General features: G+C 71.3%; 56 protein-coding genes (1 of these 56 running past the window's edge). 29 read left to right on the top strand and 27 right to left on the bottom strand.

The genetic code is table 11. The annotated features are described in order from the left end of the window. Positions 1-99 precede the first annotated feature (99 nt). A complete protein-coding gene (locus ACIBTX_RS16395; RefSeq protein WP_357127769.1) occupies positions 100-888 on the top strand; it encodes a D-Ala-D-Ala carboxypeptidase family metallohydrolase in 789 nt (262 codons plus the stop codon). 102 nt (positions 889-990) lie between these two features. On the opposite strand, the gene ACIBTX_RS16390 is transcribed toward ACIBTX_RS16395, so the two are convergent. The 4 genes from ACIBTX_RS16390 to ACIBTX_RS16375 form a co-directional block, all read right to left on the bottom strand. Further along, the gene (locus tag ACIBTX_RS16390) at positions 991-1,482 is read right to left on the bottom strand and encodes a hypothetical protein (RefSeq protein WP_357127772.1); all 492 of its coding nucleotides are present in this window, start codon (positions 1,480-1,482) and stop codon (positions 991-993) included. An 88-nt stretch (positions 1,483-1,570) separates the two neighbouring features. After that, positions 1,571-2,995, bottom strand: a complete 1,425-nt coding sequence (locus ACIBTX_RS16385; protein WP_396832673.1) for an ATP-binding protein — start codon at positions 2,993-2,995, stop codon at positions 1,571-1,573. 80 nt (positions 2,996-3,075) lie between these two features. Then, positions 3,076-3,843, bottom strand: a complete 768-nt coding sequence (locus ACIBTX_RS16380) for a response regulator (protein WP_396832713.1) — start codon at positions 3,841-3,843, stop codon at positions 3,076-3,078. Beyond that, on the bottom strand, positions 3,822-5,075 hold the full coding sequence (locus tag ACIBTX_RS16375) for a sensor histidine kinase (protein ID WP_396832672.1): 1,254 nt from the start codon (positions 5,073-5,075) through the stop codon (positions 3,822-3,824). The genes ACIBTX_RS16380 and ACIBTX_RS16375 overlap by 22 nt, the downstream gene beginning before the upstream one ends. A 132-nt stretch (positions 5,076-5,207) precedes the next feature. Between ACIBTX_RS16375 and ACIBTX_RS16370 the strand changes: the two genes are divergently transcribed. From ACIBTX_RS16370 to ACIBTX_RS16355, 4 genes are read left to right on the top strand one after another with little or no spacing between them, the layout of a single operon-like run. After that, on the top strand, positions 5,208-6,104 hold the full coding sequence (locus ACIBTX_RS16370; RefSeq protein WP_357127781.1) for an ATP-binding cassette domain-containing protein: 897 nt from the start codon (positions 5,208-5,210) through the stop codon (positions 6,102-6,104). Next, positions 6,101-6,901 (top strand): ABC transporter permease, encoded by an 801-nt coding sequence (locus tag ACIBTX_RS16365; protein WP_396832671.1) that lies wholly within the window; start codon positions 6,101-6,103, stop codon positions 6,899-6,901. The genes ACIBTX_RS16370 and ACIBTX_RS16365 overlap by 4 nt, the downstream gene beginning before the upstream one ends. 2 nt (positions 6,902-6,903) lie before the next feature. Continuing rightward, complete coding sequence (locus ACIBTX_RS16360; protein ID WP_396832670.1) at positions 6,904-7,641, top strand: hypothetical protein; 738 nt, start codon at positions 6,904-6,906, stop codon at positions 7,639-7,641. Positions 7,642-7,672: 31 nt separating this feature from the next. Next, positions 7,673-8,236, top strand: a complete 564-nt coding sequence (locus ACIBTX_RS16355; protein WP_357127790.1) for a heme-binding protein — start codon at positions 7,673-7,675, stop codon at positions 8,234-8,236. Between the two features lie 68 nt (positions 8,237-8,304). On the opposite strand, the gene ACIBTX_RS16350 is transcribed toward ACIBTX_RS16355, so the two are convergent. After that, positions 8,305-9,591 (bottom strand): hypothetical protein, encoded by a 1,287-nt coding sequence (locus tag ACIBTX_RS16350; protein ID WP_363661180.1) that lies wholly within the window; start codon positions 9,589-9,591, stop codon positions 8,305-8,307. 146 nt (positions 9,592-9,737) lie between these two features. Here ACIBTX_RS16350 and ACIBTX_RS16345 point away from each other — a divergent pair, with 146 nt between their 5' ends. Then, the gene (locus ACIBTX_RS16345) at positions 9,738-10,277 is read left to right on the top strand and encodes a DUF1697 domain-containing protein (protein ID WP_363661179.1); all 540 of its coding nucleotides are present in this window, start codon (positions 9,738-9,740) and stop codon (positions 10,275-10,277) included. A 33-nt stretch (positions 10,278-10,310) separates the two neighbouring features. Here ACIBTX_RS16345 and ACIBTX_RS16340 read toward each other — a convergent pair whose 3' ends face one another. Both ACIBTX_RS16340 and ACIBTX_RS16335 read right to left on the bottom strand, forming a co-directional pair. After that, entirely contained in the window at positions 10,311-11,285 is a 975-nt protein-coding gene (locus tag ACIBTX_RS16340; protein WP_363661178.1) for an MBL fold metallo-hydrolase, read from the bottom strand. A gap of 152 nt (positions 11,286-11,437) precedes the next feature. Beyond that, the gene (locus tag ACIBTX_RS16335) at positions 11,438-12,322 is read right to left on the bottom strand and encodes a serine hydrolase (protein ID WP_357127802.1); all 885 of its coding nucleotides are present in this window, start codon (positions 12,320-12,322) and stop codon (positions 11,438-11,440) included. A 48-nt stretch (positions 12,323-12,370) separates the two neighbouring features. Here ACIBTX_RS16335 and ACIBTX_RS16330 point away from each other — a divergent pair, with 48 nt between their 5' ends. Further along, complete coding sequence (locus ACIBTX_RS16330; RefSeq protein ID WP_357127805.1) at positions 12,371-13,330, top strand: LysR family transcriptional regulator; 960 nt, start codon at positions 12,371-12,373, stop codon at positions 13,328-13,330. A 95-nt stretch (positions 13,331-13,425) separates the two neighbouring features. Then, positions 13,426-14,277 (top strand): aldo/keto reductase, encoded by an 852-nt coding sequence (locus tag ACIBTX_RS16325; RefSeq protein ID WP_396832669.1) that lies wholly within the window; start codon positions 13,426-13,428, stop codon positions 14,275-14,277. A gap of 57 nt (positions 14,278-14,334) precedes the next feature. On the opposite strand, the gene ACIBTX_RS16320 is transcribed toward ACIBTX_RS16325, so the two are convergent. Further along, positions 14,335-15,177, bottom strand: a complete 843-nt coding sequence (locus ACIBTX_RS16320) for a helix-turn-helix transcriptional regulator (RefSeq protein WP_357127811.1) — start codon at positions 15,175-15,177, stop codon at positions 14,335-14,337. A gap of 102 nt (positions 15,178-15,279) precedes the next feature. Between ACIBTX_RS16320 and ACIBTX_RS16315 the strand changes: the two genes are divergently transcribed. Both ACIBTX_RS16315 and ACIBTX_RS16310 read left to right on the top strand, forming a co-directional pair. Next, a complete protein-coding gene (locus tag ACIBTX_RS16315; protein WP_357127814.1) occupies positions 15,280-16,032 on the top strand; it encodes an SDR family oxidoreductase in 753 nt (250 codons plus the stop codon). An 83-nt stretch (positions 16,033-16,115) separates the two neighbouring features. Further along, complete coding sequence (locus ACIBTX_RS16310) at positions 16,116-17,102, top strand: aldo/keto reductase (RefSeq protein ID WP_396832668.1); 987 nt, start codon at positions 16,116-16,118, stop codon at positions 17,100-17,102. 23 nt (positions 17,103-17,125) lie between these two features. Here ACIBTX_RS16310 and ACIBTX_RS16305 read toward each other — a convergent pair whose 3' ends face one another. Beyond that, the gene (locus ACIBTX_RS16305) at positions 17,126-17,641 is read right to left on the bottom strand and encodes a GNAT family N-acetyltransferase (RefSeq protein ID WP_396832667.1); all 516 of its coding nucleotides are present in this window, start codon (positions 17,639-17,641) and stop codon (positions 17,126-17,128) included. Positions 17,642-17,816: 175 nt separating this feature from the next. Here ACIBTX_RS16305 and ACIBTX_RS16300 point away from each other — a divergent pair, with 175 nt between their 5' ends. Further along, entirely contained in the window at positions 17,817-18,830 is a 1,014-nt protein-coding gene (locus ACIBTX_RS16300) for an ATP-binding cassette domain-containing protein (RefSeq protein WP_357127823.1), read from the top strand. Continuing rightward, positions 18,827-19,690: an ABC transporter permease gene (locus tag ACIBTX_RS16295; protein WP_357172951.1), complete on the top strand. Its 864-nt coding sequence runs from the start codon at positions 18,827-18,829 to the stop codon at positions 19,688-19,690. Before ACIBTX_RS16300 ends, ACIBTX_RS16295 begins: the two co-directional genes overlap by 4 nt. Positions 19,691-20,147: 457 nt before the next feature. On the opposite strand, the gene ACIBTX_RS16290 is transcribed toward ACIBTX_RS16295, so the two are convergent. Beyond that, entirely contained in the window at positions 20,148-23,579 is a 3,432-nt protein-coding gene (locus ACIBTX_RS16290; RefSeq protein ID WP_396832666.1) for an ATP-binding protein, read from the bottom strand. A gap of 104 nt (positions 23,580-23,683) precedes the next feature. On the opposite strand from ACIBTX_RS16290, the gene ACIBTX_RS16285 reads away from it, so the two are divergent. From ACIBTX_RS16285 to ACIBTX_RS16265, 5 genes are all read left to right on the top strand, one after another. Then, entirely contained in the window at positions 23,684-24,223 is a 540-nt protein-coding gene (locus ACIBTX_RS16285; RefSeq protein WP_396832665.1) for a PadR family transcriptional regulator, read from the top strand. Continuing rightward, positions 24,220-24,933, top strand: coding sequence for an ABC transporter ATP-binding protein (locus tag ACIBTX_RS16280; RefSeq protein ID WP_357127835.1), 714 nt, complete (start codon positions 24,220-24,222; stop codon positions 24,931-24,933). The genes ACIBTX_RS16285 and ACIBTX_RS16280 overlap by 4 nt, the downstream gene beginning before the upstream one ends. Before the next feature lies 1 nt (position 24,934). After that, entirely contained in the window at positions 24,935-26,716 is a 1,782-nt protein-coding gene (locus ACIBTX_RS16275; protein WP_396832664.1) for an FtsX-like permease family protein, read from the top strand. A 108-nt stretch (positions 26,717-26,824) separates the two neighbouring features. Next, the gene (locus tag ACIBTX_RS16270) at positions 26,825-27,274 is read left to right on the top strand and encodes a helix-turn-helix domain-containing protein (protein ID WP_357127841.1); all 450 of its coding nucleotides are present in this window, start codon (positions 26,825-26,827) and stop codon (positions 27,272-27,274) included. After that, a complete protein-coding gene (locus ACIBTX_RS16265; protein ID WP_357127844.1) occupies positions 27,267-27,635 on the top strand; it encodes a DUF4180 domain-containing protein in 369 nt (122 codons plus the stop codon). The genes ACIBTX_RS16270 and ACIBTX_RS16265 overlap by 8 nt, the downstream gene beginning before the upstream one ends. A gap of 5 nt (positions 27,636-27,640) precedes the next feature. On the opposite strand, the gene ACIBTX_RS16260 is transcribed toward ACIBTX_RS16265, so the two are convergent. The 3 genes from ACIBTX_RS16260 to ACIBTX_RS16250 form a co-directional block, all read right to left on the bottom strand. After that, a complete protein-coding gene (locus tag ACIBTX_RS16260) occupies positions 27,641-28,252 on the bottom strand; it encodes a hypothetical protein (protein ID WP_396832663.1) in 612 nt (203 codons plus the stop codon). A 149-nt stretch (positions 28,253-28,401) separates the two neighbouring features. Further along, a complete protein-coding gene (locus ACIBTX_RS16255) occupies positions 28,402-29,307 on the bottom strand; it encodes a hypothetical protein (RefSeq protein ID WP_396832662.1) in 906 nt (301 codons plus the stop codon). 215 nt (positions 29,308-29,522) lie between these two features. Next, a complete protein-coding gene (locus ACIBTX_RS16250) occupies positions 29,523-29,870 on the bottom strand; it encodes a beta/gamma crystallin domain-containing protein (RefSeq protein WP_357127850.1) in 348 nt (115 codons plus the stop codon). Positions 29,871-30,000: 130 nt separating this feature from the next. Here ACIBTX_RS16250 and ACIBTX_RS16245 point away from each other — a divergent pair, with 130 nt between their 5' ends. Then, positions 30,001-30,879: a cellulose binding domain-containing protein gene (locus ACIBTX_RS16245; protein WP_396832661.1), complete on the top strand. Its 879-nt coding sequence runs from the start codon at positions 30,001-30,003 to the stop codon at positions 30,877-30,879. A gap of 88 nt (positions 30,880-30,967) precedes the next feature. Here ACIBTX_RS16245 and ACIBTX_RS16240 read toward each other — a convergent pair whose 3' ends face one another. Next, entirely contained in the window at positions 30,968-32,098 is a 1,131-nt protein-coding gene (locus ACIBTX_RS16240) for an FAD-binding oxidoreductase (RefSeq protein WP_396832660.1), read from the bottom strand. Positions 32,099-32,313: 215 nt separating this feature from the next. Between ACIBTX_RS16240 and ACIBTX_RS16235 the strand changes: the two genes are divergently transcribed. From ACIBTX_RS16235 to ACIBTX_RS16210, 6 genes are all read left to right on the top strand, one after another. Then, a complete protein-coding gene (locus tag ACIBTX_RS16235) occupies positions 32,314-32,832 on the top strand; it encodes a flavoprotein (protein WP_357127859.1) in 519 nt (172 codons plus the stop codon). A 113-nt stretch (positions 32,833-32,945) separates the two neighbouring features. Next, positions 32,946-34,463, top strand: a complete 1,518-nt coding sequence (locus tag ACIBTX_RS16230) for a hypothetical protein (RefSeq protein ID WP_357127862.1) — start codon at positions 32,946-32,948, stop codon at positions 34,461-34,463. Then, entirely contained in the window at positions 34,460-35,002 is a 543-nt protein-coding gene (locus tag ACIBTX_RS16225; RefSeq protein ID WP_357127865.1) for a GNAT family N-acetyltransferase, read from the top strand. Before ACIBTX_RS16230 ends, ACIBTX_RS16225 begins: the two co-directional genes overlap by 4 nt. Before the next feature lie 17 nt (positions 35,003-35,019). Beyond that, entirely contained in the window at positions 35,020-35,709 is a 690-nt protein-coding gene (locus ACIBTX_RS16220) for a DUF4433 domain-containing protein (RefSeq protein ID WP_357127868.1), read from the top strand. Beyond that, a complete protein-coding gene (locus tag ACIBTX_RS16215; protein WP_357127871.1) occupies positions 35,706-36,785 on the top strand; it encodes a macro domain-containing protein in 1,080 nt (359 codons plus the stop codon). Before ACIBTX_RS16220 ends, ACIBTX_RS16215 begins: the two co-directional genes overlap by 4 nt. A 106-nt stretch (positions 36,786-36,891) precedes the next feature. Beyond that, positions 36,892-39,975, top strand: a complete 3,084-nt coding sequence (locus tag ACIBTX_RS16210; protein ID WP_357127874.1) for a DUF3427 domain-containing protein — start codon at positions 36,892-36,894, stop codon at positions 39,973-39,975. Positions 39,976-39,992: 17 nt separating this feature from the next. On the opposite strand, the gene ACIBTX_RS16205 is transcribed toward ACIBTX_RS16210, so the two are convergent. After that, positions 39,993-40,292, bottom strand: coding sequence for a helix-turn-helix transcriptional regulator (locus tag ACIBTX_RS16205; protein WP_357127877.1), 300 nt, complete (start codon positions 40,290-40,292; stop codon positions 39,993-39,995). Beyond that, positions 40,289-40,684 carry a type II toxin-antitoxin system RelE/ParE family toxin gene (locus ACIBTX_RS16200; protein ID WP_357127880.1) on the bottom strand — a complete coding sequence of 132 codons (396 nt, stop codon included), beginning with the start codon at positions 40,682-40,684 and terminating at the stop codon, positions 40,289-40,291. Before ACIBTX_RS16200 ends, ACIBTX_RS16205 begins: the two co-directional genes overlap by 4 nt. A gap of 108 nt (positions 40,685-40,792) precedes the next feature. On the opposite strand from ACIBTX_RS16200, the gene ACIBTX_RS16195 reads away from it, so the two are divergent. Then, positions 40,793-41,230 carry a VOC family protein gene (locus ACIBTX_RS16195; RefSeq protein WP_396832659.1) on the top strand — a complete coding sequence of 146 codons (438 nt, stop codon included), beginning with the start codon at positions 40,793-40,795 and terminating at the stop codon, positions 41,228-41,230. A gap of 30 nt (positions 41,231-41,260) precedes the next feature. On the opposite strand, the gene ACIBTX_RS16190 is transcribed toward ACIBTX_RS16195, so the two are convergent. From ACIBTX_RS16190 to ACIBTX_RS16165, 6 genes are all read right to left on the bottom strand, one after another. Beyond that, a complete protein-coding gene (locus ACIBTX_RS16190) occupies positions 41,261-42,466 on the bottom strand; it encodes a hypothetical protein (RefSeq protein WP_396832658.1) in 1,206 nt (401 codons plus the stop codon). A 167-nt stretch (positions 42,467-42,633) separates the two neighbouring features. After that, complete coding sequence (locus ACIBTX_RS16185) at positions 42,634-43,764, bottom strand: epoxide hydrolase family protein (protein ID WP_396832657.1); 1,131 nt, start codon at positions 43,762-43,764, stop codon at positions 42,634-42,636. 129 nt (positions 43,765-43,893) lie between these two features. Further along, positions 43,894-44,292, bottom strand: a complete 399-nt coding sequence (locus tag ACIBTX_RS16180) for a VOC family protein (protein ID WP_396832656.1) — start codon at positions 44,290-44,292, stop codon at positions 43,894-43,896. Then, positions 44,289-45,038, bottom strand: coding sequence for a MarR family transcriptional regulator (locus ACIBTX_RS16175; RefSeq protein ID WP_396832655.1), 750 nt, complete (start codon positions 45,036-45,038; stop codon positions 44,289-44,291). The genes ACIBTX_RS16180 and ACIBTX_RS16175 overlap by 4 nt, the downstream gene beginning before the upstream one ends. A gap of 39 nt (positions 45,039-45,077) precedes the next feature. Next, complete coding sequence (locus ACIBTX_RS16170) at positions 45,078-45,623, bottom strand: hypothetical protein (RefSeq protein ID WP_357127897.1); 546 nt, start codon at positions 45,621-45,623, stop codon at positions 45,078-45,080. A gap of 45 nt (positions 45,624-45,668) precedes the next feature. Further along, the gene (locus tag ACIBTX_RS16165) at positions 45,669-46,817 is read right to left on the bottom strand and encodes a hypothetical protein (protein WP_357396010.1); all 1,149 of its coding nucleotides are present in this window, start codon (positions 46,815-46,817) and stop codon (positions 45,669-45,671) included. Between the two features lie 138 nt (positions 46,818-46,955). Between ACIBTX_RS16165 and ACIBTX_RS16160 the strand changes: the two genes are divergently transcribed. Both ACIBTX_RS16160 and ACIBTX_RS16155 read left to right on the top strand, forming a co-directional pair. Then, entirely contained in the window at positions 46,956-48,506 is a 1,551-nt protein-coding gene (locus ACIBTX_RS16160) for a gluconokinase (protein ID WP_357172884.1), read from the top strand. Between the two features lie 350 nt (positions 48,507-48,856). Beyond that, positions 48,857-50,272: a serine hydrolase gene (locus ACIBTX_RS16155; RefSeq protein WP_396832654.1), complete on the top strand. Its 1,416-nt coding sequence runs from the start codon at positions 48,857-48,859 to the stop codon at positions 50,270-50,272. A 7-nt stretch (positions 50,273-50,279) separates the two neighbouring features. Here the strand turns inward: ACIBTX_RS16155 and ACIBTX_RS16150 are convergent, their stop codons facing one another. The 3 genes from ACIBTX_RS16150 to ACIBTX_RS16140 all read right to left on the bottom strand — a co-directional run bounded on the left by ACIBTX_RS16150 (position 50,280) and on the right by ACIBTX_RS16140 (position 53,927). Beyond that, positions 50,280-51,038: a MerR family transcriptional regulator gene (locus ACIBTX_RS16150; RefSeq protein ID WP_396832653.1), complete on the bottom strand. Its 759-nt coding sequence runs from the start codon at positions 51,036-51,038 to the stop codon at positions 50,280-50,282. 50 nt (positions 51,039-51,088) lie between these two features. After that, positions 51,089-53,344: an EAL domain-containing protein gene (locus ACIBTX_RS16145; protein WP_357127912.1), complete on the bottom strand. Its 2,256-nt coding sequence runs from the start codon at positions 53,342-53,344 to the stop codon at positions 51,089-51,091. Between the two features lie 349 nt (positions 53,345-53,693). Continuing rightward, complete coding sequence (locus tag ACIBTX_RS16140; protein WP_357127915.1) at positions 53,694-53,927, bottom strand: zinc-ribbon domain-containing protein; 234 nt, start codon at positions 53,925-53,927, stop codon at positions 53,694-53,696. Between the two features lie 98 nt (positions 53,928-54,025). On the opposite strand from ACIBTX_RS16140, the gene ACIBTX_RS16135 reads away from it, so the two are divergent. Then, positions 54,026-54,283 (top strand): type II toxin-antitoxin system RelE/ParE family toxin, encoded by a 258-nt coding sequence (locus tag ACIBTX_RS16135; RefSeq protein ID WP_396832652.1) that lies wholly within the window; start codon positions 54,026-54,028, stop codon positions 54,281-54,283. After that, the gene (locus ACIBTX_RS16130) at positions 54,280-54,597 is read left to right on the top strand and encodes a helix-turn-helix transcriptional regulator (RefSeq protein ID WP_357172870.1); all 318 of its coding nucleotides are present in this window, start codon (positions 54,280-54,282) and stop codon (positions 54,595-54,597) included. The genes ACIBTX_RS16135 and ACIBTX_RS16130 overlap by 4 nt, the downstream gene beginning before the upstream one ends. Before the next feature lie 117 nt (positions 54,598-54,714). Here ACIBTX_RS16130 and ACIBTX_RS16125 read toward each other — a convergent pair whose 3' ends face one another. After that, complete coding sequence (locus tag ACIBTX_RS16125) at positions 54,715-55,584, bottom strand: SRPBCC domain-containing protein (RefSeq protein WP_357127918.1); 870 nt, start codon at positions 55,582-55,584, stop codon at positions 54,715-54,717. Further along, positions 55,577-55,653 carry the 3' end of a helix-turn-helix domain-containing protein gene (locus ACIBTX_RS16120; RefSeq protein ID WP_355051970.1) on the bottom strand. It continues 481 nt past the right edge of the window, so only the last 77 of its 558 coding nucleotides appear in the window; its start codon lies off the right edge, out of view; it ends in the stop codon at positions 55,577-55,579. Before ACIBTX_RS16120 ends, ACIBTX_RS16125 begins: the two co-directional genes overlap by 8 nt.

The following is a 55,653-nucleotide window of genomic DNA, read 5'->3' as shown; positions in this document are numbered from 1 at the left end:
GCCGCCAACCGCACTGATCAGTGCGAAGGTGGAAATCGCGGGACGTCCCGGTCGATGTCCCAGAGCCACCCCATTCGCTCTCCTAACGGGAGGACTTCTGTGCGCGTAAACACCTTGAAGCGAGTTGCTGTCGCTTTCGCCCTGGCGTTGCCCGGGGCAGCGATCGCCTCGGTGGTCGCCGCGCCGGCAGCGTACGCGGACGGCTGTTACACCTGGAACCGCAACCTCTACCAGGGGCGCTCGGGCGACGACGTCCGTCAGCTGCAGATCCGGGTCGCTGGCTGGGCCGGCAACCGGGACATCGTCGAGAACGACGGCCGCTACGGACCGAAGACCGCCGCCGCGGTGAAGCGGTTCCAGCAGGCGTACGGGTTGCGCGCCGACGGCATCGCCGGCCCGCAGACGTACGCCAAGCTGTACCAGCTCCAGGACAACGACTGCACGCCCGCGCACTTCAGCTACAACGAGTTGGACAACGGGTGCGGCGGCAGCGGATGGAGCGGCGGTCCGCTGTCGGCGGCCCAGACCAAGCAGAACGCGCTGCGCACCATGTGGAAGTTGGAGGCGTTGCGCAAGAGCCTCGGCGACAAGCCGCTGAACGTGACGAGCGGTTTCCGCAGCCGTGCCTGCAACAACCAGGTCGGCGGCGCGTCGGACAGCCAGCACCTGTACGGCCACGCGGCCGACGTCACCTCACGGACGTCGTCCCTGTGCACGGTCGCGCGGGACGCCCGTAACCACGGCTTCAGCGGGATCTACGGGCCCGGCTACCCCGACCACGACGACCACGTGCATGTCGACTCGCGGCGCGAGAACAACAGCGACGGCAGTTCGAACACGACGAACTGGTCCGCGCCGGACTGCGGGATCGGCGCTGGCAACGACTGAACCAGCCGGTCGGCGTGACGTCGGCCCGGCGCGGAGGGGAAACCTCCGCGCCGGGCCGACGCCCTGTCGCCCCGGGCAGAGCGGGCCGTGGGGTGACGCCGCTCAGCTCGCCCGGGGCCAGCGCGGCGCGGTGACACCGGGACTCACCGGGCGGCTGGCAGGCGCGGGTCGTACCCCCGTGGGGGTGGCCCGCGCGGCCTGGTGTCGCGCGGGCAGTCCGGCCCGGCCCGGGGCCGGCGCCGGATAGCCGGGGGGCGTGGCCGGCCGGACGCCGGCGGGGCGCGCGGACGACGGCCCGGTCGCCGTGAACGGGAACGGCACGTGCACGAACGGGTTGCCGTGCCGGATCAACGCCTCGATCTGCCGCTCGTTGAGCCCGTGCGCCTCCAGGACCCGACGCCCCCAGCGGTGCAGGCGGCACGGGTAGGACGCGCCGTCGTTGCGGCACAGCGGTCCGGTCGGCCACTCCTCGGCGGTGTGCACGACCACCGCCCGGACCGCGAGCCGGACATCCTCGGGGGTCAGTGGCGCCGGCATCGGCACCTCACCCAGCACCTGGTCGATGGGATCCGTCGACTGCTCACCAACACGCACGGCAGGCCTCCCGCAGCTCGGCAGCGGTACGGCGGACTGACCGCACCGACATCCTCGGGCAGTGGTACGGCCGGCATCGGACGAAGGTTCAATTCCGGTACGCGGTAAGCAGATCCTCCGGCGATAGCACACGGAGCCCATCGACGGCGGTGCCGCTACGCGACACGGCAACGGTCGGTACCGATTCGTCCGCTCCGGGTAGCCGGGACCGGTGAAGAAGTAGTCGGCCCAGGTCATGGGCGTCGAAGGGCCGGTTCTCCTGCCACTTCACCGAGCCGACGAAGCAGATGCGCTCAGCGACCGGCCCCCGATCGGCACCGACGATGTCGATCTCCGGGTCGTTCGTACGCGTCCAATAGCCGCCGATCGCCGACGCTTCGGCCGGCAGCGTGTCTCCGGGCAGCCGGCGCATCGTCTCGCGGACGACAGGCTCGATCGCCCGACCCCGCCAGGACGTCCACGATCGCAGGATCCGCTGCAGGGTCAGGTCACCTCGCCCACGCTCGATCTCGGCCAGGTGGGGCCCCAGGAACGACAGCCAGAAACGCAAGTACGGGTCAGCCACCGCATACCTCGTTTCCCGTGACGGCTTGGTCGACAGCGGGACGGTGACCTCCGCGGCCCGCTTCTGGGTCAGCAGACCCAGGGCACGGTTCAGGGACGCCTGCGGTAGGTCCCCCGCCGCACGGGAGATCAGCGTAAAGGTCCGTTCACCGGAGCCGATGGCCCGCAGCACCAGACCTGCCTGGGACTGGGGTGGAAACTCCGCCGCGAGCGCGCGTTCGCCGCTGACCAGCAGGGCCGAGGTCGGATCGCGTACCGCGTCGGCCAGATAGTCGTGCACCGACGCACCGGTCGGCCACTCGTCGAGGATCAGCGGCAGACCCCCGGACACCAGGTAGGCGTCGAACGCGTCGGCGGCGGAGAGGTCGAGCATGTCGCGGACATCGGCCGGGCTCAGCGGAGGGACGACCATCTCGGTGGCCCGCTGGTGGAACGGCCGACCATAGTCGTTCAAGGCCTCCATCATGGCCAGGTCCGAGCCGACGCAGATCAGCAGGACCGGCCGCCGGGACAGCTCGCGGTCGAAGACCTTCTGCAGCGTGCCCTCGAAACCCGGATCGCTCGCGATGAGGTACGGCATCTCGTCCAGGACGACGACGCTCGGCCGATCGGTCGGCAGGGCGGCGACGAGCAGGGTGAGCGCGGCGTCCCAGGTCCGTGGCTGCTGCTCGCTCAGCAGTTGCGCTTCGGGCAACGTGGAGGCGGCCGCCGCTTCCACGAAGAGGGCGAGGTCGGCGGCGGCAGAGGGCTGCGCGGAGGCGGTGAAGAAGAGGTGGGGGACCTCAGCCCGCTCGACGAACTCCTCCACGAGCCGGGACTTGCCGACCCGGCGGCGGCCGCGCATGAGCAGCGCGCGCCCCGGCCGACCAGCCCGGCCACCGCGAGCTACCCGGGCGAGCATTCCGTCGAGCAAGGCCAGCTCTCGCTCTCGTCCCACGAAACCGTCCATGAACCACCCTTGATGCTGTCATTTTTGGAACACTCAAAAATGAGTGTATCAACGACAGTGGCGCGAGCCAGCTCGCAAGCTCAGACGAGGTCGGCGTCGTGCACGAGCAGGGCCACCTGGACCCGGTTGTTGAGGTCGAGTCGGGTCAGCAGCCGGGAGACGTACGCCTTCACCGTCGCCACGCTCATGAACAACTCCCCCGCGATCTCGGCGTTGGTGTAGCCCCTGCCCAGGGCGATGGCGACCTGCCGTTCCCGCTCGCTGAGCGCGGCGAGCAGGCGCAGCGCCCGTTCGCGTCGCGGATCGGGGCCGGGCGGGCCCGGGTTGGCGGCGGTCACGTGGTTGATCAGCGTGCGCGTCACCGACGGGGAGAGCATCGCCTCGCCCCCGGCGACCCGGCGTATCGCGTGCACGATGTCCACCGGCGGGGTGTCCTTGAGCAGGAAACCGGCCGCTCCGGCGCGCAATGCCCGGAGCACCTGCTCGTCGGCGTCGAAGGTGGTCAGCACCAGCACCTCGGGCGGGTTCGGTTGCCCGCGCAGCGCCTCGGTGGCGGCCAGCCCGTCCACCCGGGGCATCCGGATGTCCATCAGCACCACGTCCGGGGCGTACGCGGCGACCGCGGCGGGAACCTCGCCGCCGTCGGCCGCCTCGCCCACCACCCGCAGGTCCGGCAGGCCGCCGAGGATCATCGAGAGCCCCGCCCGGACCAACGCGTCGTCGTCCACGATCAGCACCCGCACCGGCTCCGGCCCCGCCCCGCCGGTCGGACCAGCGTCGTGGGCGCTGGGCACGTCAGGAGAGCCGGGACCGCTGGGCTGTGCGGTCACGCCGGCCACGGCAGCCAGGCCGCCAGTCGGAAGTCGCCGGTGTCGTCCCGCCCGTAGGCGAGCCGGCCGCCGGCCAGGGCGACCCGTTCGCTGATGCCGACCAGGCCGGTGCCCGCGCCCGGGAGCGTGCCGCCGACCGGAGTGCCCACCGGCCATCGATTGGCGATCGCCACGGTCAGCCCGCTGCCCGGACCACCGGTCACGTCCACGGTGACGACCGCGCCGGCCGCGTGCTTACGGGCGTTGGTCAGACCCTCCTGCACGATCCGGTAGGCGGCCCGGCCCAGCGCCGCCGGCACCTCCGCCGGCCGCGCCACACCGTCGCTGACGTTGACCCGCACGCCGGCCGTCCGCGACTCGTCGATCAGGGCCGGAAGGTCGGCGAGGGTGGGCTGGGGCGGCTCGGGCGCGTCGCCGTCGCCGTCGCCCTCGGCCCGGAGCACCCCGATGACCTCCCGCAGGTCCTGCAGGGCCGCGTGGGCGCTGCCCCGGATCACCCCGGCGGCTCGGGCCACCTCGTCGGCGGGCGCGTCGGGGCGGAACTCCAGCGCTCCCGCGTGCAGGCTGAGCAGGGAGATCCGGTGGGCCAGCACGTCGTGCATCTCCCGGGCGATGCGGGTGCGCTCGAGGTGGCGGGCCTGGGCGACCCGCAACTGCTGCTCGGCCTCGGCCCGCTCGGCGCGTTCGCGTAGCGAGACGATCAACTGCCGCCGGGCCCGCACGAACATCCCCCAGGCCAGCACGGCCAGGGTGATCACCGCACCCCAGGACACGGTGAGCCAGTACGGCATGGCCGGATCGGGACGCGCCCAGCTGAAGACCAGGTTGGTGAGCAGGCCGACACCGGTGACCGCCACCGCGACGGCCGTCCGGCGGTGCACCACCACGGTGAAGTACACGATCACCAGCGGGATCGCGGCGGCCATCGAGAACATGCTCAGCGGCAGGGTGGCCAGCGCCAACCCCAGCGGCCACCGGCGACGCACCCAGAGCAGACCGCAGCAGACCAGCCCGATCAGCGCGTCCACGCCGACCATCCAGTCGTGCGGAAGCGGGACGGCCGCCTCAGGGGTGGGCGAGAGGCTGTCGACGGTGGCGAACAGCACCCAGAGCAGGCTGATCAGGAAGGCCAGGCTGTCCACCACCCAGTCCCGGGTGGTGCGACGCGGACGGGCACGCTCGGGCTCCGCCGGCACCACCAGCTCCCCGGGCAACAGCCAGGGGTGCTCGGGGACGGCGATGCTGGTCACGCGCCCATGCTAGGCAGCTACCGGCCCGGACAACCAGCTACCAAAGTCTCGACCCGGGCGTCGACCAAGGTAGCTGCGGCACCGACCAGCGGCCGCAGCGGATGGCCGGCCGGCGGCGGCAGGCTCGACCGCATGATCACCGTGGAGAACCTGACCAAGCGGTACGGGCCGCACCCGGCGGTGGACGACGTGTCGTTCCAGTGCGAGCCCGGCACCGTCACCGGCTTCCTCGGTCCCAACGGGGCCGGCAAGTCGACCACCATGCGCATGATCTGCGGGCTCACCACACCGACCGCGGGTCGCGCCACCGTCGCCGGGCACCCCTACCGGGAGCTGCCCAACCCGGGACGGGAGGTCGGTGTCCTGCTGGACGCCTCCGCCCAGCATGCGGGCCGCACGGGCCGCGAGGCGTTGACGCTGTCCGCGTACACCCTGGGTTTGAGCAGGCGCGAGGTCGCCGCGAAGCTCGACCTGGTCGGGTTGAACGCGGTGGCGGCGAAGCGTCGGGTACGGGCGTACTCGCTGGGCATGCGTCAGCGGCTCGGCCTGGCGCAGGCGCTGCTCGGCGACCCCCGGGTGTTGATCCTCGACGAGCCGGCGAACGGCCTGGACCCGGAGGGGATCTTCTGGATGCGGGGTCTGCTGCGCGACTTCGCCGACCGGGGCGGCACGGTGCTGCTCTCCTCCCACCTGCTGCGCGAGGTGGAGGCGGTCGCGGACCGGCTGGTGGTGATCGGGGGTGGCCGGATCGTGGCCCAGGGCCGCAAGGACGAGCTGCTGGCCGGCGGCGGCACGGTGGTGCGGGCGCGCGACGACGGGGCATTGCGTCGGGCGCTGGAGGCGGCCGACCTGACCCCCACCGACAGCCCCGACGGCCTGCTCGTGCCGGCGGACGCCGAGACGGTCGGCCAGGCCGCGGCCGACGCCGGCGTCGCGCTGGCCGAGCTGCGCCCGGCCGGCAGCGGCGGCCTCGAACAGCTCTTCCTCACCCTGACCGCCGGCGAATCCACCCGAGAGGCCGTCCGATGACCACCACCACCGCCGCACCCACCGCCGGGGCCGTCGCGCCCCGGCACCATTCCCCGGTACGCCGACCGTCACTGCTCCGGCTCACCGCCGTCGAACTGCGCAAGCTCGTCGACACCCGGGCCGGCCGCTGGCTGCTGATCACCATCGGCCTCGTCGTCGTCGCGGTCGTCACCCTCCTGCTGATCTACGCGGAGGACGCCGAACAGACCTTCGGCACCTTCTTCGTGACCTCGCTGCTGCCCGCCAACGTGCTCCTGCCGGTGCTGGGCATCCTGTCGATCACCAGCGAGTGGTCCCAGCGCACCGCCCTCACCACGTACGCGCTGGTCCCCCGGCGGGAACGGGTGGTGACCGCGAAGCTGATCGCGGTGGTGCTGGCCGCGATCGCCTCCGTGCTGGTCGCCCTCGCCGTCGCCAGCATCGGGACGCTCGTGGCGTCGGCCACGGGCGGTGCGGGCACCTGGCAGGTCGGCGCGACGCTGATCGTCAACGGGGTGATCGTCCAGGTGGCCGTGGTGCTGATGGGTGCCGCCTTCGGTCTGCTGCTGCTCAACCCGCCGTTGGCGATCGTCGGCTACCTGCTGCTGCCGACCCTCTGGTCGGTGCTCGGCGAGATGGTCCGGCCCCTGTGCGGTCCGGCCGGGTGGCTGGACACCAGCCGGACCATGGACCCGTTGTTCAGCAGCGATGCGCTCACCGGCGAACAGTGGGGGCGGCTGGCGGTGTCCCTGCTCGTCTGGATGGTCCTTCCGTTGGCCGCCGGCCTGGTCCGGACGCTGCGCCGCGAGGTGTCCTGACCATGGACGCGGCCGACTACCGCACCCGCACAGTGGTCACCGGTGGTCCGCTGGAACTGGTCGTCCTGTGGGGTGGCTTTCCGCTGCTCGGCGCGGGCGCCGGTTGGCTCCTCGCCGCGTCGACGGGATGGCTGGCCCGGCTGTCGTGGGTGCCGTTCGGCGACCTCATCAGGTGGTTGGACCGGCTGCCCGAACCGCCGGCGACCCTCGGCGCGATGGCCGTCGGCGTCCTGGGCGGCCTGGTCGTCGCCGGGGTCGGCACCGCCGAACGGCTGATCGTCACCGTGGACTCCACGCAGGTCCGGCTGCGCCGCGCCGACCAGGTACGCACCGTCGCACGGGCCGACACCCGGGCCGCCTTCCTGGCCGACAAGCACCTGGTGCTGCTCGACGGCGACGGCGCGGAACTCGTCCGGGAGTCGACGGACCTCCCGGCGGCCCACCTGGCGGCGGCGTTCCGCGCGCACGGCTGGGCCTGGACGGACGACGATCCGCACCGCTCGGCGTACCGGCTGTGGGTGCCCGACCTGCCGGGGCTGCCGGTCGGCGCGGACGCTCTACTGCGCGCCCGGGAGCGGGCCCTCGAACGGGACCGCCGCGACGACGTACGGGAGCTGCGCCGCGAACTCGGCCGGCTCGGAGTGGTGCTGCGCGACGAGGGCGGACGCCAGTACTGCCGGACCGTCGCCCGGCGGGCGGGACAGTCGACTTCGGCAGAGCGGGAGCCGGAGGGGCGGTAGCGTCTGTTCCAGCAGATCCTGGGAGCGCGCGATGACCGAGCAGCAGCCGTACCGGGTGGTGTCCCGACACCCCGGCTTCGAGCTGCGCCGCTATCCGGCTCACCTGGTGGCCGAGATGCGGATCCAGGCGTCGTTCACCCGGGCGCCGATCGAGGCGTTCCGGCCGCTGGCCGCGTACGTCGGGGGCGCCAACCGGGCCCGACAGCCGGTCGGGTCGGCGCTGCCGGCGACGTCCACGGCCGACGGCGCGACGAAGATCCCGATGACGCTGCCGGTCGTCCAGGTCGAGGGCGAGTGGCCGGGCGCGTACCTGATCCAGTTCGTTCTGCCGGCCACCGTCACCGCCGCGACGGTGCCCGAGCCGGTGGACGCCCGGGTACGGATCCACGAGGTCCCGGCCCAACTGGCGGCGGCGATGCGGTTCTCCGGCCGGTGGACGGAGCGGGCGTTCAGCCGACGGGCCACCATGCTGGGCCGGTCGGTGACGGCCGCCGGGCTGCAGCCCACCGGCGCCATCCGGTACGCGCGTTTCGACCCGCCGTGGAAGCCGTGGTTCCTGCGCCGCAACGAGGTCGTGCTGCCGGTCGTCGAGTGAGCTGAGTGGGCTGCCTACGGTCGTCGGCGCGGGAGCATCCGGTCCGGACGCTCCCGCGCTCACTAAGATCAGCTGACGTACACCGGCGCGCTGGTCGCCGACTGGAAGTCGGTCGATGTGCCGGGATAGACGACACGCCAGTAACCGGCCGTCTTCTTGTAGATCGACGTGGCGAAGTCGTAACTGCCGCCCGCATAGATGGTGGCCGGCGTAGCCCAGGTGCCGTCTTCGCCGGTGGCCGAGAACTGCACCTTCAGTGGCACCGTCCCGGGGGACAGCCCACCGGTGAACTCCATCTCACCGCTGAGGGTCACGGTCGTCGCGTTCTCCCGGACCGCCGAGAAGCTCCGGAAGGCGGCCGGCTGGAGCACGGAGATGTTCGTGCTGGCGATCGCGGGGCTGACGAACTCGTCGTTCATCGAGTAACCGACCTGGAGGCGGCCGGACTCGTACGGCGAGGTGGTCAGCGAGTAACGACCGTCCGCGGCCGTGGTGGCAGAGCCGAGGAACGTGCCGCAGTAGTCGGCGCTCATGCAGAGGGAAACCCCCGGCTGCGCACCAGGCACCGGCACCCAACCCTCCGGCGTCCGCCAGGTCAGCTGGCCGCTAACCGTGACGGTCTCATCCTTGAGGATCTTGGGTCGATCCGCCTCGATGGTGATCCGCATCGGCCGCTTGTTGATCGCGATGGTGGTCTCGCCCGACCGCGACGAGCCGTGGAAGAGATGGTCGTTGTCGTAGCTGTAGGCCGCGTACACCATCTCGTCCTTGCGACCGATCGTGACCGTGCCGGTGAAGGAACCATCGGCCCTGGTGGTGACCGCTTCCCAACTAGAGTCGGCGTTCACCGACATGGGGAACCTCCCCAGGGACCTGATCTCGCCGCTGCCCGGCCAGCGACCCTTGAGCCATCCCCGCACTGTCACGTTGCGGTTCTCGTAGGTCACCGTGGTGCGGTTCAGCGTGACGTTCTCGAAGAACGTGACCACCGAGTAGTTCAGGTCGCCGGCATCGGTCTGAGTGACGTGGTGACCGGCCTCGTCGGTGACCTCCACGTCGACCCGGTAGTAACCGAGCTTGTCGAGGATGATCGGGTTGGATCGCCACACCCCGTCACGCTCGGTGCCGGACTGTAGGTAGAAGTCCTCCTGAACGGCGACCTCTGACCCGGTGTTGTACTCCCGGATGTGCGCACGGACGTCGGTGACGTCGCTCGGTGACGTAATGGACACCAGCAACGTCCCCAGATCGAGGTCGTAGTCGCTGTGCGCGGACGTGACGATCGGAATCTCGTCGGCGTGTGCGGTCGCGGGAAGCCCCACGATCGCGGTCGCTGCGGCGACGGCGACCGCCACAGCAAAACGGGAACGGATCAAAGCTGACCTCCAGGAAGGACCGGCGATTCGCTTCGTGGCGGCCGGCAGTGGGAGCCTACCGATCGGGTCCGACAGCTACGTCCACCCCGCTAGGCTGACGTCGTACCCATGTGGACGGAGGAGCCATGACCCGGTACGTCGCCCTGCTGCGCGGGGTCAACGTCGGCAGCGCCCGCCTCGCGATGGCCGACCTGCGCCGGATCGTCACCGACCTCGGCCACGACGACGTCACGACGTACCTGCAGAGCGGCAACGTGGTCTTCGGCAGCACGGTGCGCGACGCGGAGAAGCTCGCCGCCGGCATCGAGCGGGCGCTCACCGACGAGCTGGGGCTCACCGTGCCGGTGCTGGTGCGCAGCGGCCGGGAGTTGGCGGCGGTGGCCGGCGGCAACCCGTACGCCGAGCTCGACGACGACCCGAAGCGGCTGCTGGTGGCCTTCCTCGCGACCGCTCCGAAGAAGTCGCTTGTCGACGCGCTCACCGTGCCCGGTGGCGAGAACGTGGCGTTCACGGTGACCGGCCGCGAGGTCTTCCTGCACTTCCCCGACGGCGGTTACGGGCGGACGAAGTTCACCAACGCGTACCTGGAGAAGCAGCTCGGCGTGGTGGGCACCACCCGCAACTGGAAGTCGGTGCGCACCCTGGCGGAGCTGGCGGCCGGCTGACCGGGCGGGCGTGCGACGCCCGCCCGGGACCGGTCAGAAGTGGTACGCGGTCTCGTACTCGGGCACCAGTACCCGGCTGCGCGGCGAGATCCGACGCACCGCCGCGACCATCTCGTCGAGGCGGGCGCGGTCCGCCGGCGCGACGACCGGCGGGTTCCGCAACGGCGTCTCGAAGTTGTCCCAGTGCACCGGCACCACGACCTTCGGATAGTCCAGACCGGCCAGCAGCCGGGGCAGGTAGTCGGCGGTGGTGGTGGCGCTCTGCATGGCCACCATCGCCACGTCCGGCGCCAGGCCGGTGAGGTTGCGCTCGGCGACGTCGCTGGCCCCGGTGAGGTAGACCGACGGGCCGCCCGCGACCCGCAGCAGGTAGCCCAACGTGTCGCCCTCCGGCAGGTCCGCGATGGTCGCCGGCCGCGCCGGCTGACTCACCCGCACCCCGGGAAAGGCCACCGAGTACGACGCGTTGCGGCTGTGCAGCGAGCCGACCACCTCGACGGTGTGGTCGCCGAAGTCGAGCACCTCCCCGCCCTTCACGGCGCTGAGCTGCGCCGACGGCACCCCGTACGCCAGTCCCAGGTGGTACGCGGTGAGGGTGCCGAACACCCGCGCGCCGGTCCGCCCGGCGATGTACGGCACGTCCATGAAGTGGTCCCAGTGCGTGTGCGTGACCAGCACGGTCGTGGCCTTCTCGACGCGCTGGTCGATCACGTCGGTGCGCACGGTCAACGGGGTGTCCGTCTTGAACGCGCCGGCGAACAGGCCGGTGTCGATCCGGCTGAGGAAGGGGTCGACCAGGATGGTCCGGTCGGCGATGTCGATGCGCCAGCCGGCCGTACCCCACCAGCGGAAGCTGACCGCGCCCTTTGCGCGGGTGGTCGGCGTGGGCGCGGCGGCCGGGGGCGCGGCCTGGGCCGGGGTGGTCGAGGCGGCGAGTCCGCCGGCCGAGACCAGGGCGGTGGTGGCTGCGGCGTCGCGGAGGAAGCGACGGCGGTCGAGGTGGGACATACGGATCTGCTCCCCGTGTCGGTTGATCGGTCGACCCGAGCCAACCAGCGCCCTCGGGCCCAGGTCCAAGATCGAACGCTGTCGCCTCCGATACGCCAGCGCATATCAGGCCTGCTCGACGGTGCTGTCCCGTCGCTCGACACGGCGAAAAATCAGTCGCCGCGTAACGCCTCAACGGCCGTACGAGCGGCCCGCCCGATGGCCAGGTCCACGTCGATCCGGCGCGGGGCGAGATCCTCGGCGCGGGCGAAGACGGCGATCGCGTACCGGCCGCCGTCGGGGTATTCGGCGACTCCGGCCTCCAGGTGCAGTCCGGGCAGGGTGCCGGTCTTGCCGGACACCCGCACGGCGGGCGGGAAACCGGCCGCCAGGCGGGTCCAGAAGAGCTGCCGGGCCATCCAGGCGCGGACCATCGCGCACGCCGATGCCGGCCCGGCCTCGTCCCGCCAGATCAGGGTGAGCAACCGGGTGATGTCCCGCGCCGTACTGGAGGTGGTGCGTTGCGGGTCGAAGACCCGCATGGCCCGAACCTGGTCCGCCGGCAGGGTAGGGAAGATCCGCGCGAACTCCGCCTCGGTACGCGCCCCCACGTCGGCGAGCATCATCTCGACCAGCTCCCGTGGGCCGCCGAGAACGCGGGTTCGGCGAAGGCCCAGCTCGGCGGCGAGCATCGGCAGCAGGTCCGGACCGACCCGGCGCAGCAGCACGTCGGCGGCGGTGTTGTCGCTGACCGACATGGCGAAGTACGCGAGGTCCCGCAACGACACCTCGGCGTCGTCGGCGCAGCCGGCCAGTCCCCACCCGCCGAGCCGGTCGGCGGCGGTGACCAGGACACGTTCGGTCGGGTCGACCTGGCCCGCCTCGACCTGCCGGGCGAACTCCAGCACCAGCAGGATCTTGAAGATCGACGCGATCACCACCTGCTCGTCGGCCCGCAGCCCGACCTCCCGGTCCGCCGCGCCCAGGTCCACGACGTGCAGGCTGCCGGTCACCCCGGCGTCGGCGAAGATGGCCTCGATCCGCTCCCCCACGTCCACCCCGGCACGGTATCCAGTGACACTCCGTCGCTGCCGTAGGGTCCGGCCGTGGACCTGCTCCGACATCTGCGGCACTTCGTGGTGGTCGCCCACGAGCTGCACTACGGGCGGGCGGCCGAGCTGCTCGGAATGGCCCAGCCGCCGTTGAGCCAGTCGATCCAGCGGTTGGAGCGGGAGCTGGCCGTCGAGCTGTTCGACCGTTCCCGCCGCCAGGTGCGGCTCACCACCGCCGGCGGTCTGCTGCTCGCCGAGGCCGAGGAGCTGCTCGCCGGCGAGGGCCGGCTGCGCAACCTCATGGGCCAGGTCCGCGCGGGCGAGCTGGGCGTGTTGCGCGCCGGTGTGCCGCCGGAGACACCGGCGGTGACGCTGCGGGCTCTGCTGGACCAGCTCGCCACCCACGCGCCCGGCCTCGACGTGGAGCTGCACGAACTGACCACCGCCGAGCAGGTGCGGATGCTCAGCGAGCGGAGCCTTGACGTGGGGCTCGTGCACCATCCGGTCGAGGCGGACGGGCTGCGCTTCGGCGCCCCTGTCGACGTACCCCTGGGGGTGTTGCTGCCGCGGACCTCGCCGCTGGCACGCGGGCGGGAGGTGCCGCTCGCCGCGCTCGCCGGCCTGGACCTGGTGACCGCACCCCGGGCCACCGCGCCGGGCTGGCACGACCACCTGCTGGAAGTGTGCCGACAGCACGGGTGGCGGCCGGCGCGGGTGCGGCCGGCGCGCAACCCGGAGTTCCTGTTCGGGTTGGTGCTGGCCGGCGGCGGCGTCGCCGTGGAGCCGGCGACCCTGGCCCGCCGGGAACCACGGATCGCCTGGCGACCGCTCGCCGACGCGGCGCTGACCAAGCGCACGTCGGCGGCCTGGCCGAAGCGGTCGGCGCACCCGGCGGCGGCGATGGTCGGGCAGCTCGCCGCCGAGGTGCTGGCCGCCGCCGAGCCGACGCCACCCACGTCGCCCCCGGGTCCGGCGGCGCGGCCCTGGCCGGTGTTGTTCGACACGACCGGGTGAACCGGACCGCCGTTGCGTCCGTCACTCGTTCCAAGCGTGAATCGTCCATCCGCCCGGGTATGGATGACGGGTAACGAAGACGCGAAGGAGCCGCAGTGGCATTCACGATTCCTGACATCAGCCTGAACGACGGCACCACGATTCCGCAGCTCGGCTTCGGGGTGTTCCAGATCGAGCCGAAGGACACCGCCGCGGCGGTGACCACGGCGCTCGAGGTGGGCTACCGGCACATCGACACCGCCGAGATGTACGGCAACGAGGCCGAGGTGGGCGAGGCCATCCGCACGTCCGGCCTCGACCGCGGCTCGGTGTACGTGACCAGCAAGCTGAACAACGGCTTTCACCGGCCGGACGACGCCCGCAAGGCGTTCGACTCGACGCTGTCGGCGTTGAAGATGGACTACATTGACCTGTTCCTGATCCACTGGCCGTTGCCGACCCTGTACGACGGCGACTACGTCTCGACCTGGAAGGTGTTGGAGGAGTTCCAGCGCGACGGCCGCGCCCGCTCGATCGGCGTGTCGAACTTCCAGGTGGCGCACCTGCGGCGGCTGGCCGACGAGGCGAGCGTGGTGCCGGCGGTCAACCAGATCGAGGCGCACCCGTACTTCACCAACGACGAGGTCCGCGCGTACGGCCGCGAGCACAACATCCTCACCGAGGCGTGGTCGCCGATCGCGCAGGGCAAGGTGCTGGACGACCCGACGGTGGTCGACATCGCCGATCAGGTGGGTCGCACCCCGGCGCAGGTGGTGCTGCGGTGGCACGTGCAGCGCGGCGACATCATCTTCCCGAAGTCGACCACGCCGAAGCGGATCGAGGAGAACACCGGGATCTTCGACTTCGAGCTGGACGACACGGCGATGGAGCGGATCACCGGCCTGGACAAGGGCGAGGCCGGGCGGCAGGGTCCGAACCCGGACACCTTCGCCTACGTGCCCCGCTGACCTGCGCGCGCTGCCCCGGAGCGACGACTCCGGGGCAGCGTGCTGTTCGCGGCCGGGTCAGCCGTCGACGCGCTCGGCAAGCCGGCGGAACACCGCCTGGGTCGGTGTGTCGGGCGTGGCGACGTAGACGATCAGCCGCTGCTCGGTCTCCGGCACCAGCAGCACGCGGCACTCGAACTCCAGCGGCCCCAGCTCGGGATGGGCCACCCGTTTCACGACGGGACGGCGCTCCCCGACCTCGTGCTCGGCCCACAGCCGGGCGAAGTGCGGCGAGGTGCCGAGCAGCTCGGTGACCAGCTCGCGGATCGCCGGGTCGGCCGGGAAGCGGCCGTAGGCCGCCCGCAGGTCCGCCACCGTGGTGTGCACGAACCGTCGCGCGTCGGCATCGGACCAGTGCGCGTCGGTCATCGGCTGCCGGAAGGTCCAGCGGATCATGTTGCGCTCGGCGTGCGGCACGGCCGCGAGATCCCCCACGAAGTGCGTGGCCAGCCGGTTCCAGGCCAGCACGTGGTACGCGGCGTCGACGAGGTACGCCGGAGTCTCGGTCATGGCGTCGAGCAGGTGCCGCAGCCCAGGCGGCACCTCGCGGCTCGGGCCGACGGCCGACGGCGGGTTCTCCCCCGCGATCCGGAACAGGTACTCCCGCTCGTCGCGGTTCAGCAGCAGCGCCCGCGCCAGAGCGGCGAGCACCTGCCGGGACGGGTGCGGGCCCCGGCCCTGCTCCAACCGGATGTAGTAGTCGATCGACATGCCCGCGAGCTGGGCGACCTCCTGCCGACGCAGTCCGGGCGTACGCCGCCGTACCCCGTCGGGGAGGCCGACCTCGGCGGGCCGCAGGCGGGCGCGGCGGGCGCGCAGGAACGCCGCCAGTTCGTCACGTCGCAGGCCGCTGCTCGTCATGTCCCCAGGATGCCCCGGGAGGCATCGATCAGGGTGGTACCGCCGGTCCCAGCCTCGCGGCGTCTCTCCCCACCGGCCGTCGTCGGGCACAGGCTCGACGGCATGACGAACATGATCGCCCTGGTCACCGGGGCCAACAAGGGAATCGGCCTCGCCACCGCCCGTCAGCTCGGCGGCCTCGGGATGACCGTGCTGCTCGGCGCGCGGGACGCCGAGCGGGGCCGCGCCGCGGAGCGGGAGCTGCGCGACGGCGGCACGGACGCGGTGTTCGTGCCGCTGGACGTCACCGACGCGACGTCGGTGGCCGCCGCCGCGAAATTCGTCGAAGCCGAGTACGACCGGCTCGACGTGCTGGTCAACAACGCCGGCATCGTGCTCGCCGACGGTACGCGGGGGCTGCCCAGCGAGACGACCGTGGCGACGATGCGCCGGCTGTACGAGACGAACGTCTTCGGCCCGGTGGCGGTCACCAACGCGCTGCTCCCGCTGCTGCGCCGGGCACCGGCGGCGCGGATCGTCAACGTCTCCAGCGAGGTCGGCTCGATCGCGGTGATGACCGACCCGGACGGCGCGCTGTTCGAGTTGACCTCCGTGCCGTACCCGTCGTCGAAGGCGGCGCTGAACATGCTCACCGCCATGTACGCCAAGGAACTTCGGGATACCCCGATCAAGGTGAACGCGGCGAACCCCGGCTACTGCGCCACCGACCTGAACGGCAACAGCGGCTTCCGTACGCCCGAGCAGGGCGCCGAGGTGAGCGTGCACCTGGCGACCCTGCCGGCGGACGGGCCGAGCGGTCTGCTCTGGGGCTTCCAGATGGACGCCGGCGGTGGGTACGGCGTCCTCCCCTGGTGAGACGGACGCTTGACCTGGAGCGCACTCCAGGTAGCAGGGTGGTCTTCGGGCGCCCGCCGGCAGGACGCCCGGAAGGAGATCCCATGCGGTACCGCACGATCGGCACCGACCCGGCGACCCGACGCGAGGTCAGCGTGCTCAGCCTCGGGGCCATGCTGTTCGGCAGCACCACCGACGAGGCCACCTCGTACGCGATCCTCGACCGGTACGTCGAGGCGGGCGGCACCTTCATCGACACCTCGGACAACTACGCGTTCTGGGTCGACGGCTCACAGGGCGGCCAGAGTGAGGAGCTGCTCGGGCGGTGGCGGCGCAGCCGGGGCATCGGCGCCGAGATCGTCATCGCCACCAAGCTGGGCGCCCGTCCACTGGCCCCCGGCACCAGCTATCTGGACAACGCCGAGGGCCTGTCGGCGAAGGTGATCCGCGAGTCGGCGGAGCGCAGCCGTGACCGGCTCGGCGTGGAACGACTGGACCTGCTCTACGCACACATCGAGGACCGGACGGTGTCGCTCGCGGAGACCGTGGAGGGGTTCGCCGAGCTGGTCGCCGAGGGGACGGTGGGCCTGTTGGGCGCGAGCAACCACCGCGCCTGGCGGGTGGAACGGGCCCGCGCGCTCGCCGCAGCCGCCGGCCTCCCGGGGTACGAGGTGCTCCAGTACCGCCACAGCTACCTGCTGAACCGCACCGACCTGGTCAGCGAGCTGGACCCGGACGGCGATCCGGGCGGCGTCGGCCCGGACCTGCTCAGCTACCTGCGCGCCGAGCCGGAGCTGACCCTGGTGGCGTACTCGCCGCTGCTCAGGGGGGCGTACAGCCGGGCGGACACGCCGCTCAGCGCCGCGTACGACCTGCCGAGCGCGCCCCGGCAGCTGGCCGCCCTGCGGGAGGTCGCCGGGCAGACCGGCGCGACGGTGAACCAGGTGGTGCTCGCCTGGCTGCTGGGCGGCGATCGGCCGACGATCCCGCTGGTGGGGGCCTCCTCGGTGGCCCAACTCGAGGAGAGCCTGGCCGCCGTGGAGCTGGAGTTGACCGCCGAGCAGCGGCAGCGTCTCGACACCACCTGGTGACCTGCGACGGCCGTCCCGCCGACTCACCCGTCGGCCGGCGGGGCGGTCAGGTCGAACTGCCAGTCATTGGCCCGCATCAGGTGCCCGGGCGGATACTCGAAATTCGTCTCACCCAGCAGCGTGAAGCCCGCCTTGCGGCAGACCGCGTTCGAGGCGGGGTTGTCGACGGACGGGTAGGCGTGCGCGTGACGCCGGTCCCGTCGGGCGCGCGCCACGTCGAGAGCCGCGCGCACCGCCGCGGTGGCCAGCCCCTGCCCCCGGTACGCGGGCAGCACCGCCCAGCCCAACTCGTACACCGGTTCGTCGCGCCACTCGCGATGCCAGTAGCCGACGCTGCCGGCCCGCGTGCCGTCCGGCAGCACCACCGTGAACATGCACCCCTGCCCGCCCTCGGCGAAGTGCACGTACCGGTTGTGCCGGGCGAGCACCTGCTCGTCGGTCTCCGGGCCGCCGGTGTGTCGGCGCGTGTCCGGTGAGTTCAGCTGCCGCAGCAGCTCGAGACCATCCTCATGCCACGGCTCGATGCGTACCTGCGTCATCCCGTCCCCCTCGTCGACTCCAGTCAAGCCGGTCCCACCGACATTCCGACCCGGAACGGCACTCGCTAGTTCCGATCTAGCGGGCCGGCGGTCGCCACCTCGCGCCTGTAGGACGGCGGGGTCGTTGGTCACACCGACCACGACGTCGCCGGCCATCGGACGAGAGGTAGAAATGATGAACAGACGCGCCACCGGCCTGGCCATCGAGGCCGAAGGGCTCACCCGCACGTTCGGGGAGACCCGGGCGCTGGCCGGCATGGACCTGCGGGTGCCCGCCGGCACCGTCTACGGCCTGCTCGGCCCGAACGGGGCGGGTAAGACCACGGCGGTCCGGGTGCTGGCGACGCTACTGCGCCCGGACGGCGGCACGGCGCGGGTCTTCGGGCACGACGTGGTCGCCGAGGCCGACAAGGTTCGCAGCCGGGTCAGCCTCACCGGCCAGTACGCCTCGGTCGACGAGGACCTCACCGGCACCGAGAACCTGGTGCTGCTGGCCCGCCTGCTGGGCCTGCGCAAGCCGGAAGCCCGCGACCGCGCGGCGGCGCTGCTGGCCGCGTTCGGTCTGACCGAGGCGAGCGACCGCCAGGTCAAGAAGTACTCGGGCGGCATGCGACGGCGCATCGACATCGCCGCGAGCATCCTGAACACTCCCGACCTGCTCTTCCTCGACGAGCCGACGACGGGCCTCGACCCGCGCAGCCGCAACCAGGTGTGGGAGATCGTCCGGGCCGTGGTGTCGCACGGTACGACCGTGCTGCTGACCACGCAGTACCTCGACGAGGCCGACCAGCTCGCCGGGCGGATCGCGGTCGTCGACCACGGCCGGGTGATCGCGGAGGGCACGCCGGGCGAACTGAAGTCGTCGGTCGGCTCCGGCACCGTCCACCTGCGACTGCGCGACCCCGGCCAGCGGCCCCAGGCCGAGCAGGTGCTCCGGGAGGCGCTGAACGTGCCGGTGCAGCTCGCCGCCGATCCGGTGGCCCTGACCGCCCGCGTCGGCGAGGCCGGCACCGACCTGGACGCCAGCGCGCAGGCAGCGCGTGCGCTCGGTGACCTGGCCCGCGCCGGCATCGTCGTCGACGACTTCTCCCTCGGCCAGCCCAGCCTGGACGAGGTCTTCCTGGCCCTGACCGACCATCCGGCCGTGTCGGCCGACGAGCGCGACGACGAGCTGGAGGCAGCCCGATGAGTGACACGACCACGACCGCCGGCACGGCCGAGCGGGCGCCGTCGGTCTACGTACCGTCCGCCGAGGCGCTGGCGACCGTCCTCGCGCCGGGCGCCCGACCGGCCCGGCCGAGCGCGTTGGGCGCGTCGCTCACCTTCGGCTGGCGGGCCCTGCTGAAGATCAAGCACGTGCCGGAGCAGCTCTTCGACGTGACCGCGTTCCCGATCATCATGGTGCTGATGTTCACGTACCTGTTCGGTGGCGCTCTCGCCGACAGCCCGCGTGACTACCTGCAGTTCTTCCTGCCCGGCATCATGGTGACCAGCGTCGTGATGATCACCATGTACACCGGGGTCGGCCTCAACACCGACATCGAGAAGGGCATCTTCGACCGCTTCCGGACGCTGCCCGTCTGGCGGCCCGCCGCGCTGGTCGGCATGATCTTCGGCGATGTGCTGCGCTACATCCTCGCCGCCCTGGTCATCCTCGGTGTCGGGCTGGCGCTCGGCTTCCGGCCCGCCGGCGGCGTCGCCGGGGTGGCCGCCGGGATCGGGCTGCTGGTGGTCTTCTCGTTCGCGTTCTCCTGGGTGTGGACGTTCTTCGGGCTGATCCTGCGCAGCGAGAAATCGGTGATGGGGGTCAGCATGATGGTGCTGTTCCCGCTGACGTTCCTCAGCAACGTCTTCGTCGAGCCGAGCACCATGCCCGGCTGGCTCCAGGCGTTCGTGAAGGTCAACCCGGTGACGCAGCTGGTGGCCGCGGTACGCGCCGTCATGTCCGGCCACTCGGACGCCTCCGCCACCATGTGGCTCCTGGTGTGGAGCGCCGGCTTCGTCATCGTCTTCGGCACCCTGACCATGCACCGCTACAACCGCCGCTAACCCCCACCCCCCACCTACCACCCCCGCCCCACCCACCCCCGCGCCGCCGCTCCCCGCCCCTCCACCCCCACACCCGCGCCGCCGCTCCCCGCCCCCACACCCGCGCCGCCGCTCCCCCACCCCCACACCCGCGCCGCCGCCCCACACCCGCGCCGCCGCTCCCCGCCCCCACACCCGGGCCGCCGATCATGAAGTTGTGGTGGGTGACAAAGCGGCCTGTAAATGCTCAAACCAGGCACCACAACTCCATGATCGACAGGACCTGATGGCGACTTCCCCGCGATCTTGCATTTTCTGTGGCGACACAAAAGCCACGAGAGCACCCAGATCCACAACCGAAAGTGCAAGATCGCGGCGCGGGCAAGGCGTGGGCGGGGCGTGGGCGGCGCGGGCAAGATCGCGGGCGCGGGCGTGGGCGGGGCGCGGGCGGGGCGCGGGCGTGGGCGGGGGGCGGGGGTTAGAGGTGCCAGGGTGGGAGGGTTTGTGGGAGGTAGCGGCAGGTGGCGCCGGTGGAGACCGAATCGCGCAGATGAGTGGCGAGCGTGGGATGGCGTTCGTCGAGCTTGCGCAGGGTGTCGCGGATTCGCGCGGTGACAGTCTTGCGGGCGCGTTCGGCCTCGTCGCCCAGCCGTCTACTCCGGCCGGCCAATCCCGCCGCGGCGCGCAGCTCCTCGAGCAGCGCGCCGCGTTCGGCGTCCAGCGCGGACACCTTCGCCGTGTCGTCGCGGGCAACGGCCCGGTCGATCTCGTCGTCGAGGCGGGTCAGGTGCCGCCGGTAGCGGGCCTTCGCCTCGTCGTCGAGGACCGGGTCGCCGCCCATCCGACGGGCGGCCACCAGCACCGGCCCGGCGGCGGGGTCGAGCAGTTCCACCGCCGGGACGTCGCCGCCGGGGCGGCTCAACAGCAGGTGCAGGTCGTGTAGGCCCTTGGCGTCGGGCAGGTGCGCCACCACGCCCGCGTAGGCGAGCCGCCAGACCGGCCCGTCGCGTCGAAACGCGTACCCCTCGATCGTCGGGTCGGGCGGCGTCACCTGACGCCGGCCGACGGCCGGGCCGCCCCCGACGACCTGGTCGCCCTCGCCTGCGTGGCCTCTCCCGCCGGCCTGGCCGGCGAGCGCGACATCGCCCAGCACGCTGCCCTCGGCCCACCCAACGGCGGGCCCCGAAACGGCGTGGCCCGACACGGCGGGCCCCGACACGGCGTGGCCCGACACGGCGGGCCCCGACACGGCGTGAGCCAGCCCGCCTTGGTCCGGCTCGGCGTGGGTTGGGTCCGGGTCGGCGAGCCCGAGGAGCACCTGCCTCATGCCGAGGGCGGCGGCGTCCCGGACGGTGCTCGCGCGCAACTGGGCAACCGTGGCGGCGTCGCCCGGCTGGTCGCGGCCGGCGAGGGCGTTCACCAGCCCCGCGCGGGCGATGAGCGACCAGGGTCGGGAGCCCATCCGGTCGGCGGCGTCACGGGCCGCCGTGAATCCGGTGACCGCGTCGTCCCAACGCTCCTGCGCGGCGTCGACGACGGCGAGCCAGTGGTCGATGGGCCCGCTGATGTCGCAGCCGAACAGCCCCACCGCCCACTGTCCACGGTGCGGGACCAGCGCGGCCCGCGCGTCGTCGCAGCGCCGTGGATCGCGGGACGCGGCGGCGGCCTGGACGCGCAGCCGCAGCCACAGCGGCGACACCGGACGCGGGTAGTGGATGCCGGCCGCCTCGATGCCGGCGGTCAACCGCACCGCCTGCTCGTCGTCGCCACGCTCGGCCGCCGTGATGGCCGACAGCAGCTCCCGGTACGGGTAGTCGGTCGGCGCCCATTCGTGCAGCAGCGTGTCGATCTCGTCGAAGCGCCCCTGCAACAGCAGCCGGGCCCAGCGCAGGTGGTGGCCCATGAAGGCGAACTCGGCATGCCCCGGGTCGGACAGGTCGACGATGACGCGAAATCGCTCGTCCGCTTCGGCGAAGTCGCCCCGGAACGCCGCGATGATCCCGCCGTCGACGGCCGCCGCCATCCGGGGACGGGCCAACTCGCCGTGCTGACCCACGGTGACGAAGGCGGTGAACTCCTCCATGAAGCGCGGGTCGCCCAGTTCCAGCAACGCCACCCAGCGCAGCGAGGTGGCCCACAGCTCGGTCTCCCGGTCGCCCGAGCGGCGGGCCACGTCCCGGATCTCGGCGGTGAGTGCGGCCCGTGCCGCCGCGGTGCCCAGCCCCCAGGTGGTGTCGTGGCGGGCCCACAGGCTGAAGGTGAGCGCCTCGTCGTCGCGACCACGACGGGCGATGGTCTCCGTCGCGGTGATCAGGTCCGCCACCAGCGCGCCCGTCGACGCGGTGGGGGCGGGCTCGCCGATCAACCGCTGGTACGCCTCGCGCACCAGGTCCGTCGTGTCAACGGCGATGGTGGTGTCCACCTGCCGGGCGCGGTGCACGGTGAGCGCGACGCGGGCCAGTGGCACCGGGTCGTCGAGCGTACGGGCGAGCGTCGCGGCTTCGGCCAACAGGCGTGCGGCCTCGGATCGGCCGGCGTGGTGGTACTGCACCTCGCCGAAGTCGACGAGCAGGCGAATCCGCTGCGCGGGGTCCTCGACGATCTCCAGTGCCCGGCGGAAGTGCACCCCCGCCTCGTCGGCGGCGAGCCGGGCGAACGCGTCCCGCCCGGCGGCGACCAGCAGCTCGCCGGCCCGGGTCCGGTCCAGCGCGGCGCCGGCCAGGTAGGCGTGGCGGGCCAGATCCGCCGGGATGAGCCGGTCGGTGAGCGCGGTCGGCGGATCCACCGCCCGGACCACCGCGGCGTGGCGGGCCTGCCGGTCGTCGGTGGTGAGCCCGTCGTACAGGGTCTCGCGGACCAGGTCGTGGGCGAAGGTGAACCGGCCGGCACCCCGGGCGGCCACGAGCCGGGCGGTCACCGCGTCGTCGAGCAGCCGGTCGACAGACGCCACCGGTATCGCCGCGCTGGCCGCCAGGACCTGCCGGTGGAACTCACGCCCCAGCACGGCGGCGACGGTCAGCGCCTCGACCACCGGGGCGGGCAGCCGGGCGAGCCGCTGTCGCACCGCTTCTCGTACGCCGGGCGGGATCGTGCCGGTGGTGCCGTCGGCGTGCCACAGCCGCGCGGTCTCCTCGACGAAGAACGGGTTGCCGCCGGTGCGGCGGTGCACCTCGTCCGCCAGGTCGGGGGCGGGCTCCCGACCGGCGGTACGCGCCATCAACGCGGCCACCTCGTCGCGGGCCAGGCCGGTGAGGGTGATCGTGGTGGCCTTGGCGACCAGGGGCAGCAGCAGCGGGCGCAGCGGGTGGTCGCCGGCCTCGACCTCCGCGTCGCGGTACGTGCCGATCAGCAGCAGGCGTTCGAACCAGGTGTGCTGGGCGGCGAACGCCAGCAGCCGCAGCGAGGCCGGGTCGGCCCAGTGCAGGTCGTCGAGGACGACCACCACCGGCCGGCGCGCGGAGACGGCGACCAGTGCCGCGGTCACCGCGTCGTACAGGGCGAACGCCTCCTGCTCGGCGACGTCCTGGCCGTCGCGGGCCGACCAGGCCGCGGCGAGGCCGGGTACGTCACCGGTGCCGCTCTCGCCGAGCAGGGCCGCGAGGGCCGGCTCGGCGTCCGGTCGGGCGAGCGCCCAGTCGTCGGCGGAGCGGCGCAGGGCCCGCAGGACCTGGACCCACGGCCAGTAGCCGGGGGCGCTGTCGGAATCCCAGCAGGCCGCTCCGAGCACGAGCGCGCCGCGCCGGCGGGCCTCGCGCGCCACCGACGTGACGAGGGTGGTCTTGCCGATGCCCGGCTCGCCGGTGACCAGAACGAGACCGCCGTGGCTGGTGGCCGCCCGGTCCAGCTCGGCGCGCAGCAGACCCGCGGGATGATCCCGCCCGATGATGGCGTCGCCGACGCGCGCGTCCATGGTTCCCAGACGGTACTGGACCCCACCGACGCTGAGCGTCGAGATTTGACAGTGCCATAGCTAGCGGTTATCTATTAGCGGTCTATCTCAAGGGGCGTGCCGGAGTGCAGGACGTGGTGCTGGCCATGCTGGCCAAGGAGCCGGCGCACGGGTACGAGCTGCGCAACCGGATGCGCGGTGCGCTCGGCCCCCTCGGCGAGACGATGAACGCGGGGCAGATCTACGTGACGCTGGCCCGGTTGACGAAGGCCGGCCTGGTCACCTCCGAGCGGGCCGACGGCCTGCCGGATCGGCCGGACCGCCGGGTCTACGCGTTGACGCCCGCCGGACAGCAGCGGGCCGCCGGCTGGCTCACCGAGGTGAGCTGGCCGAAGCCGGACCTCGCGGAGTTCCACCTGAAGCTGGTGGCCGCCGCGGCTGCCCGGCTGGCCGATCCGATCGCGTTGGTGGACGCCCAGCGGCGCGAGGTGCTGCGCCGGCTGCGCGACGCCCAACGGGCGGCGTTGGAGCGGTCGGTGGATCCGGTCGCCGGATTGCTGCTGGAGGGCGTCGTGTTGAGGCTGCGGGCTGACCTGGAGTGGCTGGAGGCGTGCGAACGCATGTGGACCGAGCGCGGTCGCGCGGAACGGAAGGCGGGGGCATGAACGGGTCGTTGGCGCTGCGGGCACGCGGGCTGAGTAGGTGGTACGGCTGGGACAACGCGCTGGTCCGCGCGGTCGACGAGGTGGATCTGGACGTGCCCGCCGGCCAGGCGGTGGCGATCATGGGCCCCAGCGGATGCGGCAAGTCGACCCTGCTGCACCTGCTCGGCGGGCTCCAGCGTCCCACCGACGGCGAGGTGTGGCTGGCCGACCACCGGATCGACACGATGAGCGAGCGCGCCCTGGCGCGGCTGCGGCGCGACCACATCGGTCTCGTCTTCCAGTCCTTCCACCTGATGGACGAACTCACCGCCGTGGAGAACGTCGAGATGGCCGCGCTGCTGGCCGGTCGGTCGCCTGGCCGCGCCCGCCGACGCGCCCTGCACCTGCTCGACCAGGTGGGGCTGGCCGACCGCGCCACGCACCTGCCCTCGGCGCTGTCCGGCGGTCAGCGTCAACGCGTCGCCATCGCCCGCGCGTTGAGCAACGAACCGCAGGTCGTGTTGGCCGACGAACCCACCGGCAACCTCGACAGCGCCGCGACCCTGGAGGTGCTGCGGCTCTTCGAGGACCTGCGCAGCGCCGGGCAGACCCTCGTGGTGGTCACGCACGACGCCCGCATCGCGGCGGTCGCCGACCGGGTGATCTCCATGCGTGACGGGGCGTTCGCCGACGACAGCATGCTCGCCGGCGTCCACGACGGGGTGCGCTGACGTGGCGGGCCGCCTGCTGCTCGTGTGGCGACTGCTGGTGCGGGACCTGCGTCGGCACCGGACGGAGACCGTGCTGCTGCTGGTCGCCATCACCGCGGCGACCGCGACACTCACCCTCGGCCTCACACTCAACGAACTCGTGACCCGCCCGTACGAGCGGACCCGGGATGCCACCGCAGGCCCGGACCTCGTGGTGGAGACGGGTTTCCCCGGTCCGCGGGCCCTGGACGCGCTCGCGCCACTGACCACCCTGCCCGGCGTCACCGACCACAGCGGACCATATCCATTGGCCTTCCTGGCGCTGACCGCCCGCGACACAACCGTCCGGGTCATCGTCGAGGGCCGCGACGGCACGCCGGCCGCGGTCAACCGACCGGCCGTGACCGACGGCACCTGGGTACGCCCCGACGGCGTGGTCGTCGAGCGCACCTTCGCCGACGCGCTCGGCCTACACCTCGGCGAGACGGTCAGCGTCGGCGGCCACCCCCTGCACGTGACCGGACTCGCGGTGACCGCCGCCCGGCCGGTGTACCCGCAGGTCCACTGGCACCTGCCGGGCTCGAACCTGGTGGAGAAGGGCGGCCTGGTCTGGGTCGATCGTCGTGACATCGCCACCATCGCCGGGGACCAGCCGCTGTCGTACACGCTGAACCTCAAACTGGCCGACCCGGAGGTCGGCGCCGGCGTCGTCGACCCCTCGGGCAGCAATCCCTACTACCGCGGCTGGAACTTCCGCTCGGCGCGGGACATCGCCGACAGCAGTGGTCGCCAGAACGGGCAGGCCGAGACGGCCCTGGTGGTCGGCAGTTGGCTGCTGACCGGCCTCGCGGTGATCGGCGTCGCGGGTATCGTCGCGGGCCGCGTCATCGCCCGCCGCCGCCGGGTGGGGCTACTCAAGGCCGTCGGCGCCGGGCCCGCCGTGATCGCCGCCGTCCACCTGGCCGAATACCTCGTGATCGGGCTCGCCGCCGCCGGGGCCGGCCTGGCCGCCGGCTGGGTCGCGGCACCTCTGCTGTTCCGCACCAGCGCCGGATTCGTCGGCGTCGGCGTCATGAGCCCGCCGCTGCGCGTGGTGATCGCCAGCACCGCGCTCGCCCTCTCGATCGCCGTCGCGGCGACCCTGGCACCGGTGCTCCGCGCCGCCGTCACCACCACCGTGCACGCGTTGGCCGACGCGCCCACGCCACCGCGCCGTCGGCGCTGGGCCATCTGGCTGTCGCGCCGGCTGCCCACCGCCCTCCTGATCGGCGTACGCATCAACGCGCGGCGGGCACACCGCGCCCGGCTCGTCACCGTGAACACCCTGATCACCACGGCCGCCCTGGCCGCGGTCCTCACGATCCTGGCGCAGGACGACGATCCGCTGAATCTCGGCTACGCGGAACTCCCCGACCCCCGCAACGAACGAACCCTCCAGGCCATGCTGATCGTCGCCGGGATGGCCTGTTTCCTCGCGCTGCTCAACACCATCGTGAGCACGTGGACGGCGGTCCTCGACACCCGGCAACCGCTGGCGGTCGCCCGCGCGCTCGGCGCGACCCCCGCCCAGACCGGCTTGGGCCTGGCCGTGGCACAACTCCTCCCCGCCGTGCCCGGCGTCGCGCTCGGGATCCCGTTCGGCATCGGCCTCTACCTGTTCTTCGATGGCGAGCGATACCCACCCGCTGCCTGGACGCTCACCACGGCGTTCGGAGTCCTGCTCGCGGTCGCCATGGTCACCGCCATTCCCGCCGTCGCCGCGGCACGCCGCCCGGTCGCGGACACCATCCGGTCCGCGGGGTGACCTGACCACGGCCGATGGCCGGTCACCACCTGACGCTGATTCCAGTGACGCTGCCGCGGTCACCCCTATTATTCCTCATCCTTCCCTATGAAGGTAGGATGAGGAACGATGACGGAAGACATGTACTCGGTTGAACAGGTCGCCGACCGGCTCGGCCTACACGTACGAACGGTGCGCGGCTACATCCGCGCCGGCCGGCTGCGCGCCGTCCGGATCGGCAAGCAGTATCGGATCGCCGCCAGCGATCTCGACGCGCTCACCGGACGGCCGCCCGCCGCCGTCGTGGCCGGGCACGCCGAGGTGTCGAGCATCGTGCAGATCGACGGTGTCGACCGGGCCGCCGCCGACCGGCTCGGCACGCTCGTACTGGCCAGCGTCAACACCGGGCACGACCCGGCCCGGCCGCTGCGGGTGCAGACCGTGCACGACGATGACCGCCGCCGCCTGAAGATCATCATCCTCGGTGATCCCGCCGGCACCGCCGAGGTGCTGCACCTGCTCGACGTCGTCCTCAACGCCGACAACGGCCTGCTCGACCGGGAGGTCCACGATGCCTGACGAGATCCAGGAACGCGCCGGGGTGCCGGTGCTGGTCTGCGACCCGGCCGGCCCGCCGATCGTCACCGAGCAGGACGCGCTGGACCTGATCGGCGCGGCCTTCCTCGGCGCCCAGGTGGTGGCCGTGCCGGCCCACCGGCTCGACGACCGTTTCTTCTCGCTCGGCACCCGCTTCGCCGGTGACGTGATGCAGAAGTTCGTCAACTACCGGCTGCGGCTCGCCGTGGTCGGCGACATCTCGACGCAGCTCGCGGGAAGTTCGGCGCTGCGCGCCCTGGTGCACGAGTCGAACCGGGGCGAACAGATCTGGTTCGTGCCGGACCTGGACGCCCTCGACGATCGACTGCGCGCCGCCCGATAGCCAGCTCACCGGTCGGGCCGGACCGCCATCTCCACCGCGTCCGGCTCCACCCCCCTGACCCGAGCCGCCTCGGCCGCCCAGCGCAGGTAGGCGAGCCACTCCTCGGACGACCACCCGTTGCGGCGGTCGACACCCGCCTCGGCGGGGAGTTGGCCGGCCACCACACGGTCGAGGATCAATGGCTGCACCCCGCCCGCGCCGCGCCGGTACCCCGCGAAGTAGAGAACCTTCGTGAACAGGCCCGGCCCCAACCACGGCAGACGAGCGTGGTTGGGGTCGCTGAATCGGCGGTACGCCGTCCGCAACGCCTCCTCGTCGGGCTTCGGGGTGCACACCCCCTCCAGCGCGTACGCCAGGCGTTTGCCGTCGGGGTCGGCGGCGAGTGACCTGGCGGCGCGCCACGGGCCGTACCCGATGGGGCCGTAGGCCCAGGCCAGTACGGCCGCCAGCAGGTGACGGGGACTCGCGACGCCAGCACGGCACGCCTCGGCGACCGCGAAGACGTCGCGCCGCCAGACCTCGCCACTCGCCGGGAAGGCGTCGGGCCACGCGTCCGGCGGCAGTCCGGCCCGCCAACGATCCACCCGAACGGTGACCGGGGTTCGCTCCTGCGGCACAGCATTAATCATGGTGGCCTCCCTCGACTCGCGTCCCTGTCCGGACGCTATGGCCGAGGCACACCGACGACAGCCCGCTGACTCCATATGGGGGGAACGAACACGCCGGTGGCCGCCCCTGCCTTCGGGACGGCCACCGCACGTGGCCGTTACGGCGTGGCGCAGATGGCGTACGCCGTGTCGGACCAGTTGCCGGCGAAGGCGTCCTCCTCGTACGCGCCGGACGCGGCGGACGTCGGGGCGGTCGCGGGGCCGCCGTTGGGGCGGAAGTCGTCAACGATGCCCTCACCGGTCACGCCGTTCAGTTCGTAGCCGGCGCCGGTCAGCACCTTCCCGACCGGGCAGGCCGCCGTGACGCTGCGGAAGTCGGCCGAGGTGCTGGCACCCACCGTGGAGGCGCGCACCAGGCCCGCGAGGGGGTTGGCGCAGATGGCGTACGCGGTAGCGGACCAGTTCAGGGTCGTGGCGTCCGACTCGTACGCGCCGACGGTGACCGCTGTGGGTGCCGTGGCGACACCGCCGTTGGGGCGGAAGTCGTCGACGACACCTTCGCCGGTGACGCCGTTGAGTTCGTAACCGGTGCCGGTCAGCACCTTCCCGACCGGGCACGTCGCTGTGACGCTGCGGAAGTCGGCCGAGTTGCTGACGCCGGCCGTGGTGACCCGGACCAGGCCGGGCAGCGGATTGGCGCAGATCGCGTACGCCGTCACCGACCAGTTTCCGGCGAACGCCTCGGTCTCGTAGGCGCCGACGGTGACCGCTGTCGGTGCCGTGGCGACACCGCCGTTGGGGCGCAGGTCGTCGACGACGCCTTCGCCGGTGACGCCGTTGAGTTCGTAACCGGTGCCGGTGAGCACCTTCCCGACCGGGCACGTCGCGGTGACGCTGTGGAAGTCGGCCGAGTCGCTGACGCTTGTCGCGGCGATCCGCACCAGGCCGGGGACCGCGGCGGACGCCGGGCTCGCCGGGGCGAGCACCGCTCCGGTCGCGAGAAGAATGAGCACGGGTACGGACGCGCGAGCGCCGAACCGGCGGGTCGTGTTCTGAGTACGCATGTGTTTCTCCCGTCTGAGGCCGGACGGGGCGGCAGTGCGACGCCGACGTCGAGGCCGTTCGTGATGACGGGTTCACGCTAGGTAACCACCTGACCAGGCATTATCTCCAAGCCGACTACGTCGCGTAACGGACCGTGCGGGGTGCCCTCCGCCGCACTGACGTGCGGTGAGGACGCCCCCCGATCACGGACGCGACCGGCGTGGCCGGCAAGTGGTCACCAGATCCGCACCTCGTACACCCTTACCGTGCGGCCGAAGTCCACTCCGTACCACTTGTCGACAGTGCTCGTGTGGTACTGGCCGCCGGCCTCGTAGTTGACAGTCACCTTGTTGTTGCCCGAGGTGTAGTGGTGGACGCCGCCGATGTTCACGGCCGTGACGCCCCGACTGGCGAAGCACCTGGACATGCCGACGGTGCCGAGCGTGATGTCGAGCTTGAGGAAGTCCGTCCGGGTGCCACAGCCGACCGAGTTGATGGCCAGGGCAGGGCTGGCCGGGAGCGCGATGGTCAGGGCGAGGCCCGCCACCGCACCGAGGGCGATCTTCTTGACGCGCGTCTTCATCTACGCGGGGTCCTTTCTGTTCCGGTGGGAGTGGTGTCGTGCGCGCCACCACTACGCCCGGGACGACCCGGTGGTTCACCGCCGAGCAAGATATTTATTGATGTTGATAGACGGGGGCTGCCATTCGGCTATGCCCGCTCGCCGCGTCACCGCCGCCGTCGCCCTTGCCGCGCTGGCGAGCCTGCTCGCCGTCGGCGTGGCCCGTGCCGACGGCCCGGCCATCAGCACCCCCGGCACTCCGACCGTGGTCGCCAACGAGCCGCATCGGCTCACGCTCACCTGGGCGCCCTCCGCCTGGGTCGAGCCCGGGGCGGAGCAGCCGATCAACTACGAGGTGCAGGTGCCGCTGGGGCCCAACACGTACCGTTTCCTCGGCTCCACCACGGACACCACGATCACTCTCACCGACCTGGCACCCGGCACGACGTACCGGATCGCGGTTGCCGCCCGCGCGCTCGGCGGCTACTCCGACACCTCGCTCACGACGACCGTGCGCACCGCCAGCGGTCGCGCGACGGTCAGCTACCTCAACCTCGACTGGTCACCGACGAACAACCAGATCCAGCACCTCCTGAAGGTCACCAACACCGGCACCGTGCCGCTGGACCTGAGCACGGTGCGAGTGCGCTACCACCTGCGCTTCGAGGGCGGCAACACCTCACTGGTGCCGAACTGCGACTGGGCCGCGCTGGGTTGCCAACGGATCCGGCAGACCGTGCAGTTCTTCGTACCACCAGGCGGGCCGGCCGGGCTGTCGACGCCGGCGCCGCCGAATCCCCAGCCGGGCACTGCCGTCCCCGGCTGGGTGGAGCTGACCTTCACCGACGGTACGCTCGCGCCGGGCCAGTCGACCGGGCCGATCCAGCTGCGGCACCACCGGCACAGTTGGAGTGACATCGACGAGCGCGACGACCCGAGCTGGCTCGCCGCCACCGGGCAGTGGACCGAGAACGGGCGGATCACGCTCGACGTCGACGGGGTACGCGAGTTCGGCGACACGAACACCTGACACGCGCGGGAGGCCGGTCCGCAGTCGGCCCCGACCTGACGAGCCTGATGCCTGTGCGTCATCTTGATGACTCACCGGCATCACCCACTCAGGGACCACACGGTCCGCTGGCGCGTCGGCCGAAGCTCTGGGGCATGTGGACCCTGGCGTTCGGTATGCCGAGGGCCAGCAGCCGCGCCCGGGCGGCGGCCACCATCGCGGGTGGGCCGCACACGTAGATGTCCTGGCCGGGCCGGTGATGGTCGAGGGCGATGGTCAGAGCGTCGCCCTGCTCGTCCGGCTCGGCGCAGGGGTCGTCGGAGAGGGCCGGCACGATAGTCAGCCAGTCGTGGGCGCACTGAAGCTTGTCGAGGGCGATCGCGTCGTACAGGTCGGTGAACGTACGCGCGCCGACGACAAGCGTCACCCGCCGACCGTCCGGTGCGGCGGCGACCTGCTCGACCAGGGCGCGCAGCGGCGCCAACCCGGTGCCACCGGCGACGAGCAGCAGATCATCGGTACGCGCCGGGTCCAGGCTCAGCCCGGTGTCGACGGGTGGGCCGAGCCAGAGCAGCTCACCGGGGCGTACCCGATGAACCAGGCGGTGGGAGACGGTGCCGGCGGGTACGGCGCGGACGTGCAGCTCGACGGTGCCGTCCGCGCGTGGGGCGTTGGCCGGCGACAGCCAACGCCAGTGCCCCGGCAGACGCGGCGTGCAGACCGGCACGGCCTGACCTGGCAGCAACGGCAGTCGCCGCAAGGGACGTACCGTCAGGATGGCGATGTCGGGCGACGGCCGATCGTGCCCGATCACCTCGACGTGCCACCAGGCCCGGCCGTCGCCAGCGAGCGCGGCGGCCCGGCGGATGGCCTGCGTGGCGCGGCACAGGGCGCGCTCGGCGACGACGGTGAGCTGCGACGTCCACACTGGCTGGGCGTGACGGGCCACCGTCGCGAGCAACGCGTCGCCGATGGTGGTGGCGTGCGGGAGCAGGTCGAAGTGACGGTACGCGTGGCCGAGCACCTGGAGCAGCGCCGCTCGGTTGGCCGGGACGTCGCCGCCGACCAGGAGGCGGCCCAACGCGGTGAAGAACAGCGGCGCGTCGCGGTGTGGGAGCAGCCCGGTCCGGCGGTCTTCGACTGTGCACCAGAAGTCGCCGGCGGCCCGCACGTCGACCGACTCCCAGGCGGCGGCCAGGCTCATGCGGGCCGGGAGGTCGTCGTCGATCACGGTGGGCATACCGGCTCCAAGTCGTCGAATCGTGGGCTGGCACCGGGGCGGGAGGAGCTGCGCCGTTGAGGGCCGGCGCAACTCCGAGGCCGAGTACCCGCCCCGGGCCATGCATCGACTGTCGCGCCTGACCAGGCACAACGGCATGTCACGGTGCTCGTCTACGGCATACGGGATCGGTATGCGCTCCACGCCGCGGCTGCCGAGTCGGGCAGACTGCGGGCATGACGGAACGCCCAGTGCTGCACCTGGTCGTCTGCGCCGCGGGTCCGGCGGAAAATGTCGACGAGCTGGTCGACCTCCTGATCGCCGACGGCTGGCGGGTCTGCATGATCGTCAGCCCGACCGCCGCGCCGTGGCTCGATCGAGCGGCGTTACAAGAAAAAACCGGCTATCTGGTACGCGTGGAGTGGCGGATGCCCGGCGACCCCGAGCCCCACCCGCCCGCCGACGTGGTGCTGGCCGCCCCGGTCACGTTCAACACGGTGACCAAGTGGGCGTTGGGCATCAACGACACGCTGGCGCTCGGCGTCCTCAACGAGTCGCTGGGCGCGGGGCTGCCGATCATCGCGTTCCCGCACACCAAGGATGAGTTGGCCGCGCATCCCGCCTATGCGGGTCACCTGACGGTCCTGCGCGCCGCCGGCGTGAGGATGGCGGACGGAAAGCCGCTGAACTCGGTGAACGGGCCGGGGCGTTGGGGCGTGGTCGTCGAGGCGCTGCGGGCGGTGCGCCCGTACTGAGCAGCCGCCGCTTATTGGGCGGTCCATTGGCGATATGCGTCGCGCGTATACCAGTGCTCCACGGAGCGTGTTCAATGGATAGGCTCGATGAGGCGAAGCGGACGGAGCCGCCGGTGACACACGCGAACTGCCCTCGATGCGGCGGACGGCTGGCCCGGGACAACGACACCGGACGGTGTACGCCGTGCCGGGCCGCCGAGCGGGACCGGCTCAGCGCGCCGCCGGTGGTGCCGGCGAACTTCTGGGACCACGAACCGGTACGACTCGCACTGACCGAGCGGCATCTGGGGCGGGTGATCCGGGCGTACCGCTGCCACCCGTACCACGGGCGGGTCGCGTTGCCGCAGAGCGTGGTGGCGGGGTGGCTGGGGATCACGCAGGCGCAGTTGAGTCGCGTGGAGAACGGCCCGCCGCTGGTGCATCTGGACAGGCTGGCGCACTGGGCCAAGCTTCTTGGGATACCGGCTTCCTGCCTCTGGTTCGGTCTTCCTGGTCAGCCTTACCGAGTCGACGACCGCGCCGCAGAGGGCACAGCAGACGATCCTTATGCGCATGACGCGATAACTGAGCAGGGCAAACTGCCGGCCATGGTGGTTACCGTGGAGGGGGCATCAACCGGAGGGGGTGGCGCTACGGACCGGCGACGCTTCAACGCACTGGCCGCGCTCGCAGGACTCGCCGCAGCCGGTCACCCTTACCTACTCACGGGCCCTGCTGACGTGCCGCGGAGCATTGGCATGGACCAGGTGCGCCTGGCCAGCTCGCTGGTCGAAGATCTCCGGCGAGCCGATGCGGCAGTCGGTGCCGACCAGCTGTGCGACATTGCCGTCCAGGCACACGCCAGGCTGTCAAATTGGGCGGCGAGGGCGCACTACAGCCGAGAGGTCGGCGATGCTATTCAAAGCGCCCTGGCCGACCTCGGCATCCAGGCTGCCTGGCTCGCTATCGATGCCGATCGCAGGCCAGAGGCAAGGCCCTACCTGAACGAGGCCATTACTCGGGCCCGCATCGCCGACGATCCTCGCGTGGAGGTACGAGCGCTAGCCCAGCTATCCATGCTGCTCCGCGAGAGTCAGCCCGGCGAGTCGCTGCACTGTGCCGAGGCCGCGCTACGCGTCTCGGCCAGATGGGCAACGCCTCGGCTAACCACGCTGCTACATCTGCGACGAGCGCACACATACGCCGTGCTTACGGACGCGGGCGGCTTCAGCCGGGAGATGACCAAGGCTCGCCGCGAGTTGGAGCGCGGACCGCACGAGGACGATCTTGGATTTGTCGACTTCGTGAACGAGCAAGAAGTGAACGGTATCCAGGGACTCTCCTACCTCGCCCTGGACCGGCCCGACCGCGCCGCCCAGTCGTTCCGCGCCCTCATCGCCAACCCGTCACCCGGCCATCGGCGTAACCAGGTCCTCTACACAATCGAGCTCGCCAAGGCGGCGTACCAGCAGGGCGACGTCAACGAGGCGGCCCGTATCGCGCTGGACGTCCTGCCCGCGGTGAGCCAGATGAACTCGGGACGAATCAGCCGGAACCTTGCGCAGGTGCGTTCGAACCTGGCGATGCCACGGCAGGCGACCGCGGCAACGCGCCAGTTCGTCGCCGCCTACGACCGGGCGGTGAGTGTGTGATCGAGGGCTTGCAGCTTCGCCATCACAGCGCCGGCGAGGCCGAGGGGATCCTCGATCAGCTTGTGGACCTCTACTTGGAGGTCTACGCGGGCGGCGGCGAGTTCTACAGCGAGGACCGCTACCGGCGTCAGCTCGACCTGCACATGCAACGAGTGGGCTGGGAGCTGGTCATCGCCGAGGTAGACGGGAGTCTGGTTGGCTACATCTACGGGTTTCCGCTTCCCGCCGAGACGCGTTGGTGGGAGGGCCTCCATGACCCTGTGCCGCCTGGTTTCACCGACGAGGACGGGACCCGCACGTTCGCGATAAGCGAGCTGATGGTCCGCCCTGCCTGGCGACGCCGGGGCATCGCCGCGGCGCTGCACGACGGGTTGATCGCGGCCCGCACGGAGCAACGAACCACGCTGCTGGTCCGGCCGGACAATGTCGCTGCTCAGAACGCGTACCGCTCCTGGGGCTATACCAAGGTAACCAAACTTCGGCCGGGGTGGGAGAACGCGCCGACCTTCGACGTCCTGGTCCGGGTCCCGAACGCCTGATCAACAAGGACTGATCTGTGACCGAATCAGCCATGCGGCCAACACCGATTCGAATCATGCACTTCACGCATGTTGATAATTTGCCAAGGATCGTGAAGGCCGGTCGACTACTGGCGGACAGCGGTGTAGGACGACAGCTCGCAATTAACGTCGGCGCGGTCGAGATCAAGGCACGCCGACGAGAACGACCCGTGCCATGCCATCCCGGCGGAGTCGTAGCAGACTACGTGCCGTTCTACTTCGCCCCACGCTCGCCCATGATGTTCAGGATTGCCTGTGATCATCGAGCAGGAAAACCGGGATGCTATCCAGGAGGAGATGATCCCCTCGTATACCTGGTTAGTTCGGTGGAACGGGTACACGCGGCCAGAATCGAGTGGGTGGCAAGCGATGGGAACTGCGCAGTCGGCTTGACCAGATTCTCGGCTGAGTTGGCCGAGCTCACGGCGTTGGTCGACTGGCCGTTGATGGAGGCCCAGATCTGGAAAGACGTTCCCGACGACATGGACCGCATGCGTCGGCGAGCGGCCGAGTTCCTGGTACACCGGGAGTTTCCTCTCGACCTGCTCGCCGGTTACGTCGTACGGACGACGGATCGGCAGGAGCAGGTGAGGCAGCTGTTCCGAGACGCTGGCATGATCGAGCCTTACGTAGGTGTCAGACCGAGCTGGTACTACGGGTACACACGGGGGGAGGTGCGCGAATGATCATCATCAGCCACGGGAACCTGCTGACCGCCGAAGCGGACGCGCTGGTCAACACCGTCAACACGGTCGGGGTCATGGGGAAAGGCATCGCTCTTCAGTTCAAGCGCGCCTACCCGGCAAACTACGCGGCCTACCGCACGGCATGCCATGAAAACCAGGTCACCTTGGGGCAAATGTTTGTGTTCGACTCGGCGCGCCTTGGCCCCCGCAGGTACGTCATCAACTTCCCGACCAAGGGACACTGGCGGGCCAACTCGAAGCTGAAGGACATTGAGACCGGACTGGCCGACCTCGTCCGGGTGGTCCGCGAGCGGAAGATCGCATCTGTGGCGATGCCCGCCCTGGGCTGCGGCAACGGTGGACTTGACTGGGACGACGTTCGATCGCTCATCGAAGGCGCCTTCGCCGAGGTCCCTGAGGTGCGAGTCTTACTCTTCCCCCCAGAGGGAGCACCTGACCCGGCCGACATGCCGGTGGCGACGGTGAAACCTCCGCTCACTCCGGGCCGCGTCACCCTGATCCAGGCCATCGATCGCTATCTGAGCCGAGCACGACGACTCGAACCACGTGATGGCATCACCATCCTGGAGATTCAGAAGATCGCCTATTTTCTCCAGGTGCTGGGGCAACCGCTGCGACTGGAGTTCAGCCGGGGCAGGTACGGCCCGTACGCCGAAAGCCTCAACCACGTGCTGGACCGCCTCGAAGGGCACTACCTGACGGGCTTCGGCGACCGTTCTGCACGGGTTGAGGAGCTGCGACCCATTCGGCTGCCCCCCGGCGCTGCCGGCGACGTCGCAGCGTGGTCAGAAGCTCATGGCGCAGCAGCGTCTGAGACATTGGATCAGCTAGCTCGGTTGACCGACGGATTCGAGTCCCCGTACAGCCTGGAACTGCTGGCGACCGTGCATTACGCGGCGGCAGCGCATCCGCCTACCGATGACCTCGACGAACTGACCGAGCGCGTTCGTTCTTGGAGTGGTCGAAAAGCCCGGCTTTTCACCTCCGCGCATATCGAGCTGGCCTACGAACGCCTGCAATCGGTCGGGCTGCTACCTGCGTTGCGCGTTGCATGAGTCGCCAGTCGGGTGAGGTGGCCTCGCCGATTGCGCGACAAGTTCTGCCGATGCGACCGGTCGCCGCGCCCCATCCATAGACGGAACGTGTGGTTAGGTAGCTCGAATGACGGATCTTGAGCGGGGTGTGTACGAGCACCTGATCACCCGTGAGCTGGCTGATCGCCTCCAGCATGTCGACCCCGCCCTGGTTCAGCACCACAACCTCGACCCGGCCGACGCGCACACCGCCCTCGCCCGGCACATCGCCACCCTGGCCGCCCGAGCCCTGCAGTCCGTCCCCAATGGCGACGACAAGCTCCACCACCAGATCGCAATGGCGAACCAGATCGCTGACGCCATCACCACCCTGAGTCCCAAGGCAGCAACGGAACAGGACCAGGTCACCGACGCCAAGCACCTGCTCCATGCCATCGCCGCCCCGCCAACGCCACCCGCGCAGCCGAGCTTTCCGGACCGTCCCACCACGCCCCTCTCCACCGGCGCACTCCTGGTCAACGGCCGCCACCAGCCCCGAATCGGCCACGAGGTCAACCACGAGATGGCCTCGGCCGAGAGCGTCGATCTGCTCTGCGCGTTCATTAAGTGGTACGGCCTGCGCATCGTTGAGCACGCCATCCGCGACCTGATCGACCGAGGCGGCAAGGTCCGCGTCATCACCACCACCTACCTCGGCGCGACCGATCAGCGAGCGCTCGACCGGCTCAAAGAGCTGGGCGCAGAGGTCAAGGTGTCCTACGAGACGCGGACCACCCGCCTGCACGCCAAGGCTTGGCTGTTCCGCCGTAAGAACGGCACCACCACCGCGTACGTCGGCTCGTCGAACCTGTCGAAGACCGCACTGGTGGACGGCGTCGAGTGGAACGTCCGCATCTCGAACATCGAGCAGCCGCACGTCATAGACACGTTCACGGCCACGTTCGAGGACTACTGGAACGACCCGGCGTTCGAGGCGTACGACGCGACCAGGGACGCCGAACGGCTTCGGCATGCACTGAGCGGGGAACGCCGCGACCAGACACCCACCGAGATCTCGAACCTGGACGTGCGCCCGTACCCGTACCAGGCAGAGATCCTCGCCGACCTGGACGCCGAACGGCTGGTGCACGGGCGTTGGCGCAATCTGGTGGTGATGGCGACGGGCACCGGCAAGACCGTCGTCGCCGCCCTGGACTACCGCCGGCTGCACAGGGCGAAGCGAGCGGACTCGCTGCTCTTCGTAGCGCATCAGGAGCAGATTCTGCGGCAGAGCCTGTCTACGTTCCGGCAGGTCATGGGGGACGGCAGCTTCGGCGAGACGCTTGTCGCGGGCGAGAAGCCGAACGGTTGGAAGCACGTCTTCGCCTCCATCCAGTCGCTGCACCGGCGGGAGGTCGACCCCGAGGCGTACGACATGGTGATCGTGGACGAGTTCCACCACGCTGAAGCGCCCACGTACACCCGGCTTTTGGAGCGGCTGCGTCCCCGCGTACTCCTTGGACTGACCGCGACCCCCGACCGGGCCGACGGCGGCGACGTGCGCCGGTGGTTCAACGGGCGCGCGGCCGTTGAGCTGCACCTGTGGGACGCGTTGGAGCGGCAGTTGTTGGCGCCGTTCCAGTACTTCGGGCTGCACGACGACGTGGACCTGTCGCACCTCGCCTGGAAGCGCGGCCAAGGCTACGACCCGGCCGACCTGGACGTCGTCTACACCGGCAACCACGCACGGGCGCGGTCGGTGTTGCGTGCGGTCAGCGACAAGGTGGACGTCGGGCGGATGCGGGCACTCGGGTTCTGCGTGAGCATCGGGCACGCCGAGTTCATGGCCAGGTGGTTCAACGACCACGGCGTGGCGTCTGCGGCAGTGACGTCGCGAGCCGGCACTGATCGGGCCACGCTGTTGCGGGACTTCAAGGCCGGCAAGCTTCGGGTGCTCTTCACCGTGGACCTGTTCAACGAGGGCGTCGACCTGCCGATGGTCGACACGATCCTGATGCTGCGACCCACCGAGAGCGCCACGATCTTCCTGCAACAACTCGGCCGTGGTCTGCGACTGGACGACGACAAGCCCTGCCTGACCGTGCTCGACTTCATCGGCGGGCAGAACGCCAACTTCCGCTTCGACCTGCGCTGGCGTGCCCTGACGGGGGTGAGCCGGCGGGCGATCACCGAGGCGGTTCGCGACGACTTCCCGAGTCTGCCCAGCGGCTGCCACGTCGAGCTGGACCGGGTGGCAAAGGATCTCGTCCTCGCCAACCTGAAAAGCGCACTGCCCACCTCGAAGACCGGCCTGGTCTCTGAGCTGCGGCAACTCGGCGACGTCACTCTGGCGACGTTCCTGCGCGAGACGGGCTTGGAGATCGAGGACGTGTACCGATCGGCCAGCGTCGGTGGCTGGACCGGCCTGCGGCGGCTCGCCGGCGTCGAGACGACCGCGCCCGGCCCCGACGACCGCGAGCTGGGCCGCGCCATCGGTCGCATGCTGCACATCGACGACACCGACCGGCTAGAGCTACTAACGAAGGTCGCGGCCGGACCACCCGCGCCAGGTCAGCAGGGGTACGCGGGCAGCAGCCGACTACTGGACATGCTGCACTTCAGCCTCTGGGGGCCGAACGCCCCGCTGGCGACGCGCGGCGAACGGCTGGCACAACTGTGGAAGGAGCCGGCGCGTTGCGCCGAGTTGCGGCAGGTCGCCGAGGTGCTGCGGGACCGCATCCACCGGGTCACGCCCGCGCTCGCGGCGGGGGCGGTGCCGCTGCGGGTGCACGCCCGGTACAGCCGCAACGAGGCGTGCGCCGCCTTCGGAATGCCCAATCCGGGCTCGCTGCGCGAGGGGGTGAAGTGGCTGCCGGACGCCCAGGCCGACCTGTTCTTCGTCACCCTGGTCAAGTCGGAGGCGCACTACTCCCCCACCACCATGTACGCCGACCGGGCCATCACCGACACGTTGTTCCAGTGGGAGTCGCAGAGCACCACGTCGGCGGCGTCGGCGACCGGGCGGCGCTATACGTCGGGCGGCTCGACAGTGCACCTCTTCATTCGGGAGACCCGTATCGCCGACCGTGACCTGGGCGCACCGCCGTACCTCTACGCCGGCACCATGACGTACGAGTCGCACACCGGTGATCGGCCGATGCGTGTCCTGTGGCAGCTCCACCACGCCCTACCCGCCGACGTCTACGCCACCGCCCGAACAATCGCCGCTTAGCCCTCACCGGCGGTTGGTCAAGCTGCGTCCGCGTTTGAGGCGAACCTGACGTCCAGCCGTCGATCCAGAGCCCGGGCCAACCTCTCCAGGACCGGCAGGGTCGGCACAGTCCCGCCCGCCTCGAAGCGTGCCACCGCGGACTGAGTCATGCCGGCGGCCTGCGCCAACTGGCTCTGACTCCAGCCGTGCCCTTCGCGCAGGTTGCGCACCTCCTGGCCAAGCTCGAAGGCGATCCGGGTGGCCTCGTACGTCTCGGCCGCCCCCGGCTCCGCCATCCGGTGCTCACGCAGGTCGTTCCAGTCCAGGCGATCACTCATCGCTCTGCCCTCTCGTTCACGATGTGCCGCTCCGCCACACATCGCTCGAATGCGCGGCGAGCCCGCTCGACTTCCCGGTCCTCCCGCATCCGCGTCTTGCGGAACACCGTGAGCAGGATGATCCTCCGGTCGGAGGCTATCCAGTAGGTCACGCGGACTGCGTCGCGCTCCAGATAAAACCGCAGCTCACGCAGTTTGCCGTCAAGCTGTCTGCTGTGCGGCTCTCCGAGCAAGACGCCTCGGCCGGCCAGAAGATCGATGTAGAACGCCGCTCGAGCGAAGTCGGCAGTTGATAGTTCCTCCAGCCAGTCTCGGACCTCTGGTTCCAGCTCCACGCTACCCCAACCCATAGCATCGATGCTATGGGTTAAGTCGATCTCACCGAACTCCATCAAACGCGTGTTGGCGATGATTTCGGTGCTGCCCTGGCCGCTCGGGCGGCCACATCGTCGGGGCCGCCTGCCTAACCGGCGGCGGAACTGCGCGTTAGGTTGAAGACCATGGAACAGCGGATCAGCCTCATCACCCTGGGAGTCGCGGACGTGGCCCGCGCGAAGGCCTTCTACGAGCAGCTCGGCTGGCGAGGCCAGGAGGTCGAGGGGACGGTCTTCATCCAGGCCGGCGGCCTGGCCCTCGTCCTCTGGGGCCGCGACAAGCTGGCCGCCGACGCGGGCATCGACGACCCGGGCACCGACGGCTTCGGCGGGGTGACCCTCGCCCAGAACGTCCGCTCACAAGCCGAGGTCGACGAGGTGATCGCCACCGCGACCAAGGCAGGCGCGACGGTGACCAAGCCGGCCCAGGAGACCTTCTACGGCGGCTACGCCGGCTACTTCGCCGACCCGGACGGTCACCTGTGGGAGATCGCCTGGAACCCGGGCTTCGCCCTTGCGGAGGACGGCTCCCTCACCGTCCCCGACTTCAGCGCCATGGACTGAGCAAGCGGCGGCAAACAGCCAAGACGCCGATCATGGTGCCGGGGACGGGCAGAGCAGCGGGTCCAGCACCGGCAGTTGAAGAGGGTCCAGACAGACAGCCAGCAACTCCGGATTCGGTGAGGGCGTAGCCGTCAGAGTCGGGGTCGGCGTCGGTGAGGCCGACGCGACGGGGGGCGTCGGCAGGGCTGACGCGGGCGGGTCCGTGCTGGGGACCGGCGTCGGCACCGGACTCGGCGAACGGGTCGGGACGACGGGCGGCGCGGCGACCGGTGGCAGGGCCACCGCTACGACAGGGGGCACCGCTGTAGCGACATCTGTCGGGGCCGACGGCCGGACAGTCGAGGCGGGCGGGGCGGTCCATACGGCACTGACGGCCGAGCCGACCCGCGTCCTGGCTGGCACCGGCCCGACGGGCCCGAGCGGCACGAGCACCGCCCCAGCCCCCGGCAGGTCCATCGCGACGATCTTCGCCGAGGGCACCGGGCCGACGGGACCTGACGCGCCAGGGCCCAGAGCGCCCGGTCCGAGCGTCACGAACACCACTGCGGCGACGGCGGCGGCACTGACCGCGCGCCGGTCGGGGCGTACCGCCGTCAGCGGCGCGTCGTCGGGCCCTACCACCAGAGGAGGCGCGGGCGGAGCGGCCCGGTGGGCGTTCAGGAGCGCGTCGATCTGGGCGACGACGGCGGCGCGATCCTCGCTGGTCGCGAGGGTGAGATAGAAGCGGAAGTTCACCACGGCACCGGACGGGACCAGCAGCCCGTCCAGTCGGCCGCGGTCGGGCAGCAGGGTGACCGGGACGTCGGGGTGGTGGGCGGGGCCGACCAGGTCGTCGTACCGCCACTCACGCCGGTGCTCCCGACCGCCGAAGGCCACCCGTCGGCTGGTCACCACGGCCATGCCGGTGTCGACCGCCCGCAGGCCCGGCGGCAGCGCCTCGGAAGACGGCTCAGCGAAGGAACACGAACCCGGCGTGGGCAGCCCGGGGACGTGCCGCGCCTCGGCCTCGACAAGCGTGGCGACGGGAAGGACGCGCAAGACGAGTTCGTCGTCATCGAGCTCTACCGGCAGGCCGGTGCGGGGCTGCGTACACCCGAGGAAGCTGGCGGCTTCGATGCGGAGCCGGACCAGGTGGTCGTCGCGGCGCTGCCAGGCGTCGGTGGCGTGCCGGTACGCGCGCTGCCGGCGCTCGTTCTCGCGCTCGGCCCAGGCGGTCCGCCAGGGGACGTGGGCCACAGAGGTCACGGTCACACGCGTTACAACCGCTCACGTACGTGACAGGCAACGCGACCGGGATCGATGTATCCCGTTGCGCCCGAAAGAAGAGTATTGACGGAACGCAGCGCGTAGCCCGCTGCCAGCGGCTGCTCCGGCAGAGAACCGGAGCAGCCGCCGGGGCAGCCCTACGAGCGCAGCGAGGTGAAGAACTCCCTCAGCTCAGCGGCGAGCAGGTCCGGCTCCTCCAGCGGCATGAAGTGCCCGCCCCGGCCCGGTTCGCTCCAGTGCCGGATGTCGGTGCAGGCCCGCTCGGCGATCGAACGGGGAAAGTTCGCCTGCGAGGGTTCGGTGCTCACCGTGAACGCGGCGGGCACGGTGATGTCGGGTCGTGGCGTGTTGTGGTCGAAGTCGGCGTACTGCCGGAACGACGAGCCGATCGTGCCCGTCACCCAGTACAGCGTGATGATGGTGAGCAGGGTGTCCCGGTCGATGCTGTTCGCCAGGTCACCGTGGTTGTCGCTCCAGTCCCGGTACTTGTCGACGAGCCACGCGGCCAGCCCGGCGGGTGAGTCGGCGAGCGCCGCTGCCAGGGTGTCCGGACGGGTGCCCATGATGGCGCTGTAGCCGCCGTCGGTCTCGTCGTACGCGGCCTCGGCGTCCAGGAACGCCTGCTCGGCCGCCGACAGCGGTCGGTCGTCGAAGCTGGCCGGGAACGGTGGATGGATCATGTGGATGCCGGCCACCCGCTCCGGATACCGGGCACCGAGCCAACCGGTGACGACCCCGCCGACGTCGCCGCCGAAGGCACCGTAGCGCTCGTAGCCGAGCACGTCGGTCATCAACTCGTGCAGCGTCCGGGCGAGGACCGCCCGGGTCAGCGGCTCGTCGGGCAGCTCCGAGTAGCCGAAGCCGGGCAGGGACGGCACCACCACGTCGAACGCGCCCCCGAGCGGGCTGGTCAGCCGGTCGACCAGGGGCAGCATCTCGACGAAGCTGCTGGGCCAGCCGTGGCTCAGGAGCAACGGCGGTGGTGCGGGCGTACCCGCCGGACGGTCCGCGCGGACGTGCACGAAGTGCAGCTTCCGGCCGCCGACGAGCGTCAGATACTGGGGGTACGCGTTGAGCGCGGCCTCCCGGGCACGCCAGTCGAACTTGTCGTGCCAGTAGGACACCAGGTCCCGCAGGTAGTCGGGATCGACGCCGCCCTGCCACGGTCGGTGGCCGGTGCGGTCGGTGAAGCGGGTGCGGGCCAGTCGAGCCCGCAGGTCATCGAGGACCGCATCGGACACGTCGATGCGGAACGGGGAGACAGACATTGATCCTCCGATAAGGGAGGGCGCACTCCCCGACCCGAAGGCGTCAGCTGAGGGGGACGGACGAGAAGGGCGCCCAGGCGTGACAACGGGTGTTCACGGGGCTCACCTCCTTCTCGTCGCTGACGGGGATCACCGTACCTGAGCGGGCTCGAAAAGCTCGACCGGGTTGCCGGCCGGGTCGTCCAGGACGATCTGCCGGCCTCCCGGGCCGCTGACGACGTCGCTGCGAAAACCCACTCCGGTCGTACGCAGCCGGGCAACCTCGGCGTCGAGGTCGGCGACGATCAGGTGGATGCGGTTCCAGCCGCCCGGCCGGGGACGGCGGCCGTCAGGCAGGGCCCGGCCCGCCGAGCTGGCCGGACCGGAGAGCAACAGCCGCAGGTTGCCGCGCCGCACGTCGGCGAACGCGGGCAGGAAGGCGCTGGCCGGGGTGAAGCCGAGGTGGACGGTGTAGAAGTCGATCGCGGCGGCCACGTCGTCGACGAGGTACCGCACGCTGACCGTGCTGTCATCGATGGGGCTGGTCATGATGCCCTCTCTCCTGGGGTGGCGAGCGTGTGCAGCAGGAAGTCGATCCGCTGGGCGAGGTCGTCGGCGACCCGTTCGAACGCGGGTAGCCCGTCGGGGTCCGCGGCCGGGTCCGGAATGCTCCAGTGCGCGCTGCGCGGGCCTCCGGGGAAGTCGGGGCAGACCTCCTTGACCCGGTCGCAGAGGGTGATCACGGCGTCGAACGGTTGACCGGTGAACTCGTCGAGGTGCGTGGGTCGGGCCAAGCGCAGGTCGATGCCGCGCGCCGACATGACGGTCACCGCGTGCGGGTGGACGGGCTTCGGTCGGCTCCCGGCGCTGTACGCCTGCACGGCGCCGGCGGTGCGTTCCCGCAGCAGCGCCTCGGCCATCTGCGAGCGCGCGCTGTTGCCGGTGCACAGGAACAACACCCGGCCGGTCACCGAGGTGGCCGGCGACGGCGGGGCGAGCCGCAGCCCGGGATGCAGGGCCGCGCCAGCGTCCGACAGCAGGCCGGCGCAGTGGGCCAGGGCGAGCGAGTAGTAGGTGTCTCGCCCGTCGGCGCTGCTGCGCCGGGCGGTCACGAGCGCGGCCTGACGGAGCTTGCCGAGGTGGTACGAGACGAGGTTCTGCGGCTGGCCGAGACGGGCGGTCAGCTCGCGTACGGCGAGGTCACCACGGGCCAGTTCGCTGAGCAGGCCCCACCGTACGGGGTGCCCCGCGGCGGCCACAAACCCCGGTGGCGCACTGGTGCCGGAGGATCTCACTCCCGTAGATTACATCAAACTGATTTGATGTAATAGGGGTCAGCCCGCTCGTCGCCGACGCGACAGGGAGCCGAGCAGCGGATCGTCGGCCGGGAACCGCGATCGCGTACGCGGCGGGTACGCCTCGCAGTGCCCGACCCACTGGGCGGCGGCGACGGCGAGAGCGTCGGCCGAGACGGTGAGGACCAGCGGGTAGATGGCGGTGGCCGGCCGGCGCATCCACGGGGGCAGCGACTCGGCGGAGAACTCGACGATCAGTTCCAGCCGACGTCGACGGATCACCCGGGTACGCAGCGCCAGGTTGGGTTCGGTGAAGCGGACCATCGCCGGTGGCGGGTTCGGACCGCCGGCCGCCGCCGCCTGGCCGTGCAGCCAACTGCCCAGCGCGCGGGCCTCCTCGACGAGCAGGCTCGGGTAGTGATGTGACCAGGTCTGACCGTCGGCGGTCCGGGCGTCCACCTCGATGAGCAGCCAGTCCTGCCAGCCCGGCGCCGCCAGCTCGGGGTCGTCGGGCGGGTCGATGCCGGGCTGGTAGCCGACCGGGCGGATCCGCACCCGGGCACCGTCGTCGGATCGGATCTCCACTCGATCATTCTGACTGACCTGAACGAGCGTTCGGGTCAAAATGCGCTACTTCGTGACGGTCCGCCGGACGCCCCGGTGGTCAGCGCACGCGCCCGCCCGGCCACCCGCGAGGCTGACCGAGCCGTCCCGGCACTGCACGAGGTAGCCCCGGCCCGCCCAGAACTGCGGCACGCAGTCGAACCAGTCGCACACCTCGACGGCGGGCCGGCGAACCCTCGTCCCGCCGCAGAAGTCGTACCCCAGGGGGTTCTCCGGCGCCCCGCAGCGCGGCCCGGACGTCGCGCTCGACGACGGGCGTGGCGACGGTTTCCGCTTGGGCGTGGTGGTGGGCGCGGGCCGCGGGACCGCCGGCCGCAGCAGCGCGGGAGGCCCGCTGGCGGCCGGTGCCGGCGTGGCCGCCACGGCGACCTCCGCGCCCCCGGTCGGGTCCGACGGGTTCGATTCGAAGAGCGCCGCCGGTACGAGCAGCGCGACCGCCGCCGCCACCGCGATGGACCGGCGACCGCCGGGCACGAGCGCGGAGAGCCGGGCCTGCGCCGGGGTGGCCACCGCCGGCCGGAACGGTTTGAGCTGGTCGTGCTCCGCGATCAACTCGTCGAGCTGGGCGAGCACCGCGGCTCGCTGCTCGATCGAGTCGGCGAAGGCCAGCGTCAGCTTGAACCGGAAGTCCGCCGCCGCGTCGGTGGGCAGCAACAGTCCGGAGGTACGACGCCGGTCCAGCACCTGGATCAGGGTCACCGGCCCCACCGGGTCGTGGGTCAGGCCGGTGATCCGGCCGTACGCCCAGTCGCGCCGACCGCGCCCGCCGAGCAGCACCAACCGGCGGCTGGTGATGACGGCCATGCCGGCGTCGGTGACGCGTACGCCGTCGGGTCGGCGCGGACGCAGCGGCGCGGCCGGCACGGCGACCGTGAGGTCCGGCGCGGGCAGCACGGCCGTGTGTCGCACCTCGACCAGTTGCGCGGCGGGCAGCGCCCACAGCACCACCTCGTCGTCGACGAGTTCGAGTGGAAGGCCCGCGCCGGCCGCGGCGGAACCGTGGAAGTCGGCGGCCAGGGCGCGCAGCCGCCGTAACTCGTCGTCGCGTCGCCGCCAGGCCGTCTCCGCGCCGCGGTACGTGCTGATCCGCCGCACGTTCTGCCGCTGCGCCCAGCGGTACCGCCATGTGGAACCCGTCGAATCAGTCTTTGCCACGCCGACTCCTTCGCCGCGTAGGCCACCAATCTGGGGTGCACTCGGATTAACAGTTGTGACGGTCGGCCGGGACACGCCAAGACGGGCGAACTACCCGAACGGCGGATCAACCCGGACGATAGGGCGATACTGACGGTCATGCCGCCAGCTACCCCGCCCGGTGTGGTGATCGGGATCGACATCGGCACCACGAGCACCAAGACCATGGCGTACGACACCGACGGGCGGCTGATCGCCAGCCACTTCGTCGGCTATCCCCTCGACGACCCGCACCCCGGGTACGCCGAGCAGAACCCGGACGTGATCCTCGCCGCCGTCGTCGAGTCGCTCCGGACCGTGGTGGCCGAGTTGGCCGCACCGATCTCCGGCCTGGCGTTCTGCTCCGCCATGCACAGCCTCATCGGCCTCGACGCGGCCGGCAACCCGCTCACGCCGTCGGTGACCTGGGCCGACTCCCGGGCCACCCGGCAGGCCGAGCGGCTGCGGGCGGTGCCGTCCGGGCTGGCGCTGCACCGGCGCACGGGTACGCCCATGCACCCGATGTCGCCCCTGCCCAAGCTGCTCTGGTTCGCCGAGCAGGAACCCAAGCTCTTCGAACGCGTCACGCACTGGGTCGGCATCAAGGACTGGGTGCTGCTGCGACTCTGCGGAGAACTGGTCACCGACCACTCGATAGCCTCGGCCACCGGCCTGATGGACATCCACACCCTCGAGTGGGACGCCGAGGCGTTGACCATCGCCGGCGTCACCGGGGAGCGGTTGCCCCGACTGGTCGCCACCACCGCCGTCCTGCCCGGCCTCACCGCGCGGGCCGCCGACGCCATCGGCGTGCCGCGGCGCACGCCGGTGGTGGTCGGGGCGGGCGACGGGCCGTTGGCCAACCTGGGTCTGGGCGCGGTGCACCCCGGCATGGTCGCCTGCTCGATCGGCACCAGCGGCGCGATGCGGGTCATGGTCGAGCGCCCCGGCGTCGACCCGCTGGGCGGAGTGTTCTGCTACGCGCTCACCGAGGACCGCTGGGCGGTCGGCGGCGCGATCAACAACGGCGGCATCGTCCTCAAGTGGGCGGGCGCCGCGCTCGCGCCGGAGTTGGGCGAGCACCCCGAGGAGGACCTGGTCGCCCTGGCAGCCCGGGCGCCGGTCGGCTCGGGCGGGCTCATCATGCTGCCCTACCTGCACAGCGAGCGCGCTCCACACTGGAGCGCCCTGCCCCGCGGCGCGTACGTCGGGCTGACCCACGGGCACCGCCGCGAACACCTCGTCCGGGCCGCCATGGAGGGGGTCTGCCAGCAACTCGCACTGGTCCTCACCTCGGTCCGCGCGGCCGGCAACGAGGTCCGCGAGATCCGCGCCGGTGGCGGCTTCGCCCGTAGTGGCCTGTGGCGACAGATGCTCGCCGACGTGCTCGGCATGCCGGTGAGCTTCCCCGCCGGACGCGAGGGGTCGAGCTTCGGCGCGGCGCTGCTCGGCATGCAGGCGCTGGGCCTGATCCCCAGCATCGACGTCGCCGCCGACCTGGTCCAGATGGAGGAGACCATCCGTCCCGACCCGGCCGCCGCCGCCACCTACGCGGCGCTGCTGCCCCTCTTCGCCGAGCTGTACGAGGCGCTGGTGCCGACCTTCACGTCGATGCGTCGCCTGGCACCCGGCCTGCCCGCCGAGCCACCCACCCCGGGACCGCCGATGTAGCCGGCTCGCCCGCCGACCGGCTCGACCGGCTGGCGGCTCGACCGGCTGGCGGCTCGACCGGCGGGCGACGCGACCGGCGGGCGACGCGACCGGCGACCGGCTCGACCGGCGGGCGACGCGACCGGCGACCGGCTCGACCGGCGGGCGACGCGACCGGCGACCGGCTCGACCGGCGGGCGACGCGACCGGCGGCGGGCTCGGCGCGGGGCTGGCCGTTCGGTGTTGAGCGTGATGCCGGTGAGTCATCTTGATGCCACTGAGGCATCACGCTCTCGCGGGCGCGGCCTCCCGGACGGGTGACTCACGCCCCGGCAGCCCCATCCGCCGCCGACGCTTCTTATCGTACAAACGTGAGGAAAAGCGACAAGAAGCGCTCATCTTCCCTGCTTGCGGCGGCGATCGCGCTGGTCGTCGCGGCGACGACCGGCCCGGCCACCGCCGACGGTCCCGGCCCGAACCACCGAACGACCCTGGGGTACGCAGCCGACGGGCCCACCGCCGACACCGGGCCGAAGGACACGGGCGGGCCGAACGACACGGACGGGCCGAACGACACGGACGGGCCGAACGACACGGGCGGGCCGAACGACACGGGCGGGCGGAGCGACGAGCCGGGCGTGGAGCCGACGCCGGAGCGGGCGCCGACCAGCGAGGTGTCCTGGCTGTCGTTCCCTGGCGGGGCGTTCGCGGTGGACTCGCTCGGGCACACCGTGCGGTACCGGGCCTGCGACGGCGACACCGGCCGGGTCGCCGACCCGGACATGCGGGTCGCCGCCGGGGTGGCCAGTGGGGCGGTCGTCGTCGAAGGGACCGCCTACCGCTACCGGGTGCCGCTGGTCGGGCGCAGCGAGGGCACGCTTGAGGTGATCCAGCGGCACCGCCCGCCGACGACGCTCACCGGAGTGGTGGTCACCAGCCCGCAGCCGCCCACCGACCCGGTCGCGGGAGCACGGCTGTTCCCGCTCAGCGGACAGCTCGCCCGGGTGGTCGCCGACGCCAGCCTCAACCCCGCTGGCGCAACCGTCCGGGACCTCTCCGGCCGGTACGGGGACCAGCAGGTCTCGGTCAACGGGTCGCTGCGTCCCAAGGCCGCGAGCGTCATCAAGCTCTGGATCCTGGTCGAACTCCTGCGCCGGGTCGACTGTGGACAGGTGTCTCTCGACGACGGCGTGCTGGTCACGCCGGCCGACGTGGTGGGCGGCACCGGCCAGCTCCAGTTCGAGACGTTCCCGCAGGTGGTCACGCTGTACCGGCTCGCACGCTATCTGATCAAGTACAGCGACAACGTCGCGGCCAATGTGCTGATCACCTACCTGGGTGGGTTCGCCCCGGTCAACGCGCTGATCGACTCGATGAACCAGCGCTCCACCATCCTGGCCCGGCGGATGCTCGACAGCGCGGCAGCGCAGCGCGGCGAGGAGAACTACACCAGCCCGGACGACGTCGTGTCGCTGCTCGGCGCGGTCTGGGACGGCGAGGTCCTCACCCCGGCCTCCCGGGACCTGATGATCGGCTTCATGCGGGAGCAGACCCTGAACACCAAGATCCCGGCGGCGCTGCCACCCGGCGTCCCGGTGGCCCACAAGACCGGTGACCTGCCGGACGCCTCCCACGACGTCGGCTACTACCTGATCCCCGGCACGGAGACCGCCGTCGCGTTCCTCACCGCCGGGCCGATGGTGACCGGGGACGAGACCGTCCGCCGGATGGCCAGGACCGTCTACGACTTCCTGGTCCCGCCATCCGACGGCGCGGTCGAGGAGTGAGCCCCGGTCAGGCCCGGCTGATCGCGTTGGCGTGGATCGCCTCACTGATGTAAGCGGCCAACCCCGGGGCGATCTTCTCGTAGTACGCGGTGAACCGCTCGTCGGCCATGTACATGTCGGCCAACCCGGTCTGCACCTCGTACGAGCACTCGTAGAACCAGCGACTGATGATCTGCCGGTGCTCCTCGGCCAGGTCCATCGCTTCCGGGCCGTCGGCCGGCGCGCCCGAGGCCATCAGCGCGACGATCCGTCGACCCCAGTCCTCGTTCTCCGCCTTGATCCGCAGCCAGTCCTCCTTGCCGTAACGGGAGGCCCGGCGGTTCGACTCCCGGTACGCGTCGGTGCCTCCCCAACGCTGCTCCGCCTCGGCCTCGTACTCCTCCGGCTTGAAGTCACCGAAGACCTCGAACCGCTCTTCCGGGGTGAGTTGGATGTTCAACTTGCTCGCCTCCATCGCGAACTCGATCGCCGTGACCATTTCCTGCAACCGCTTCATCCGTTCCGTCAGCAACTCGTGCTGCCGGCGCAGGTGCGCGGCCGGGTCGGCCGCCGGGTCGTCGATGATCGCGGTGATCTCCTCAAGCGGGAAACCCAGCTCCCGGTAGTACAGGACGAGCTGCAACCGTTGCAGGTCCGCGTCGTCGTAGCGGCGGTAACCCGCCGAGGTACGCCCGCTGGGCGAGAGCAGACCGACCTCGTCGTAGTGGTGCAGCGTCCGTACCGTCACGCCGGCGATCTTCGCCACCTGACCCACCGTGTACGCCATGGTTCCCCTCCCTTCCGGAAACCAGGCTCCTACCTGCCGCTACGTCAGGGTCAAGCCCGATTCTGACCCACCGTGGCGGGGCTGTCCGGACGCCCGTACAGAAAGCCCTGCCCGCGCGGGCAGCCGATGGCGGTGACCGCGTCGTGCTGGCGCTCGGTCTCCACCCCCTCGGCGATCACCGCCAGGTCGTACGCGCCGGCCAGCCGGGTGACCATCTCCACCGTGGCGTACGCCCGGTCGTCCGTGCCGAGGCGGGCCACGAACGAGCGGTCGATCTTCAGTTCGGTGGCCGGGATGCGGTGCAGGTAGCTCAGGGACGAATAGCCCGTGCCGAAGTCGTCGATGGCGATCTGGATGCCCAGTTCCCGGAGCTGGTGCAGCCGTTCCAGCACGGCGTCGGTCCCCTCGATCAACGCCGACTCGGTCAGCTCCAGCGTCAACGCCCGGGGTGCCAGCCCGGCGCCGGCGGTGGCCGCCGTGACCGTGGCGATGAGGTCGGGCCGGCGCAGGTGGGCGGCGGCGATGTTCACCGCGACCGTCGCCTCCGGCGCGCGGGCCCGCCAGGTCGCCGCCGCCCGGCACGCCTCGTGGATCACCCAACGGTCGATCGGGAGGATCAGGCCGGTCTCCTCCGCCAGCGGCAGGAACCGCGCCGGGGGCAACATCCCCAGTCGGGGGTGCCGCCAGCGCACCAGCGCCTCGGCGCTGCGTACCGCACCGGTGGCGAGGTCGACGATCGGCTGGAACTCCAGGTGCAGTTGCTCCTCGTCGACGGCCCGGCGCAGGTCGGCGATCAGCTCCGCCCGGGACACGGCCGACTCACGCAGCGCCGGGGTGCAGGTCCGGTACGCGGACTTGCCGGCGGCCTTCGCCGCGTACATCGCGATGTCGGCGTCGCGCAGCAGGTCGGAGTGGGAGGCGTGCTGCGGCCCGTACTCGGCGATGCCGATGCTCGCCGACGGGTGCACACCCACGTCCTCCTCCCCCTCGGACGGGCGCAGCGCGTCCAGCAGGCGTTCGGCCAGGTGCTCCGGTGACACCGGCCGGTCCCCCTCGACCAGCACCGCGAACTCGTCGCCGCCGAGGCGGGCGATCGTGCCGTCGCCGTCCACGGCAGCCCGCATCCGAGCCGCCAGCCCGGTCAGCAGGGCGTCGCCCGTGGCGTGCCCGAACCGGTCGTTGACCTGCTTGAACCCGTCGAGGTCGAGCAGCAGGACGGCCACCGGCCGACCGTCCCGCAGGGCCAGCCGCAGCAGTCGGTTGAACAGCAGCCGGTTCGGCAGCCCGGTGAGCTGGTCGCCGTACGCAAGCCGGCGCAGTCGCGCCACCAGGCGCAGGTTCTCGTTGGCGGCCAGCCCCTGCCGTACGGCGAGGGCGGCGAGCAGGGTCATCATGGTCACGAAGACCAGCGGTGGAGTCTGGCCGGTCGGCCGGCGGGCCAGCAGCACCGCGATGATCGCCCCGCCGACCGGCAGGTACGGCAGCGCCACCCGCCACCACGGCGGCAGCGGGGATTCGGCGGTCTCGTCGGTGCCGTCGCAGTCCGGCGGCGGCCGGCTGGCGGTGGCCAGCCCGATCAGGAGGTAACTCAGCGGCCAGCACAGGTCGATGGGGTGGCCGGCGGCGTAGTCCCCCCGGGCGACCAGCGAGACGTACACCACGTCGGCCACCACCCGGATGGTCAGGCTCGCCGCGAGCACGCGCATCGGCCGCCACCGGGGCCGCGCCGGACCGGCCACCGCCACCAGGATGGTGAGCTGCATCAGGTCGAACATCGGGTAGAGCAGCCCCAGCGTGCGCGCCGGATCGGCCAACTCGGCGGCGGCAACCCCACGGAACACCAGCACCCAGCCGACCGGCACCAGCGCCAGCGCGACGATCACGCCGTCCAGCAGCGTCCGGGCCCGCCCGACGGCCGTCCGCGGTCCGGACGGGGAGCTGAGCAGCGCGGCGGTGCCGGTGAGGATGCCGGCGCTGAAGACGACCCCGATCAGCGCGTTGTGCGGCAGGTCGTCGCCGACGAGCCGCTGCGCCGTCCAGATTCCCCGACCCAGCGCGGCGAGCGCCATGGTGACGGCGAGCAGCGTCCAGAACCGGCGCAACGGGGCCGGGTGTCGACGGGCCACGCCGGCACAGGCGACTGTCGCCCAGCCGGCGACCAGGAGCGCGCCCACGTCGCTGACCAGCGCCGCGCCGGGCAGCGCGGCGGCCAACCAGCCGGCCTCCACGACCAGGACCGCGATCGCGACGATCGGGCCGATGGGCTTGAGCTGCCCCGCGGCCTGCTTCACGTCCTGTCGCGACACGGTCGCTCCGGCTCTTCGTCGGGTGTGCACAGTCGGGCGGACCGGTCCACGGCAAACCTCGAAAGCCTAGCCAGCGCCCGGGAACGCCGCCAGAGCCGAACATCCAGGCCGATGCGGTCTCCCCGGGCTGTCCTGGCGGTCGGTGTCCGCTGCCGGCGACAGGTCGGGTCAGCGGCCGGCGGAGCGGTTCCAGGGTGAGCGGGGTAAGGCGGTGCCGGCCAGCGGACGGCGGACGGGTCGCCGTCTACGCCGGCCGGGAGTGCACGGCGGGCGGGTGGCGGTGTACACGACGGATCCGGCCGACGGGGGTCGGCCGATCAGCCAGCACAGGAAGCGGGCCATCTGCGGCTCAGCCGACCGGGAGGCGCTGGGCGTCGGACTTGGCGACCTCGTACTCCGCCCCGCAGAACGTGCACTGCTGCGCGTACCGGGTGCGGATCGGGATGAGTGGGATGAAGAAGAGGGTGAATTTCGTCGACCGGCGGGTGATCACCTGTGCGGCGTGGTTGCCGCAGTGACGGCAGACCTCCTGCACGACACCGGACCGGTCGACCTTGGTACGCAGACCAAAGATGAGGAACATCGCACGGCAGTACCCACTCCACCCCGAAAAGTCACCGAACCCGCCCCACGAGCTGCAAGATCCGCACAAGGCGGTATAGCGATTGATATACTCCCCGGATGCCGCAGGATGAGTGGGAGGTCTTCGTCGTCGACGAGGTCCGCGCCTGGATCGACAGCCTGGACCTCAAGGAGCTGCGACCCGGCACCGTCCGCATCCTCTTCGTCTTCGACCCGTGGCGCGCAAGCATTCTGCTGGTCGCGGGCGACAAGGCAGGCCAGTGGCAGAGCTGGTATCAACAGGCCATCCCGCTCGCCGAGCAACGCTACGAGATCTACTTGAAGGAACGCGCGCAGCAGGAGGGGGGCCAACGATGAGTGGGCATGTGCGGTGGTCGGACATTCGGTCGGAGTACGTACAGCGGGCCGGTGGCGAGGAGGCCGTCGAAGCCGGAAAGCAGGAACTGCTCGCGCAGGTCGTCGGGCACCGACTCGCCGAGGTACGACGAGCCCGCGGCTTCACTCAGCAGCAGATCGCCGAGCGCATGGGTGTCACGAAGGGTCGGGTGTCCCAGATCGAGCAGGGCCGGATCTCCGGCCAGGAGGTGGTGGCCCGATACGCCGTCGCCCTCGGCGGTCGACTGCACCAGGCGATCTACTTCGACGACGGTGATATCGCAGCCATCGCGTGAGCGTGCGGGCAGGACCCTCTCCCCACGCACAAGATCGTGCTCGATCCAGGATGTAGTGCCTTCGAGGTGCGAACGAGGCCACTAAATCCTTGATCGAGCACGATCACGGCGGGACGGTCAGAGGGTGGGCTGGGGCTCCAGGCCGGGGACCTCCTCGGCGAGCCAGATCGGCTGCCAGGCCGCCATCTCGTGGAAGCGGCGCAGCTCGAACAGGCCGGCCACCGAGCCGGACCAGGCAGCGTACGGCGGGTTGGTCTCGTCGAAGCCGCTCTGCACGAAGGTCAGCGTGGTGCGGCCACCGGATTCGGCCAGCTCCCAGCTGGTGACGCCGGTCGGTCCCCAGTCGACGGACATCCGCCGGCCGGGCTCCAGGTCGACGATCTTGGCGGCGTAGCCGTGCTCGAAGCCACCCATGGCGTACCGGCCGCCGACCCAGGGCTCGATCCCGATCGGGTAGCCGAACCAGGCGCTGGCCTGCTCGGAGTCGGTCAGGGACTCCCAGACCTTGTCGGCGGGGACCGCGATGACCAGCTCGCCGCGCAGCTCCGCGGAGGTGAAGTCGGTGCGCGGCAGCAGCGGCTTGCCCTCGAGGTGGGAGGCCAGGTTCGCGATGGACAGCGCCCAGTACGTCTGGAGTACGCCCCGAATGCTGGAGCCGTCCATCGCCTCGGCGAAGTCGAAGTGGCTCTGGGTCAGCGTGAGCACCGTGGCGTCCGGGCCGTCGGCGGCGAGCTGGAACTCGGTGGTGGTCTCGACCCCGTCGAGCAGCCAACCGAAGCGCAGCGAGTCGTCGTCGGCGTGCAGGAGCCGCTGGTGCGGGGCGTCACCCTCGGGCGTGTAGCGGCCCCAGAACTCGTACCGCTCGGGCAGCTCGACCTCGGCGTGCTCGGCCAGCCAGAGGCGCAGCTCGGCCGGGTCGGTCAGGGCCTGGCGGACGCGCGCCACGGGGGCGGTCAGGCGGGCCTGCACCTTCAACGGTTCACTCATTGTCGTTCCCTTTCGGATAGCAGGCGACGGCCAGCTTGAAGGCATCTCCCTCGCTGCCGCCGTAGCGGG

It is taken from the genome of Micromonospora sp. NPDC049359, assembly GCF_044466585.1.
Lineage (GTDB): Bacteria > Actinomycetota > Actinomycetes > Mycobacteriales > Micromonosporaceae > Micromonospora.
Note: the sequence above shows the minus strand (reverse complement) of the source record. Positions and strands in the feature narration are given on the sequence as shown.

Excerpts from the sequence above, each read along its gene's own strand:
- ACIBTX_RS16295 (WP_357172951.1), top strand. The coding sequence starts at position 18,827 with ATGAGTGACACGACCACGACCGCCGGCACGGCCGAGCGGGCGCCGTCG.
- ACIBTX_RS16185 (WP_396832657.1), bottom strand. The coding sequence starts at position 43,764 with ATGTCTGTCTCCCCGTTCCGCATCGACGTGTCCGATGCGGTCCTCGAT.
- ACIBTX_RS16200 (WP_357127880.1), bottom strand. The coding sequence starts at position 40,684 with ATGGAGTTCGGTGAGATCGACTTAACCCATAGCATCGATGCTATGGGT.
- ACIBTX_RS16300 (WP_357127823.1), top strand. The coding sequence starts at position 17,817 with ATGAACAGACGCGCCACCGGCCTGGCCATCGAGGCCGAAGGGCTCACC.
- ACIBTX_RS16290 (WP_396832666.1), bottom strand. The coding sequence starts at position 23,579 with ATGGACGCGCGCGTCGGCGACGCCATCATCGGGCGGGATCATCCCGCG.
- ACIBTX_RS16345 (WP_363661179.1), top strand. The coding sequence starts at position 9,738 with ATGACCCGGTACGTCGCCCTGCTGCGCGGGGTCAACGTCGGCAGCGCC.
- ACIBTX_RS16160 (WP_357172884.1), top strand. The coding sequence starts at position 46,956 with ATGCCGCCAGCTACCCCGCCCGGTGTGGTGATCGGGATCGACATCGGC.
- ACIBTX_RS16265 (WP_357127844.1), top strand. The coding sequence starts at position 27,267 with ATGCCTGACGAGATCCAGGAACGCGCCGGGGTGCCGGTGCTGGTCTGC.
- ACIBTX_RS16360 (WP_396832670.1), top strand. The coding sequence starts at position 6,904 with ATGGACGCGGCCGACTACCGCACCCGCACAGTGGTCACCGGTGGTCCG.
- ACIBTX_RS16305 (WP_396832667.1), bottom strand. The coding sequence starts at position 17,641 with ATGACGCAGGTACGCATCGAGCCGTGGCATGAGGATGGTCTCGAGCTG.
- ACIBTX_RS16125 (WP_357127918.1), bottom strand. The coding sequence starts at position 55,584 with ATGAGTGAACCGTTGAAGGTGCAGGCCCGCCTGACCGCCCCCGTGGCG.
- ACIBTX_RS16255 (WP_396832662.1), bottom strand. The coding sequence starts at position 29,307 with ATGCGTACTCAGAACACGACCCGCCGGTTCGGCGCTCGCGCGTCCGTA.
- ACIBTX_RS16150 (WP_396832653.1), bottom strand. The coding sequence starts at position 51,038 with ATGGCGTACACGGTGGGTCAGGTGGCGAAGATCGCCGGCGTGACGGTA.
- ACIBTX_RS16320 (WP_357127811.1), bottom strand. The coding sequence starts at position 15,177 with ATGACGAGCAGCGGCCTGCGACGTGACGAACTGGCGGCGTTCCTGCGC.
- ACIBTX_RS16245 (WP_396832661.1), top strand. The coding sequence starts at position 30,001 with ATGCCCGCTCGCCGCGTCACCGCCGCCGTCGCCCTTGCCGCGCTGGCG.
- ACIBTX_RS16135 (WP_396832652.1), top strand. The coding sequence starts at position 54,026 with ATGCCGCAGGATGAGTGGGAGGTCTTCGTCGTCGACGAGGTCCGCGCC.
- ACIBTX_RS16385 (WP_396832673.1), bottom strand. The coding sequence starts at position 2,995 with ATGGACGGTTTCGTGGGACGAGAGCGAGAGCTGGCCTTGCTCGACGGA.
- ACIBTX_RS16215 (WP_357127871.1), top strand. The coding sequence starts at position 35,706 with ATGATCATCATCAGCCACGGGAACCTGCTGACCGCCGAAGCGGACGCG.
- ACIBTX_RS16250 (WP_357127850.1), bottom strand. The coding sequence starts at position 29,870 with ATGAAGACGCGCGTCAAGAAGATCGCCCTCGGTGCGGTGGCGGGCCTC.
- ACIBTX_RS16210 (WP_357127874.1), top strand. The coding sequence starts at position 36,892 with ATGACGGATCTTGAGCGGGGTGTGTACGAGCACCTGATCACCCGTGAG.
- ACIBTX_RS16315 (WP_357127814.1), top strand. The coding sequence starts at position 15,280 with ATGACGAACATGATCGCCCTGGTCACCGGGGCCAACAAGGGAATCGGC.
- ACIBTX_RS16340 (WP_363661178.1), bottom strand. The coding sequence starts at position 11,285 with ATGTCCCACCTCGACCGCCGTCGCTTCCTCCGCGACGCCGCAGCCACC.
- ACIBTX_RS16270 (WP_357127841.1), top strand. The coding sequence starts at position 26,825 with ATGACGGAAGACATGTACTCGGTTGAACAGGTCGCCGACCGGCTCGGC.
- ACIBTX_RS16240 (WP_396832660.1), bottom strand. The coding sequence starts at position 32,098 with ATGCCCACCGTGATCGACGACGACCTCCCGGCCCGCATGAGCCTGGCC.
- ACIBTX_RS16370 (WP_357127781.1), top strand. The coding sequence starts at position 5,208 with ATGATCACCGTGGAGAACCTGACCAAGCGGTACGGGCCGCACCCGGCG.
- ACIBTX_RS16180 (WP_396832656.1), bottom strand. The coding sequence starts at position 44,292 with ATGACCAGCCCCATCGATGACAGCACGGTCAGCGTGCGGTACCTCGTC.
- ACIBTX_RS16130 (WP_357172870.1), top strand. The coding sequence starts at position 54,280 with ATGAGTGGGCATGTGCGGTGGTCGGACATTCGGTCGGAGTACGTACAG.
- ACIBTX_RS16280 (WP_357127835.1), top strand. The coding sequence starts at position 24,220 with ATGAACGGGTCGTTGGCGCTGCGGGCACGCGGGCTGAGTAGGTGGTAC.
- ACIBTX_RS16235 (WP_357127859.1), top strand. The coding sequence starts at position 32,314 with ATGACGGAACGCCCAGTGCTGCACCTGGTCGTCTGCGCCGCGGGTCCG.
- ACIBTX_RS16310 (WP_396832668.1), top strand. The coding sequence starts at position 16,116 with ATGCGGTACCGCACGATCGGCACCGACCCGGCGACCCGACGCGAGGTC.
- ACIBTX_RS16205 (WP_357127877.1), bottom strand. The coding sequence starts at position 40,292 with ATGAGTGATCGCCTGGACTGGAACGACCTGCGTGAGCACCGGATGGCG.
- ACIBTX_RS16140 (WP_357127915.1), bottom strand. The coding sequence starts at position 53,927 with ATGTTCCTCATCTTTGGTCTGCGTACCAAGGTCGACCGGTCCGGTGTC.
- ACIBTX_RS16355 (WP_357127790.1), top strand. The coding sequence starts at position 7,673 with ATGACCGAGCAGCAGCCGTACCGGGTGGTGTCCCGACACCCCGGCTTC.
- ACIBTX_RS16365 (WP_396832671.1), top strand. The coding sequence starts at position 6,101 with ATGACCACCACCACCGCCGCACCCACCGCCGGGGCCGTCGCGCCCCGG.
- ACIBTX_RS16195 (WP_396832659.1), top strand. The coding sequence starts at position 40,793 with ATGGAACAGCGGATCAGCCTCATCACCCTGGGAGTCGCGGACGTGGCC.